Source organism: Streptomyces sp. NPDC055287, from assembly GCF_053646035.1.
In genome coordinates this window covers 723,385-767,659 of sequence record NZ_JBSHNE010000001.1, presented here as the reverse complement: position 1 = coordinate 767,659, position 44,275 = coordinate 723,385, and the positions used below count along the sequence as shown (strand labels likewise).

Annotated in this window: 37 protein-coding genes and 1 pseudogene (1 of these 38 cut by a window edge); 13 read left to right on the top strand and 25 right to left on the bottom strand. The window is 70.7% G+C overall.

Going from position 1 to position 44,275, the window contains the following annotated elements; all coding sequences use genetic code 11:
• The 15 genes from ACWIHY_RS03310 to ACWIHY_RS03240 all read right to left on the bottom strand — a co-directional run.
• Positions 1–176 (bottom strand): flavodoxin-dependent (E)-4-hydroxy-3-methylbut-2-enyl-diphosphate synthase (locus ACWIHY_RS03310; protein ID WP_454373883.1); only part of this gene is annotated, 176 nt, incomplete at its 3' end.
• A 4-nt stretch (positions 177–180) separates the two neighbouring features.
• Positions 181–1,200, bottom strand: coding sequence for an adenosyl-hopene transferase HpnH (hpnH, locus tag ACWIHY_RS03305; RefSeq protein WP_454373833.1), 1,020 nt, complete (start codon positions 1,198–1,200; stop codon positions 181–183).
• A 5-nt stretch (positions 1,201–1,205) separates the two neighbouring features.
• Positions 1,206–1,850, bottom strand: coding sequence for a phosphorylase family protein (locus ACWIHY_RS03300; protein WP_454373832.1), 645 nt, complete (start codon positions 1,848–1,850; stop codon positions 1,206–1,208).
• A gap of 26 nt (positions 1,851–1,876) precedes the next feature.
• Complete coding sequence (gene shc, locus ACWIHY_RS03295) at positions 1,877–3,907, bottom strand: squalene--hopene cyclase (RefSeq protein ID WP_454373831.1); 2,031 nt, start codon at positions 3,905–3,907, stop codon at positions 1,877–1,879.
• Between the two features lie 113 nt (positions 3,908–4,020).
• Entirely contained in the window at positions 4,021–5,115 is a 1,095-nt protein-coding gene (locus tag ACWIHY_RS03290; RefSeq protein ID WP_454373830.1) for a polyprenyl synthetase family protein, read from the bottom strand.
• Positions 5,112–6,515, bottom strand: coding sequence for a hydroxysqualene dehydroxylase HpnE (gene hpnE, locus ACWIHY_RS03285; protein WP_454373829.1), 1,404 nt, complete (start codon positions 6,513–6,515; stop codon positions 5,112–5,114). Before hpnE ends, ACWIHY_RS03290 begins: the two co-directional genes overlap by 4 nt.
• Positions 6,516–6,642: 127 nt before the next feature.
• On the bottom strand, positions 6,643–7,593 hold the full coding sequence (gene hpnD / locus ACWIHY_RS03280) for a presqualene diphosphate synthase HpnD (RefSeq protein ID WP_454373882.1): 951 nt from the start codon (positions 7,591–7,593) through the stop codon (positions 6,643–6,645).
• Between the two features lie 14 nt (positions 7,594–7,607).
• Entirely contained in the window at positions 7,608–8,510 is a 903-nt protein-coding gene (gene hpnC, locus ACWIHY_RS03275) for a squalene synthase HpnC (RefSeq protein ID WP_454373828.1), read from the bottom strand.
• Positions 8,511–8,835: 325 nt separating this feature from the next.
• Positions 8,836–9,618, bottom strand: a complete 783-nt coding sequence (locus tag ACWIHY_RS03270; RefSeq protein ID WP_454373827.1) for an ABC transporter ATP-binding protein — start codon at positions 9,616–9,618, stop codon at positions 8,836–8,838.
• On the bottom strand, positions 9,611–10,546 hold the full coding sequence (locus ACWIHY_RS03265; protein WP_454373826.1) for an ABC transporter permease: 936 nt from the start codon (positions 10,544–10,546) through the stop codon (positions 9,611–9,613). The genes ACWIHY_RS03270 and ACWIHY_RS03265 overlap by 8 nt, the downstream gene beginning before the upstream one ends.
• A 95-nt stretch (positions 10,547–10,641) precedes the next feature.
• The gene (locus tag ACWIHY_RS03260) at positions 10,642–11,487 is read right to left on the bottom strand and encodes a glycosyltransferase family 2 protein (protein ID WP_454373881.1); all 846 of its coding nucleotides are present in this window, start codon (positions 11,485–11,487) and stop codon (positions 10,642–10,644) included.
• Between the two features lie 50 nt (positions 11,488–11,537).
• Positions 11,538–12,317 carry a CDP-alcohol phosphatidyltransferase family protein gene (locus tag ACWIHY_RS03255; RefSeq protein ID WP_454373825.1) on the bottom strand — a complete coding sequence of 260 codons (780 nt, stop codon included), beginning with the start codon at positions 12,315–12,317 and terminating at the stop codon, positions 11,538–11,540.
• On the bottom strand, positions 12,295–13,356 hold the full coding sequence (locus tag ACWIHY_RS03250; protein WP_454373824.1) for an iron-containing alcohol dehydrogenase family protein: 1,062 nt from the start codon (positions 13,354–13,356) through the stop codon (positions 12,295–12,297). The genes ACWIHY_RS03255 and ACWIHY_RS03250 overlap by 23 nt, the downstream gene beginning before the upstream one ends.
• Complete coding sequence (locus ACWIHY_RS03245) at positions 13,344–14,081, bottom strand: phosphocholine cytidylyltransferase family protein (RefSeq protein WP_454373823.1); 738 nt, start codon at positions 14,079–14,081, stop codon at positions 13,344–13,346. The genes ACWIHY_RS03250 and ACWIHY_RS03245 overlap by 13 nt, the downstream gene beginning before the upstream one ends.
• The gene (locus ACWIHY_RS03240) at positions 14,078–15,850 is read right to left on the bottom strand and encodes a DUF5941 domain-containing protein (RefSeq protein ID WP_454373880.1); all 1,773 of its coding nucleotides are present in this window, start codon (positions 15,848–15,850) and stop codon (positions 14,078–14,080) included. Before ACWIHY_RS03240 ends, ACWIHY_RS03245 begins: the two co-directional genes overlap by 4 nt.
• Positions 15,851–16,100: 250 nt before the next feature.
• On the opposite strand from ACWIHY_RS03240, the gene galE reads away from it, so the two are divergent.
• The 4 genes and pseudogenes from galE to idi all read left to right on the top strand — a co-directional run bounded on the left by galE (position 16,101) and on the right by idi (position 19,863).
• The gene (gene galE / locus ACWIHY_RS03235) at positions 16,101–17,084 is read left to right on the top strand and encodes a UDP-glucose 4-epimerase GalE (RefSeq protein WP_454373822.1); all 984 of its coding nucleotides are present in this window, start codon (positions 16,101–16,103) and stop codon (positions 17,082–17,084) included.
• Positions 17,085–17,227: 143 nt separating this feature from the next.
• A complete protein-coding gene (locus ACWIHY_RS03230) occupies positions 17,228–18,169 on the top strand; it encodes a cation diffusion facilitator family transporter (RefSeq protein WP_454373821.1) in 942 nt (313 codons plus the stop codon).
• 237 nt (positions 18,170–18,406) lie between these two features.
• Positions 18,407–19,132, top strand: a pseudogene (locus ACWIHY_RS03225) (class I SAM-dependent methyltransferase); the annotation flags it as partial.
• A 137-nt stretch (positions 19,133–19,269) separates the two neighbouring features.
• Positions 19,270–19,863, top strand: coding sequence for an isopentenyl-diphosphate Delta-isomerase (idi, locus tag ACWIHY_RS03220; protein ID WP_454373820.1), 594 nt, complete (start codon positions 19,270–19,272; stop codon positions 19,861–19,863).
• Here idi and ACWIHY_RS03215 read toward each other — a convergent pair.
• On the bottom strand, positions 19,829–20,308 hold the full coding sequence (locus ACWIHY_RS03215) for an ATP-binding protein (RefSeq protein ID WP_454373819.1): 480 nt from the start codon (positions 20,306–20,308) through the stop codon (positions 19,829–19,831). The genes idi and ACWIHY_RS03215 overlap by 35 nt on opposite strands.
• 151 nt (positions 20,309–20,459) lie before the next feature.
• Between ACWIHY_RS03215 and ACWIHY_RS03210 the strand changes: the two genes are divergently transcribed.
• Positions 20,460–21,239: an enoyl-CoA hydratase/isomerase family protein gene (locus tag ACWIHY_RS03210; protein WP_454373818.1), complete on the top strand. Its 780-nt coding sequence runs from the start codon at positions 20,460–20,462 to the stop codon at positions 21,237–21,239.
• Here ACWIHY_RS03210 and ACWIHY_RS03205 read toward each other — a convergent pair.
• Positions 21,226–21,864, bottom strand: a complete 639-nt coding sequence (locus ACWIHY_RS03205) for a DJ-1/PfpI family protein (RefSeq protein WP_454373817.1) — start codon at positions 21,862–21,864, stop codon at positions 21,226–21,228. The two genes, ACWIHY_RS03210 and ACWIHY_RS03205, sit on opposite strands and share 14 nt — an antisense overlap.
• Positions 21,865–21,893: 29 nt before the next feature.
• Positions 21,894–22,895 (bottom strand): GlxA family transcriptional regulator, encoded by a 1,002-nt coding sequence (locus ACWIHY_RS03200; RefSeq protein WP_454373816.1) that lies wholly within the window; start codon positions 22,893–22,895, stop codon positions 21,894–21,896.
• Between the two features lie 111 nt (positions 22,896–23,006).
• On the opposite strand from ACWIHY_RS03200, the gene ACWIHY_RS03195 reads away from it, so the two are divergent.
• The 3 genes from ACWIHY_RS03195 to ACWIHY_RS03185 all read left to right on the top strand — a co-directional run bounded on the left by ACWIHY_RS03195 (position 23,007) and on the right by ACWIHY_RS03185 (position 26,638).
• Positions 23,007–23,867 carry an SCO6745 family protein gene (locus ACWIHY_RS03195; protein ID WP_454373815.1) on the top strand — a complete coding sequence of 287 codons (861 nt, stop codon included), beginning with the start codon at positions 23,007–23,009 and terminating at the stop codon, positions 23,865–23,867.
• Between the two features lie 103 nt (positions 23,868–23,970).
• Positions 23,971–24,117 (top strand): LPFR motif small protein, encoded by a 147-nt coding sequence (locus tag ACWIHY_RS03190; protein ID WP_454373814.1) that lies wholly within the window; start codon positions 23,971–23,973, stop codon positions 24,115–24,117.
• 94 nt (positions 24,118–24,211) lie between these two features.
• Entirely contained in the window at positions 24,212–26,638 is a 2,427-nt protein-coding gene (locus ACWIHY_RS03185; RefSeq protein WP_454373813.1) for a Tex family protein, read from the top strand.
• Positions 26,639–26,819: 181 nt separating this feature from the next.
• Here ACWIHY_RS03185 and ACWIHY_RS03180 read toward each other — a convergent pair whose 3' ends face one another.
• Together ACWIHY_RS03180 and ACWIHY_RS03175 are read right to left on the bottom strand one after the other, a co-directional pair.
• The gene (locus tag ACWIHY_RS03180; RefSeq protein WP_454373812.1) at positions 26,820–28,457 is read right to left on the bottom strand and encodes an ABC-F family ATP-binding cassette domain-containing protein; all 1,638 of its coding nucleotides are present in this window, start codon (positions 28,455–28,457) and stop codon (positions 26,820–26,822) included.
• Positions 28,458–28,672: 215 nt separating this feature from the next.
• Positions 28,673–29,701, bottom strand: a complete 1,029-nt coding sequence (locus tag ACWIHY_RS03175; protein ID WP_454373810.1) for an oxidoreductase — start codon at positions 29,699–29,701, stop codon at positions 28,673–28,675.
• Between the two features lie 66 nt (positions 29,702–29,767).
• Here ACWIHY_RS03175 and ACWIHY_RS03170 point away from each other — a divergent pair, with 66 nt between their 5' ends.
• The gene (locus ACWIHY_RS03170; RefSeq protein WP_454373808.1) at positions 29,768–30,697 is read left to right on the top strand and encodes an FAD-dependent oxidoreductase; all 930 of its coding nucleotides are present in this window, start codon (positions 29,768–29,770) and stop codon (positions 30,695–30,697) included.
• Between the two features lie 233 nt (positions 30,698–30,930).
• Here ACWIHY_RS03170 and ACWIHY_RS03165 read toward each other — a convergent pair whose 3' ends face one another.
• The 3 genes from ACWIHY_RS03165 to ACWIHY_RS03155 form a co-directional block, all read right to left on the bottom strand.
• Positions 30,931–32,616, bottom strand: coding sequence for a BCCT family transporter (locus ACWIHY_RS03165; RefSeq protein ID WP_454373879.1), 1,686 nt, complete (start codon positions 32,614–32,616; stop codon positions 30,931–30,933).
• Between the two features lie 122 nt (positions 32,617–32,738).
• Entirely contained in the window at positions 32,739–34,022 is a 1,284-nt protein-coding gene (locus ACWIHY_RS03160) for a M14 family metallopeptidase (RefSeq protein ID WP_454373807.1), read from the bottom strand.
• Complete coding sequence (locus ACWIHY_RS03155) at positions 34,022–35,992, bottom strand: Xaa-Pro dipeptidyl-peptidase (protein WP_454373806.1); 1,971 nt, start codon at positions 35,990–35,992, stop codon at positions 34,022–34,024. The genes ACWIHY_RS03160 and ACWIHY_RS03155 overlap by 1 nt, the downstream gene beginning before the upstream one ends.
• 166 nt (positions 35,993–36,158) lie before the next feature.
• On the opposite strand from ACWIHY_RS03155, the gene ACWIHY_RS03150 reads away from it, so the two are divergent.
• Positions 36,159–37,670, top strand: a complete 1,512-nt coding sequence (locus ACWIHY_RS03150) for a M1 family metallopeptidase (protein WP_454373805.1) — start codon at positions 36,159–36,161, stop codon at positions 37,668–37,670.
• Between the two features lie 142 nt (positions 37,671–37,812).
• Positions 37,813–38,841, top strand: coding sequence for a LacI family DNA-binding transcriptional regulator (locus tag ACWIHY_RS03145; protein WP_454373804.1), 1,029 nt, complete (start codon positions 37,813–37,815; stop codon positions 38,839–38,841).
• Positions 38,842–38,877: 36 nt separating this feature from the next.
• On the opposite strand, the gene ACWIHY_RS03140 is transcribed toward ACWIHY_RS03145, so the two are convergent.
• Positions 38,878–41,655 (bottom strand): glycosyl hydrolase, encoded by a 2,778-nt coding sequence (locus ACWIHY_RS03140; protein WP_454373803.1) that lies wholly within the window; start codon positions 41,653–41,655, stop codon positions 38,878–38,880.
• A 181-nt stretch (positions 41,656–41,836) separates the two neighbouring features.
• Entirely contained in the window at positions 41,837–42,721 is an 885-nt protein-coding gene (locus ACWIHY_RS03135; RefSeq protein WP_454373802.1) for an oxygenase MpaB family protein, read from the bottom strand.
• A 299-nt stretch (positions 42,722–43,020) separates the two neighbouring features.
• Here ACWIHY_RS03135 and sph point away from each other — a divergent pair, with 299 nt between their 5' ends.
• The gene (gene sph / locus ACWIHY_RS03130; protein ID WP_454373801.1) at positions 43,021–44,031 is read left to right on the top strand and encodes a sphingomyelin phosphodiesterase; all 1,011 of its coding nucleotides are present in this window, start codon (positions 43,021–43,023) and stop codon (positions 44,029–44,031) included.
• A gap of 91 nt (positions 44,032–44,122) precedes the next feature.
• Positions 44,123–44,275, top strand: the 5' portion of a protein-coding gene (locus ACWIHY_RS03125; RefSeq protein WP_454373800.1) for a cation diffusion facilitator family transporter. It continues 834 nt past the right edge of the window; the window shows 153 of its 987 coding nt (coding positions 1–153); it begins with the start codon at positions 44,123–44,125; its stop codon lies beyond the right edge, outside the window.

The window sequence follows — 44,275 nt, the reverse complement described above, 5'->3', positions numbered from 1 at the left end:
TGCAGCGTCGCACCGACGTCGGACGTCCTGGTCGTCGTCATCGACTGCACCGAGACGGGTGCGTCCCCGCCGACCGCCACCGATCCGACCTGGATACGCCGCGAAGCGCGGCGCACCGCCAGCGGCCGGGCCGGCAGCTCGGGGAGCCCCAGTGCCACAGGCCCACCTGCGGTCATCACGTCACCCGTTTCCGGAGACCGTCTCGCGGACCGCACGCAGGGACTCCTTGAGCGAGCCCATGGTCGCGAGGACGGCCGTCGGCTCGTAGCCGCAGTGCGCCATGCAGTTGGCGCACCTCGGGTCCTTCCCGCGCCCGTACTTGTCCCAGTCGGTGTCCTCGATGAGCTCACGGTACGTCGCGACGTACCCGTCACTCATCAGGTAGCAGGGCCGCTGCCACCCGAACAGCGTGTAGTTGGGGATCGCCCACGCCGTGCACGGGAAGTCGGCCTTGCCCTCCAGGAAGTCCAGGAAGAGCGGGGAGTGGTTCAGCCGCCAGCGCCGCCGGTTGCCGCCCGCGAAGGTCTTCTTGAACAGTTCCCTGGTCTGCTCGACACCGAGGAAGTGCTCCTGGTCGGGAGCCTTCTCGTAGGCGTAGGCGGGCGAGATCATCATCTCGTCCACCTTCAGGTCGTCATTGAGGTAGTTGAGCACCTCGATGATCGTCTGCGGGGTGTCGGTGTTGAAGAAGGTGGAGTTGGTGGTGACCCGGAAACCGCGCTTCTTGGCGTCCTTGATCGCCGCCACCGCTTCGTCGAAGACGCCTTCCTTGGCCACCGATTCGTCGTGCCGCTCGCGCAGCCCGTCGATGTGCACGGCGAAGGCGAAATACGGCGACGGCGTGAACTTCTCGATCTTCTTGCGCAGCAGCATCGCGTTGGTGCAGAGGAACACGTACTTCCTCTTCGCCACCAACTGCCGTACGATCTCGTCGATCTGAGGGTGCATCAGCGGCTCCCCGCCCGCGATGGAGACCATCGGAGCGCCGGACTCGAGTACCGCGCCCACGGCCTGGGCCACGGGCATGCGCTGCTTCAGGACGCCGGCGGGATGCTGGATCTTGCCGCAGCCCTCGCATGCGAGGTTGCAGGCGTAGAGAGGTTCCAGCTCGACGATGAGCGGGAACTTCTCGCGCTTGCGGAGCTTTTGTTCAACGAGGTACGTCCCGACCCTGATGGTCTGACGGAGCGGCATGGCCATCTAGCTCACCTCCTGGGGAGCAGCAAAGAACGGTGCCATTCTAAAAATGCAGGCATAACTGCGCGGAGAACACGAAAGGCTGATATTCCACCGCGAAGCGTCCCAATGCGTACGAGCTCATGCTCGGGAGCGTCCACGACCACTCGAACGGCCGCAACGGGACGCGGCCCCGCGCGCAGCGCGCTCCAGAGCGTCGCGGCGGATTCCATGTCCACCGCGACGGCTCCGGTGGCCCGCAGCTCGGCCCGCTCGGGTCCGCGTACGACATGGTCGGAGCCGGTCAGCGGGCCGGTGTGGACGGTGCGCCCGGGCACCGCCCTGGCCAGCGCCCTCGCCAGCGGCTCGACGCCCGTACAGACCGTGCTGCCGTGGGGACCTCGGGTCTCGTCGGCGACGATCAGATCCCCGGGATGCATCCCCGGTACGAGCCCGGCGCAGAAGCCGGAAGCGATGACGGCGGCGTCCCCGGTCGGCCCGCCGGGGGCGAGCGCCAGCCTGACGGCGGCCTCCGCCGCCTTGGGCCCCATGCCCGTACGCAGTACGGTCACGGGCCCCCGCGCCTCCTTGCGGTGACCACTGCGCAGCGCGAACTGCTCGATGCCGAGCGCGCAGGCGACCAGCAGCCGCGGGGGCTCCGCGGTCCGGCTCATGGGGCCGATCGGGTCCGTCAGGCCCATCAGGTCCCTTCCCGGGTGCCCAGGTCAGGGAAGACAGGCTCCCCGTGGACGTACCGCCCGAGAGCGGTGAGCGGGAAGACCTGCCGGTAGAGGTTGTAGTTGATGGAGAAGTCCCACGGGAATCCGGTGCCCGTGAAGTACGGCTCGTCCCAGGAGCCGTCCTCCCGCTGGGTCTCGGCGAGCCAGGCGACGCCCCGCTCGACCGACTTGGCGTCCTGCTCCCCCGCCGCGAGCAGGGCGAGCAGCGCCCACGCGGTCTGCGAGGCGGTCGAGACGCCGCGCCCCGCCCAGCCGGGCTCACGGTACGAACGCAGGTCCTCGCCCCAGCCGCCGTCGTCGTTCTGGACGGACTCCAGCCAGTCGACGGCGCGGCGGATCGCGGGGTGCGCCGTGGGCAGTCCGGCCGCGGTGAGAGCCGGTACGACCGACCCTGTTCCGTAGACGTAGTTGACGCCCCAGCGTCCGAACCAGGAGCCGTTAGGCTCCTGTTCGGCCAGCAGCCACTCGATGCCGCGCCGGGTGCGCGGGTCGTGTGCCTTGCCCTCGACGGCCAGCATCTCCACCACATGGGCGGTGACGTCGGCGGACGGCGGGTCGATGACCTCGCCGAAGTCGCAGAAGGGCAGCCGGTTCGGGAAGGGGCTGGTGTTGTCGGCGTCGAAGGCCGCCCAGGCGCCGTTCTTCGACTGCATGCCGAGGTTCCAGCGCACGGCGCGGTCGACGGTCGCCTCTATCCGCGCGCGGTCCGGGTGCGCGACGCGCCGCAGCGCCAGTACGACCTCGGCGGTGTCGTCGATGTCCGGGTAGTTGTCGTTGTGGAACTCGAACGCCCAGCCTCCCGGCTCGAGTCCGGGGCGGCGTACCACCCAGTCTCCGGGCCGTACGATCTGCTCGCTCATCATCCAGTCGGCGGCCTTGACCAGCGCCGGGTCGTCGGGCCGTACCCCCGCGTCGGCGAGTGCGATGGTGGCGAGACAGGTGTCCCAGACCGGCGACTGGCAGGCCTCGATCATGCGGCCGCCGTCCTCGCGCCACACCGTGAACCGGTCGAGCGACTCCAGGCCGGCCCGCATCACCGGGTGATCCAAGTCGTATCCGAGCAGGTGGAGCGCGATGAGGGAGTACACGGCGGGCGGCTGGATTCCGCCCCAGCAGCCGTCGTTCTCCTGCCGCTCGACGATCCAGCGTGCCGCGCTCTTCATCGCCGCGCCACGCAGTCTGGCCGGTGCGAGCTTGCGGTATACGTGCAGGACCTTGTCGAGCCGCTGGAAGGCGCCCTCCCAACTGGTGGGCGTGGCAAGGCGTTTGCGCGGATTTGGCACCCGCGGGTTGGCGTGCAGCTCGTCGATCGCGAACGGCGCGGGCCGCACGGGACGCTTCGCCGAGACGACGGTCAGCGGCACGATGGTCTGCCGGGCCCAGCAGCCGAAGTCGTAGATGTTCAGCGGGAACCACGACGGAAGGAAGATCAGCTCGGGCGGCAGCTCGGGCAGGTCGTCCCACTTCCACCAGCCGAACAGGGCCAGCCAGATCCGCGTGAAGACACGGCCCGCGGCGATGCCGCCGCGCGCCCTGATCCAGGCGGCGGCGCGCTCCATGTGCGGATCGTCCGGCAGGTCTCCGGCGAGCCGCAGGGCGACGTACGCCTCGATGGTGGTGGAAAGGTCGCCGGGTCCGCCGTAGAAGGTGGCCCAGGTGCCGTCGCCCCGCTGCTCGCCGCGGATGAAGAGGGCGGCTGCCTGCAGGGTCTTCTCGTCCTGGAGGCCCAGGAACTGACGGAGCAGCAGGTCCTCGGCGTCCATGGTCACATTGGTCTCGAGGTCGCCCTTCCACCAGCCCTGATCGTCCTGCTGCCCGAGCAGGTGGTCGACCGCGCGGTCGGTGGCCCGCCGGGCGGCGTCCAGGACGTCGGCGGTGACCGGGCGGCCGTCGCTGTTGTCGGTGCGGGTGAGGTCGTTGTCGGCAAATTCGCTGGCCGCGGCTGCGCGGGGTTTCATGGCCCCGGTGCTTCCGTCGGTCGTCGCAGTCATGGTTTCCCCTTCGTGGCAGTTGGTCATCTGCTGTGCTGGGGTCCGACGTCGTCCGGTGCCGGGTTTCCCCGGCACCGGGCGGCGACTTGCGAGTTATATGAGGCGGATGCTGATCATCTCTTTCGTACGACGACGAAGTCCGCGAGCGCGGTGAGCTGCGCACGGACCTGCGGGGGCATGTCGACGCCGTGCAGCGCCTCGATGGCGACGGCATGCTGCCTGCGGGCTTCCTGCGCCGTCCAGTCACGGCCGCCCGCCTCCTCGATCAGAGCCGCCCTGGTGGCGAACTCCTTCTCGGAGAAGCTGTCGAAGTCGTTGCTCTTGGCATCGGCGGAGAGCAGCTCACCGAGCCGCTCCGACGCCGGTCCGCCGGCCGCCAGCGCCGCGACGACGGGCAGGGACTTCTTGCGCTGTCGCAGGTCGCTCCAGGTCTGCTTGCCGGTGGCGTCCGGGTCGCCCCAGATGCCGAGCAGGTCGTCGACGGCCTGGAAGGCGAGGCCGAGGTGGTAGCCGTACGCCTCCAGCGTGTCGGCCGTACGGTCGTCCGCCCCGCCGAGCACAGCGCCGATGGACACGGCGCAGGCCAGCAGCGCGCCCGTCTTGTTGCCCTCCATCTCCAGGCACTCCTCGACGGTGACCCGCTCGCGGTGCTCGAAGGAGATGTCCTGGGCCTGGCCGTCGATGAGCTTGCGCGTCGCGGTGGTGAGCCGGCGCGTCGCGCGCCCCGCCTCGACGGTGCCCATCTCCAGCAGCAGCTCGTTGGCGAGGGCGAAGAGCGCGTCGCCGACGAGGATCGCCTGCGCGGGCCCGTGCACCTTCCACACGGTGTCGCGGTGCCTGCGCTGCTCGTCGCCGTCCATCAGGTCGTCGTGGAGCAGCGAGAAGTTGTGTACGAGTTCGACGGCGACGGCGCCGGGTACACCGACCTCGGGCGCGGCGCCCGCCGCCTCGGCCGACAGCAGCGCGAGCGCCGGGCGCACCGCCTTGCCGCCGTCGCCGTCGGCGGGCCGTCCCTGGGCGTCGATCCACCCGAAGTGGTACGCCGCGACGGTGTCCATGGGCGGCGCGAGCCGGTCCACGGCGGCCTTCAGCACCGGAGTGGACAGGTCGCGGCCGCGCTCCAGAAGCGCGGCGATGTCCACCGTGGTGTTGTCGACCGGATTCACCGGGGTCACAGGCTCTCCTCTTGTTTCCATGCCAGTGCTCATACCGCCTCCTGCAACGGATGTTCGTGGGCGCGGCCGAGTTCGGAGAGTGCCGCGCCGGCGGCGCTGATGCCGCTGCGTACGGCGCTCTCCATGGTCGCGGGCCATCCGGTGGCGGTCCACGCGCCGGCCAGGTACAGACCGGGCGCGTGCGTACGGGCGCCGGGGCGCAGCCGTCCGACGCCGGGGGTGGGGGCGAACGTCGCTGTCCGCTCCCGGGTGACGAAGAAGTCGCGCACGCACGCGCCACGAGCGGCGGGCAACAGCCGCTCCAGCTCGGGGAGATAGCGCGCGCGCAGCTCGGCGACGGGTGTGTCGATCTCGTCCTGGGCCGCCGACTGCGACACGGCGAGGTACTGTCCGCCGCCCTTGAGCCCGGAGGACTCCGTACGGTCGAAGACCCACTGGACGGGGCTGCCCAGCGCGGCGAAGAAGGGTTGACGCAGCACCTTGCGGTCGTAGACGACGTGGACGTTGAGGATGGGCGCGGTGCCGATGTCCAGCAGTCGGTCGGGGGCGTCGATGACGCCTTCGGGCAGCAGGGAATGCGTCTCGTTCTGGGGTACGGCCAGCACGACGGAGTCGGCGTCGATCCGTTCTCCCGTCGCCTCGACCTCCCAACCGCCGTTCGGCGAACGGGAGATGGAGGTTACCTTCGTGCGCAGCGCTGTCCGTACGCCCGCGGAGTCGAGCGCCTTGCGGGCGAGTGTGTCGTGCAGTTCGCCGAGCGGTACGTGCGCCCAGCCGATGTCGGCGGCGCCGGGCTCGGAGAGCAGCCCCGTCTTGAAGACCATCGCGGCGAGGCCGAGCGAGGCGTGGGGCGCGGTCGCGTTGAGCGTCGCGACGCCGACGAGGTCCCACAGCGCCTCGATGGTGCGCTCCGACTGCCCGTGGCGGCCCAGCCAGGTCGCGAAGTCCACACCGTCCAGGGCGGGATCTGCCGGGTCGAGCTTCTTGAGCGCGAGCGCGGCCCGTCCCACGCTCGCGCGTTCGGCGAGGGACAGGTGCGGGTACGTCGCCAGGCTCGCCGCCAAGTGCAGCGGTACGGGCAGCGCCGTGCGGCGCAGCCGCCCGAGCCGGGCACCGCCGGTGCGGCCGACGTCGAGCACGGGCACGTCGAGACGGCTCTGCAGCGGGGCGAGCGCGACGCCGTCCACACGCTCCAGGAACCACCGGTAAGCGGTGCAGCAGCGTAGATAGACGTGCTGGCCGTTGTCGACAATGAGGTCGCCGCGGCGGAACGAGAACGCGAGGCCGCCCAGGCGCGGGCGTCCTTCGAGCAGCGTCACCCGCATCCCGGCGTCGGCCAGCTGGAGGGCGGCCGTGACACCGGCCAGTCCGCCTCCGACAACGACCGCGTGACCGGACGCCCCCATGGGCACGGCCGGCATCCCGCGTGTCATGCGCCCTCCCCTCGGGCCCTGCCGGCGGTGTACGAACGGCGGGCCGTTGCAGTCAGGGACGCGTCAGCCTGCTGGGGGGTTGCGCCTCCCTTGTACGCGTTCGTCCCGCCGGCCGCACCTGGCCCCATCAGACCCGCCTCCTGAGGTGATGGCGGGAGATGTGCCGGGCGTCGAGGCCCGAAAGGCCGCGCACGGCGACGTACGCCTTCTCGTGTCCCGGCAGCGAGACCCGGCCGCGCAGCACGGCCATGGGGTCGCGCTCGATGCGGTCGAGGAGCCGCCGGTAGATGCCGGCCATCGCGGCGACGCAGGCACCGGAGCGCCGGTCGAGCAGCGGCAGCAGCCGGTAACCCTCGGCGAACAGGGCGCGGGCGCGGCGTACTTCGAAGTGGACGAGGCCGGTGAAGTCGGACCCCGCGGGCGGGGTGGAGCCGCGGAACCCGGTCGAACAGCCGAACTTGGCGAGGTCGTCGGCGGGCAGGTAGGTGCGCCCGTTCCCGGCGTCCTCGCGGACGTCCCTGAGGATGTTGGTGAGCTGGAGAGCAAGCCCGAGCGTATCGGCGTACTCGGAGGCGCGTTCCGTGGAACGCGCGCCGGTCTGGGTGCCGAACACGCCCAGCGAGAGCCGTCCGATGGCGCCCGCGACGCACCGGCAGTAGACCTTCAGGTCGTCCCAGGTCTCGTAGGTCTCGCCACGCACGTCCATGAGGACGCCGTCGATGAGCTCGTCGAGCCCTTCGAGCGGGAGCGGGAAGCGGCGCGCCGTGTCCGAGAGCGCCACCGCCACCGGGTCGGTGTCGTCGTCGTCGACAGTGCCCGCCCGGACGCGGTCGAGCAGCGCACGGGTCTCTTCGAGCCGCGTCTGCTTGACGCCCGGCTCCAGCACGCCGTCGCCGATGTCGTCCACGCGCCGCGAGAACGCGTACAGCGCGGACATGGCGTTGCGCTTGTCGGTCGGCAGCAGTCTGATGCCGTACGCGAAATTGCGCGCCTGCTGTCCGGTGACGGCCTCGCAGTAGCTGTACGCGGCGAGTACCGGTGCGGACATCTGCGTGAGTCCCTCCACGGTCCGGCTCACCCCTCTCTTCGGTCTCATCGCAAGACAGCTCCCACTGCGCGCAGCAGGCTGAGCTTGGTGGGCTTGGGCGGTCCGGGGAGCACGTCGTGGCCGGCGGCGGCGACCGCCGCGAGAGCGGCACGGCCACCGCCGACGAAACCGGCGAGCAGCAGCTTGAGCCTGCCGTTGACGCTGCCGACGAGCTCGGTGCCTTCGTCCAGGAGGCGTCCGGCGCGTTCCGCCTCGTACGCGATCAGGGCACGCACCGACGCGTTGGCGGACGGTGCCGCGAGATCGGCTTCGTCGACGTGGAAGCGCGCCATGGAGTCGGCGGGCAGGTAGACGCGGTCCCGGCCGAGGTCCTCGGCGACGTCCTGGAGGTGTTCGACGATCTGCAGGGCGGTGCAGACCGCGTCGGAGCGGCGGATCCGTTCGGGGCTCGCGGTGCCGGTGATCCGGAGGACCAGCCGGCCGACGGGGTTCGCCGACAGTTCGCAGTACGCGAGGAGCTCGTCGTGCGTCTTGTAGCGCCGTACGAGCTGGTCCTGCCGGTTGGCATCGATGAGCCCGAGGAACGGCTCGGGCGTCAGCGAGCAGCGCCGCACGGTCGGCACGAGGGCGCGCAGGAGCGGGTGGCGCGGGCCGTCCCCGGAGGTGTCGAAGACGCGGCGCAGATCGGCCTCGAAGGCGTCGAGCACGATCAGGCGGTCGTCGGCGAGAGCGGGGTCGAGGCCGAGCAGGCGGGCGTCGGCGCCGCCGGGGGCGAGGTCGCCGTCGCCGATGTCGTCGACGAGGCGGGCGTAGCCGTAGACGGCCATCAGGTCGTCCCGCCAGGCGCGCGGCAGAAAGAAGGGAGCCACCGGGAAGTTCTCGTCGGCGGCCTTGTCCAGGGTCGTGCGCGCGTGCGCGTCGGTGCGCGGGTGCCGGGTTCCGGTCATCGCGGGCTGCCCGGTACGGGGACGGCGGAAGCGTCTTCGAGCTGGAGAGATTCCATAGCCATTGCCGTCACATCTCCCGTTCTACACTGTCGACCTAATACATCCCATTTCGGACACGCCGCCCACCGGTACAGCTTACGTTGTACAACGACCAGCGCCGTGCCGGGGTGTTGGTCGCATTACAACAAGGCAGCAATATGCCTCAACCGTCCCGAAGGTGGCGGGAGTTGACGATTCCGGCATGTTACGGCGCGCCGGGCCGCGCGGGTCGCGCGGACACGCGGAACCCCCGCCGGGTTCGACCGGCGGGGGCACCGAGGGGGACCTAGCGGCCCGTTTCCTTCTCGTACGCCTTGAGGACCTCGTCCGTGGGACCGTCCATCAGCAGCTCGCCCTTCTCCAGCCACAGGACGCGGTCGCAGGTGTCCCGGATCGACTTGTTGCTGTGGCTGACCAGGAAGACCGTGCCGGCCTCCTTGCGGAGCTCACGGATCCGCTGCTCCGAGCGGATCTGGAACTTCCGGTCGCCGGTCGCCAGCGCCTCGTCGATCATCAGTACGTCGTGGTCCTTGGCGGCTGCGATGGAGAAGCGCAGCCGCGCCGCCATGCCGGAGGAGTACGTGCGCATCGGCAGGGTGATGAAGTCGCCCTTCTCGTTGATGCCCGAGAAGTCGACGATCTGCTGGTAGCGCTCGCGGATCTCCTCGCGGGTCATGCCCATGGCGAGACCGCCGAGGATGACATTGCGCTCGCCGGTCAGGTCGTTCATCAGCGCCGCGTTCACGCCGAGCAGCGAGGGCTGACCGTCCGTGTAGACCTTGCCGTGCTCGGTCGGCAGGAGGCCCGCGATGGCACGCAGCAGGGTCGACTTGCCCGAACCGTTCGTACCGATGAGGCCGATCGCCTCGCCCCGGTAGGACGTGAAGGAGACACCGCGTACCGCGTGCACCTTGCGTACGCCGGGTGCGTCGCCCTTGCCGCGCTTCATCATGCGGTTCAGGGCGGCGGTGGCGCTGCCGCGACCGCCCGCGCCGGCGTTGACGCGGTACACGATGTGCACGTCGTCCGCGATGACCGTGGGAACGCGTCCCTTGTTGTCGTCAGCCACGGCCGTACCTCTCCTCAGCCTTCCAGAAGTACACGAAGCCCACGAGGCCCACGAGCAGCGCCCATCCGAGGGCGACGCCCCAGACGTGCGGGGGCAGGTTCTCGGAGCCGTAACCGTCGATCAGACCGAAGCGGATGAGATCCATGTAGACGGCCGCCGGGTTCCACTGGAGCACGTCCGTGACCCAGCCCGGCAAATCCTTGTCGGCGAGCATGGCCGGGATGCTGAACATCACTCCGGAGGCGTACATCCACGTACGCATCACGAACGGCATCAGCTGCGCCAGGTCGGGGGTCTTGCTGCCGAGCCTCGCCATGATCAGCGCGAGGCCGATGTTGAAGACGAACTGGACCGCCAGCGCGGGCAGGACCAGCAGCCAGGACAGCGAGGGGTAGCTGCCGAACGCCACCGCGATGATCACCAGCACGATCATCGAGAACATCAGCTGCTGGAGCTGCTGCAACGCGAAGGAGATCGGCAGCGACGCACGCGGGAAGTGCAGCGCTCTCACCAGGCCCAGGTTGCCCGAGATGGACCTGACACCGGCCATCACGGAGCTCTGGGTGAAGGTGAAGACGAACACACCCGTGACCAGGAAGGGTACGTACACCTCCCGGTCCATGCCCCGGTCGGCCTCCAGGATCAGGCCGAAGATGAGGAAGTACACGAGGGCGTTCAGCAGTGGAGTCGCCACCTGCCACAGCTGGCCGAGCTTGGCCTGGCTGTACTGGGCGGTCAGCTTCGCCTGCGAGAACGCGAGGATGAAGTGGCGCCGGCCCCACAGCTGCCGGACGTACTCGATCAGCCCCGGCCGGGCACCGCTCACCGACAGGCCGTACTTGGCGGCGAGCTCCGCCGGGGTAAGTCCGTCGTCGGGAGATGGCGGGGCGCTCGTCGCGACCGCACCGTCATGGGTTGTGTCACTCACAAGTTGAAACTTTCGTGTTCAAGATGCGCAGGCAGTAGGGCGCAGGATCGGGCTACAGGTCCCGCGTGCACCCGATGCTTTCAGACCCGAGCTTGTCAGATGACAGGAGGTCGGCCGAGCCGGGTCAGGCGCCAGACGGTACGCCATCTCATCGGGCGGCGTGGTCCCGCGGACGTAGTCCAGCCCTCCTTGAAGCCGCCGAACCATGCCTTCAGGGCGGGTACGGAGGGGCGCCGCGCCAGGGTGAGCAGCAGCCACACGCCGAGGTAGACGGGCACCAGGGGGGCCGGCAGATTACGCCGGGCCAGCCAGACCCGGTTCCGGGCCACCATGCGGTGGTAGACGGCGTGCCGGGACGGGGCGGTCGTCGGGTGGTACAGGACCATGTCCGAGCGGTAGTCGATCATCCAGCCGGCGTCGAGCGCCCGCCAGGCCAGATCGGTCTCCTCGTGGGCATAGAAGAATTCGTCCGGCAGCCCGCCGACCTCGGCGAAGACCTTGGTCCGCACGGCATTGGCGCCGCCGAGGAAGGTCGTCACGCGCGAGGAGCGCATCGGGTCGGCCGCGCGCAGCCTCGGGACGTGCCGGCGCGCGGTCTCACCCGTGTCGGGGTCCGCGATCCGGAAGCTGATGATGCCGAGCTTCGGATCGGCGGCGAAGGCCTGGCGGCACAGCTCGGCCGTGTCGTGCTGGGCCAGCAGACCGTCGTCGTCGAGGAAGAGCAGGATGTCCATCTCGGCGCCACTGGGGCCGAACGCCTCGATACCGGCGTTGCGGCCGCCCGGGATGCCGAGGTTCTCCGGCAGCTCGACGGTCCGTACGCCCTCGGGGACACCGGTGACCGGCGAGCCGTTGCCGACGACGACCACCTCGACGCGGTCGCCGTCCTGCTTGGCGACCGAGTCGAGGAGGGCACGCAGCTCGTCCGGGCGGTTGCCCATCGTGATGATGACGGCGCCGGCCTTCAGGCCTGCGCCCGTGCCCGCGGCCGTCACTTCAGCCTGCTCGAGGCGAGGATGGACACGAGGTGCAGGAACGTCTGCACGATCGCGATTCCGGCCAGTACGGCGATGCCGAGGCGGCTGAAGAACAGGTCGCCCTGGACGAAGTCGCCCATCGCGACGACCAGGATGAACAGGCTCGCCTCGATCCCGCCGACCAGGCGGTGGAACTTCAGCGCCGCGGCCAGCCTGCGCGCGAGTGCCAGACCGGAGGAGCGCGGCACGGAGGCCTCGTCCTTCACGGCCGGCAGACCGCTGCGCGTGCGGGCCACGTCGACGAGGTCGGTCTCCGCCTTGATCAGGATCGCGCCCAGCGCAGCGAGCGTGCCGAGGAACGCCCACAGCCACTCCGGCCGGCCCGGACCGAAGAGATCCGCGCCCCGCAGGCCGAAGCCCACGAGCAGGGCCGCCTCGCACAGGTAGTGGCCGATGCGGTCCAGGTAGACGCCCGTGATCGAGGTCTGCTTGCGCCAGCGGGCGACCTCGCCGTCGACGCAGTCGAGCAGCAGATAGATCTGGAACAGCACCACCGCGAGGATCGCACCGGTCAGCCCGGGGATGAGCAGGGCCGCGCCACCGAGCACACCCACGACGACCATGAGGTACGTGAGCTGGTTCGGCGTGATCTTGGTGTTCACCAGGTACGGGTCGATGTGCAGCGAGATCTCCCGCATGTACATGCGCCCGGCCCAGTGCTCACCGCTGCGCCGGTCCTTCACACCCTCGGGGTGAACGACCGGACGGAGTTCAGCTACTGATGGCCTTGACATAGTCGGCGTAAGCGTCCTTGATCTGGTCTGCGGACAGGTCGAGGTGCTCCAGGATCGTGAAGCGTCCCGGACGGGTCTGTGGTGCGTATTCGACAGCCTTGACGAACTCGTCGACGCTGAAGCCGATCTCCTCCGGCAGCACCGGCAGGCCGTGCCGGTGCAGTACCTCGGCGAAGAGCCCGGACTGCTCGGTCGCGCCCCGCAGGTGCATGGCGAAGGCGGCGCCGATGCCGACCTGCTCGCCGTGGCTCGCGGCCCGCTTGGGGTACAGCAGGTCGAAGGCGTGGCTGATCTCGTGGCACGCGCCGGACGACGGGCGGCTGTCGCCGCTGATCGACATGGCGATGCCGGAGAGCACCAGGGACTCGGCGAGGACCGTGAGGAACTCGTCGGTGCCGACCCCGCCGGGGTGGCGGAGTACGGCTTCTCCCGCCGTACGGGCCATGGCGGCGGCCAGTCCGTCGACCGGCTCGCCGTTGATGCGGTGGGACAGCTCCCAGTCCGCGATCGCCGAGATGTTGGAGATCGCGTCGCCGATGCCGGACCGGATGAAGCGGACCGGGGCGTCCCGGATCACATCGAGGTCGATGACCATGGCGATGGGAGTCGGGACGCCGTACGAGCCGCGGCCGTTGTCGTTGTCCAGGATGGACACCGGCGAGCACAGACCGTCGTGCGAGAGGTTCGTCGCGACGGCGACCATCGGCAGGCCGACCCGCGCCGCCGCGTACTTCGTCACGTCGATGATCTTGCCGCCGCCGAGGCCGACCACGGCGTCGTACCGCTTGCCCTTGATCCCGTCCGCCAGCCTGACCGCGGAGTCGATGGTTCCGTCGGCCACGGCGTACCAGTCGGCGCCGGGCAGGACCGGCGCGAGCTTGTCGCGCAGGGCCATGCCCGAGCCGGGGCTGGTGGCGATCGCCAGCTTGCCGGAGGCGGAGATCCGCTGGTCGGCCAGCAGGCCGGCCAGGTCGTCCATGGCGCCGCAACTGATGTCGACGACGACCGGGGACGGGATGAGGCGGGTCAGTACTGGCACGCGATCTCACGGCCCTTCGCGAGGTCGTCGTGGTTGTCGATCTCGACCCACGTCACTTCCCCGATGGGGGCCACGTCGACGGTGAAGCCGCGGTTGACCAGCTCCTGGTAGCCGTCCTCGTAGTAGAGGTCGGGGTCGCGCTCGAACGTCGTCTTCAGCGCGTCGGCGAGCTCTTCGGCGGCCTCCGGCTCGATCAGCGTGACGCCGATGTACTCACCGGTGGCGGTCGCCGGGTCCATCAGCTTCGTGATCCGCTGGACGCCCTTGCCGTCCTGCGTGATGACCTTCATCTCCTCGTCGGCGAGGTTCTTCACCGTGTCGAGGGCGAGGATTATCTTCTGCCCCTTGCCGCGGGCGGCGAGCAGCGTCTTCTCGACGGAGACCGGGTGAACGGTGTCGCCGTTGGCGAGTATCACGCCCTGCTTGAGGATGTCACGGGCGCACCACAGGGAGTAGGCGTTGTTCCACTCCTCGGCCTTGTCGTTGTCGACAAGCGTGATCTTGAGGCCGTACTTCGCCTCGAGGGCCTCCTTGCGCGCGTAGACGGCTTCCTTGCGGTAGCCGACGACGATCGCGACCTCGGTCAGGCCGACCTCGGCGAAGTTGCCGAGGGTGAGGTCCAGAACGGTCGTGTCGCCGTCCACGGGCACCAGGGCCTTCGGGAGGGTGTCCGTGTAGGGACGCAGACGCCGTCCGGCGCCGGCAGCCAGTACGAGGCCGATCATGCGGTTTCTCCTTCGTCATGTACTGCGGGTGCTCCGGAGGACACCCAGAAGCGGATGGACTCCATGAGCACCACGAGCGCCACGGCCACAGCGAGGGCCGTGAGCGCCAAGGTGAGGTCTGTGTTCTGCGTCGCCAGGAGCGTGGTGAGTACCACCACCACGAGCGTCCGGCCTTCGTGCCCGCCGATCGTCCGCACCAGCCACTGGGGGGGCGCGCCTGTGCCGCCACGGATGCGGTACACCGTGTCGTAGTGATGGTAGGCGACTGCCGACACCAGCCCGAAGGCCGCCGGCAGTGCTCCGTTCACTTCGGACCGGGCGGCGAGGACGAGGACGGTGCCGTACTCGGCCACCCGGAAGACGGGCGGGACGAGCCAGTCGAGGGCTCCCTTGAGGGGGCGCGCGACGGCCATGCCCGAGAGAACGGCGTAGAAGACGGCCGCGATGATCACTTGGCGGCTGCCGACGGGCTGGGTAAGCGCCGTGCTCAGCAGCGCCGCGGCGCCGGCCGCGGCGACGACCGGAGCGGTCCAGGCGCCCTTGAGACGGGGCCCGCGCGCCGCGACGGCCTGGGCGACCGGCCCGCTGTCCGCGAGGTCGGCGAGGGCCTGGGCGGCCCGGTCGGTACGCCGCGCCTTGCGGGTCAGCGAGCGCAGGACGCGGCCTGCCGTCGTGTAGAGGGCGGCGAGCGAGCAGCCGGCGAGCAGGGCGTAGAAGACGATCCGCGGGGTGGTGACGGCGGTCAGGACCGCGATCATCGCCCACCGCTCGCCGATCGGCAGGACGATCATCCGGCGTACCCAGACGGTCCAGCCGACGCTGTCGAGCTTGTCGGAGAGCGCCGCGGTGGGGCTCGTGTTGGACTCCGCGTCGTGGTTCGCCTCGTTGAACGAGAAGTCCACGACATGGCGGCAGGTCTGGAGCACCATCGCGCCGAGTGCCAGCGCCCACACGTCGTCGCCGCCGCGGGCGGCTCCGAGCGCGAGGCCGGCGTAGTACGCGTACTCCTTGGCGCGGTCGAAGGTCGCGTCGAGCCAGGCGCCCATCGTCGAGTACTGGAGCGAGTAGCGGGCGAGCTGCCCGTCGGTGCAGTCCAGGACGAAGGAGAAGAGCAGCAGCACGCCGGCCGCGACGTAGCCGCCGCGGGTGCCGGTCGCCGCGCAGCCGGCCGCGATCAGCGCGGTGATCAGCGAGGCGGTGGTGACCTGGTTCGGGGTGAAGCCCCGGCGGGCGCACCAGCGCGCGAGGTAGCGCGAGTACGGGCTGACGCAGTAGGTCGTGAAGAAGCCGTCGCGGGACTTCACGGCCGTACGCAGCCGTACGGCCTCCTCGTCGACGGCGGCGACGGCGGCGCGGGCCTGCTCGCGCTCGTCCTCGCCGGTGGCGACGACGGCGACGAGCGAGCCGAGCTCCGGACGCCGCACGGCCGTGCCGTCCGCGTCGAGCGCGGCGGCGGCGGCGTCGGGTCCTGCCGCGGCGCCGCGCACCGCGCGGGACAGCGCGGCGCGGGCCTCGGGCTGCGCGGTGAGCGCCCCGGGGGCCGCGGCGGCCGGGAAGCGGGGGTCCGTCAGCGTGAGGCGCAGGGAGTGGACGTGGCCGACGAAGCGCGGGTCGACGAGCGCGACCCGCTCACCGGCGGGCACGGCGTCGAGAAGCTCGGCGGTCTCGTTCGCGTCGGCGGCGGACCGTACGTCGAATCCCAGCGACCGCAGATCGCCCTCGAGCGGCGATCCGGGTACCGGCGGACCGGTGAGGATGGCGGTCGACAGACGAACTCACTCCTTGGCGCTGGGCAGGGGCTGGCCTTGCGTGGCATGCGGCATTCCGGCCCGGCACGGGCGCGAAGGCATGTCGGCAGAGGCTATCGGATGAACGGAAGCGGGAATTCACGGCCCGTTAACGCCCCGATAAGACCGGACCGGGACCCGGGCGGCCCACCGAGATCATCTTGGTCGATCCGTGCCCCGGCCCACAAACCCACGGCCACACAGGGTCCGGACACGCCCTAGGGTGGCCGTTATGACATGGCTGATCACGGGTGGAGCGGGTTACATCGGTGCGCATGTGGCGCTGACCATGGCGGCGGCGGGTGAGCGGGTGGTCGTCCTGGACGACGTCTCGTCCGGGATCCCCGAACGGCTGCCGGCGGGCATCACGCTCGTACGCGGCTCGGTACTGGACCGGGAGCTGCTCGACCGCACGCTCGCCGGGCACGACGTCACGGGTGTGGTGCATCTCGCGGCGCGCAAGCAGGTCGGGGAGTCGGTCGAGAAGCCGCTGCTCTACTACCGGGAGAATGTGCACGGGCTCACCGTGCTGCTGGAGGCCGTCGCGGCGGCCGACGTGCGGCAGTTCCTCTTCTCGTCCTCCGCCGCCGTGTACGGGGTGCCCGAGGCGGAGCTCATCGCCGAGGACACCCCCTGCGCGCCGATCAATCCGTACGGAGAGACCAAGCTGGCCGGCGAGTGGCTCGTGCGGGCGGCGGGCCGGGCACACGGCTTCTCGACCGCGTGCCTGCGCTACTTCAACGTGGCGGGTGCGGCGAGGCCGGAGCTGGCCGACACCGGGGTGTTCAACATCATCCCGATGTTCTTCGACCGGATCACGCGCGGTGAGGCCCCGCGGATCTTCGGGGCGGACTATCCGACGCCCGACGGCACCTGCATCCGTGACTACATTCACGTCGCCGATCTCGCCGACGCCCACCTCTCGGTCGCGCGGGCGCTCGCGGCGCGCGCGGAGCAGGCGGACATGACGTTCAACATCGGCCGCGGTGAAGGTGTCTCGGTGCGTGAGCTGGCCGGGCTGGTGGGCGAGATCACCGGTTCCGCGCTCGTCCCGGTGGTCGAGCCGCGCCGCCCGGGTGACGCCGCGAAGGCGGTCGCCTCGTCCGATCTGATCGCCAAGGAGCTGGGCTGGACGGCCGGGCGCGGGGTGCGCGACATGGTCGCCTCGGCGTGGGAGGGCTGGCTTCTCCGGCACCCGGAAGCCGCCCAGAACTGATCTTGCCGACGCCCTGACCTGCGGTCATTTCCGCAGGTCAGGGCACATGACAACGGTGTTCAGTCCCGTGTTGCACATACCCCCCGCCCGTAGTTCACTGACACCTCGGACAGACTGTTCACACAACCGGGGAGGCGTCCCTCATGGGGGCTGGGCACGATCACGGGCATACGCACGGCGGGCCGCCGCCCACCGGTACGGCGGCGGCGGCGTACAAGGGGCGGCTGCGTATCGCGCTCGGCATCACCCTGACCGTCATGACGGTCGAGATCGTCGGCGGCCTGGTCGCCAATTCGCTGGCACTGATCGCGGACGCGGCCCATATGGCGACGGACGCCCTCGGGCTCGCGATGGCGCTCCTCGCGATCCACTTCGCGAACCGCCCGGCCACCACCAAGGCCACCTTCGGCTACGCACGGGCCGAGATCCTCGCCGCGCTCGCGAACTGTCTCCTGCTGCTCGGCGTCGGCGGTTTCCTGCTCTTCGAGGCCGTCGACCGCTTCATCACCCCGGCGGAGACCAAGAGCGGTACGGCGATCGTCTTCGCCCTGGTCGGTCTCCTCGCCAACATGATCTCGCTGTCGCTGCTGATGAAGGGCCAGCAGGACAGTGTCAATGTGCGCGGCGCCTTCCTGGAGGTCCTGGCGGACACCCTGGGCTCGGTCGCCGTACTGGTCTCGGCCGGCGTCATCATGGCGACCGGCTGGCAGGCCGCCGACCCCATCGCGTCGCTCGTGATCGGCCTCATGATCGTGCCGCGTACCTGGAAGCTGCTGCGGGAGACACTGAGCGTGCTCCTGGAGGTCGCACCCAAGGGCGTGGACATGGCGGAGGTACGGGAGCACATACTCGATCTGCCGGGCGTCGACGACGTACACGACCTGCACGCCTGGACGATCACCTCGGGCATGCCGGTGCTGTCCGCGCACGTGGTGGTCAGTCAGGACTTCCTCGACTCGGTCGGGCACGAGAAGATGCTGCACGCCCTCCAGGGCTGCCTCGGTGTCCACTTCGACGTCGAGCACTGCACGTTCCAGCTGGAGCCGAGCGGTCACGCCGAGCACGAGGCGAGACTCTGCCGCTGACCCGTTCGGGGCTGCTAGGGTTTTCGCGGAGACATTCCGTCCCGGGGACACGATGAGGGGAGATGAGGTTGATGACCGTCATGGTCGATGCTGCTGCGAGCAGTGTCCGGTTCATCCTCAACTCCCGGGCTCTCGGCTGACCCCTTCTTCGCGTTCCTCGCGATGCGTCGTGCGCGATTCTCCGCGCGTCGGCCGGAGCCCTCACACCCAAGGGTTCTCACGTTGACCGACAACGCCATGTTCGAAGCTTTCATGACCCTGCACCGCGGGCTTCCGCGCCAGGGCCCCGGCTCCGATTCCACCACCCGCCACCTGCTCTCCCTCGCCGGACCTATGCCGGACCGGCCGCGCGTGCTCGACCTGGGCTGCGGCCCCGGCCGGGTCTCGCTGCTGCTGGCGGCCGAGTGCGGCGCCGAGGTGACGGCCGTCGATCTGTACGCGCCGTTCCTCGCCGAGCTGAGGAGTACCGCCGAAGCGCGCGGGCTCGCCGGTTCGATCCGTACCGTCGAGGGTGACATGGGCGAACCTACCTTCCCCGACGGGTCGTTCGACCTCATCTGGGCGGAGAGCTCCGCCTACAACATCGGTTTCGACACCGCGCTGAGCAGGTGGCGGCGCCTCGTCGCACCCGGCGGCGCGCTCGTCGTCACCGAGTGCGAGTGGACCTCCGACGCGCCCTCACCGGGCGCACGCGCGTTCTGGGACGCGAACTATCCGGCGATGCGCGACCAATCCGGGAACACGGCCGCGGCGGTCGCGGCCGGCTACGTCGTTCTCGGGGTGTACGCACAGCCCGAGAGCGACTGGGACGAGTACTACGTCCCGCTCGGAGAGCGCGCCGACGCGGCCGACCCCGCCACGCCCGGAATGGAGCAGGCGCTCACCCTCACGCGCGAGGAGATCGCCGTGCGCGCGGACCACGGGACGGAGTACGGCTACACCGGCTATGTACTGCGGCCCTCCGCCGTCCTGAGCTGACGCACCGTCCGCCCCCGCCGCTCCGCGCGGCGGGGGCGGACATGCGGTTGGTTCCGCGAAGTACGGACAAGACTCTTTTGTACGGCAGACTTGGACACCGGGAACCGAAGCAAAGGATGGTTATGCCGAGCACACCAGTGACCGCCGCGAGCACCTCGTCGAACGCCACAGCGGAAGAGATCCTGCTCGAGCTGGTCGACGAGGACGGCAATACCATCGGCACCGCGGAGAAGCTCTCCGCACACCAGGCTCCCGGCCGCCTGCACCGCGCCTTCTCGGTCTTCCTCTTCGACGAGACCGGGCGGCTGCTGCTCCAGCGCCGCGCACTCGGCAAGTACCACTCCCCCGGCGTCTGGTCCAACACCTGCTGCGGGCACCCCTACCCCGGGGAGTCGCCGTTCGCCGCGGCCGCCCGTCGTACGTACGAGGAGCTGGGGATCTCCCCGTCGCTGCTCGCCGAGGCCGGCACCGTCCGCTACAACCACCCGGACCCGGACTCGGGCCTGGTCGAGCAGGAGTACAACCACCTCTTCGTCGGGATGGTGCAGAGCCCGCTGCGGCCCGACCCGGAAGAGGTCGGCGAGACGTCCTTCGTGACGCCGGACGAGCTGGCCGCGCGGCACGCGCAGGCGCCGTTCTCGGCGTGGTTCATGACCGTGCTGGACGCGGCGCGCCCGGCGATCAGAGAGCTGACGGGCCCGGCCGCGGGCTGGTGACGGCCGCCCCCGCCAACGGCAGGGCGACCCAGATGACCTTTCCGCCGCTCGCGGTGTGCTCGATGTCGCACACCCCTCCGGCCTCGGCGGTGATCTCCCGCACGAGCAGCAGGCCGCGCCCGCCGGTCTGCGCGTAGTCCCGCTCGAGGGCCTTGGGCCGGTAGGGGTGGTTGTCCTCCACGGAGACCCTGATCCACTCCGTGCCGATCGCCACCTCGACGGCAAGCTCCGGGGAGAGCAGCGCCGCATGGCGTACGGCGTTGGTGACCAGCTCGGAGACGATCAGCAGCAGCCCCTGCACCAGCTCGTCGTGGACCGGTACGCCCTGCCGGTTCAGCAGATCGCGGACCGCGTGTCTGGCTTCCGGTACGGAGGCGTCCGCCGCAGGGGCGGTGAAGCGCCAGACTCCTTCGTACCCTGCCGGTGCGTCTTCTCTCGTCACCACGCGTCGAGTGTTGGGAACGCGCTGGTCCGGACCGGGTATCTGAACACAAGTCAGCCGTAATCGACAGCTTTTGACCGCTCCGCCTATGACAGGGTCAGTTGTGCGCCTGTTCCTGATCGCGGGTTCGTACGGTCCGGATAGCATCCGGCGCATGGAGCCGCAGCTTGAGCACACCGTCGCCGACGGGGTCGCCACCGTCGTCATCAGCAACCCCGCCAAGCGCAACGCCATGACCGCCGGGATGTGGGCCGCTCTGCCCGGCCTGCTGGAGCGGCTGGCCGGGGACCCGGGCGTACGTGCGCTCGTGCTGACCGGGGCGGGCGGCACGTTCTGCGCGGGGGCGGACATCTCCTCTCTGCGCGACCGGGGTGAGCGCGAGGGCGCGCCCGGCGACGCTCCGCAGGGGCTCGCCGTGCGGGCCGAGGAAGCGCTGGCCGCGTTCCCCAAGCCGACGCTGGCCGCTGTCCGCGGCTACTGCGTCGGCGGCGGCAGCCAGCTGGCCGCCGCGTGCGACCTGCGGTTCGCCGAGGAGGGCGCGTCCTTCGGGGTCACGCCCGCGAAGCTGGGGATCGTCTACCCCGCGTCGTCGACCCGGCGGCTCGTCGCGCTGGTGGGCCCTTCCGCCGCCAAGTACCTTTTGTTTTCAGGTGAGTTGATCGGTACGGAGCGGGCGCTGCGCACCGGGCTGGTGGACGAGGTGCTGCCGGAGGGCGGACTGGCGAAGCGGGTGGCCGAGTTCACGCACGTGCTGGTGTCGCGCTCGCAGCTGACGCAGGCCGCGGCGAAGGAGTTCGCGAACGGCCGCAGCGACCGGGACGCGCACTGGGCCGGGCAGGCACGCGGCAGCGGCGACACCGCCGAGGGGGTCGCCGCCTTCCTGGAGCGCCGTACGCCCCGCTTCACGTGGACGCCGGGACCTACTGGAGGATGAACCGGCTCTTGCCACGGAACTCCTCGACCAGCGCGGCCGGGGCCTTTTGCGGCGATCCGGCGTCGTACGGCGGCCGGGGGTCGTACTCGGTGAGCAGTTGCACCGCCTTCGCGTGCTCGTCGCCGGCGATCCTCCCGACCAGGGTGAGCCCCATGTCCATGCCTGCGGAGACACCCGCGGCGGTGACGTACTTGCCGTCGGTGACGACCCGCTCGCCGGTGGGCTCCGCGCCGAAGGTCTTGAGGTGGTCGAGGGCGAGCCAGTGCGAGGTGGCCCGGCGGCCGGTCAGCAGGCCGGCGGCCGCGAGCAGCAGCGAGCCGGTGCACACCGAGGTGGTCCAGGTGGTGGCGGCGTCGACCGTACGGAGCCAGCCGAGGAGTGCCTCGTTCTCCATCTGAGCGGACTGCCCCGGCCCGCCCGGCACGATCACCATGTCGGGGCTCGTGACGTCGGCGAACGTCTTCTCGGCGACGAGCGCGAGCTCGCCCCGGTCGTTGCGTACGGGCCCGGTCCGCTCGGCGACGAAGAGCGTCTCGGCGCCCGGGAGGCGACAGAGCATCTCGTACGGGCCGACCGCGTCGAGTGCGGTGAAGCGGTCGAAGAGGGCGATGGCGATCTGGGTCATGGTGTCCCTTCCAGGGATCCGGGTTCCGGTCATTGCTGGATGGTGGGCTGTGGGCGGAAGCGGCGCCGGTATTCGGCGGGGGCGGTGCCGAGGCTCTTGACGAAGGCCCGGCGCATCGCCTCGGGCGTGCCGTAACCGCAGGTCCGTGAGATCTCCTCGACGCCGTCCGCGGAGTCCTCCAGGAGCCGCCGCGCGTGTTCCAGGCGTACGCGTTCGACGTACTTGCCCGGTGTCGTGCCGGTCTCGGCCTGGAAGGCGCGGGCGAAGTGGCGGGGCGAGAGACGGGCGCGGCCGGCCAGCGACTCGACCGACAGGTCGTCGCCGGGGTGCTCGGTGATCCACTGCTGGACCTCGCGGAGGGGTTCGCGCTGCGCGGTCTGGGCGGCGAGCTGGGCGCTGAACTGGGCCTGGTTCCCGGGGCGCCGCAGGAAGACGACGAGATGGCGGGCGACGGTGAGGGCGATGTCGCGGCCCAGGTCCTCCTCGACGAGCGCCAGGGCCAGGTCGATGCCCGCGGTGACACCGGCCGAGGTCGCCACGTTGCCGTCGCGGACGTAGATGGGGTCCGGGTCGACGTCGACGGCCGGGTAGGTGCGGGCCAGGTGGTCGCTCACCCTCCAGTGCGTGGTGACCCTGCGGCCGTCGAGCAGCCCGGCGGCGGCGAGCAGCAGCGCTCCCGTGCAGACGCTGACCAGGCGCTCGGCGCGCGGCGCGTTCTCGCGCAGCCAGTCCGTCAGGCGCGGGTCGGGGCTGCGGGTGCCCCGGCCGCCGGGGACGAGGAGGGTGTGGGGCGCGGGTTCGCCGGTGAGGGCCGCGTCGGGGACGAGTGTGAGCCCGCTGGAGGTGCGCACGGGAGCACCGTCGAGCGAGGCGGTGCGGATGCGGTACGCGGGGTCCGCGCTCCCGGCGTCCCGTCCCGCGCCGGCCTGCAGGGCCGCACCGGCGAAGACCTCCACCGGGCCGGTCACATCCAGGCTCTGGACGTCGTCGAAGAGGACGACGAGCACGGATCGTACGGATCGCTTCGGCATGCGCCCAATCCTTCGGGGCCCCGTGTTTGTCCGCAATGACGAGTACCCCACCTTTACTGCCACGGGGGCCAGGCGCTTCCCGGCGTACTGACCAGTCGGTAGCGTACGGACATGACCTCTCTGCCCGCGCGCGCCGGCCGCCGCTGCCACAACGCCCTCAATCCGCTGCACTCGACCGTGTACTTCTCCCCGGACTTCACCAAGGAGCTGGCGGGGGTGGGCATCGAGGACAGCAACGCCGCCTACTTCGCGGGCCGCGGCGCCGCGATGGGCGCGGTCGGGGCCGGCGTGATCACCGCCGCCTTCTACAACTTCAACCACGCCCTCGTGGCCAGGCACGTCCCCGAGGTGTGGCGCACCGCGTCGCCCGCCGTCGTACTCGAAGCGCGGCTGCGCGCCGTCGACACGACCCTGCGCCGGCTGCTCGGCGAGGAGGCCCTCGCGTCGGCCGAGATGACGGAGGCCGCCGGGCTCGCCCTGCGCGCCGCCGAGGCGTGCACCCGCCACGCGCGGCCGCTGTACGCCGCCCACGCCGACCTGCCCGTACCCGAACGGCCCCACCTCGCCTACTGGCACGCCGCGACGCTGCTGCGCGAGCACCGCGGCGACGGCCACCTGGCGGCGCTGCTCGCCGCCGGGCTCGACCCGCTGGAGGCGCTGGTCAGTCACACGGCGACCGGCAAGGGCATGTCGCCGCGCTGGACGCTGGCCACGCGCGGCTGGAACCGTACGGACTGGGAGACGGCCTCGGCACGGCTGCGGGAGCGCGGTCTGCTGGACGACGGGGGCGAACTGACCGAGGCGGGCACCGCACTGCGCGGCGAGCTGGAGGAGACGACGGACCGGCTCGACGCGGCACCGTACGACCACCTGGGCGCCGAGGGCACCGAGCGGCTCACCGAGCTCGGCCGCGGCTTCCTCGGAGCCGCGCTGGGGGCCGGCGCGTTCCCGGCCGATCTCACCGGCAAGTGACATTGCCCGCTGCGCGGAGCGTTTGCGCCACGCGATGACGGACACCCGGGCTGTGTCGGACAACGAGATGCGTGTCGGACACCGAGACAGCAGGAGGTTCAACGTGTTGCGTGCGATTGCAGATGGACTCCGGATGATCGGCTCGGCCATCGCGACAGTAGTGACTCTGCCCTTCCGGCTGGTCGCCAAGCTCTTCGGAGGCGCGTCGGATACAGCGTCCCGCGGCGGTGGACGCGCCCGACGCGCCTGACGGCCCGGCCGGGGCGCGCGCGACACGGGACCCGACGACCCTGCACAATGCAGGCTCAAGCACAGCCCGCAGGAGAAGGCGAGTCGGGAACATCGTGACGACGTCCATCGAAGGCAGGATCGCCGAGGAACTCGGCGTAAAGGAGCGACAGGTCCGAGCCGCCGTCGAATTGCTCGACGGCGGCTCGACCGTGCCGTTCATCGCTCGCTACCGCAAGGAAGCGACCGAGATGCTCGACGACGCGCAGCTGCGCACGCTCGAGGAGCGGCTGCGGTACTTGCGCGAGCTGGAGGAGCGGCGGACGGCGATCCTGGAGTCCGTGCGCGAACAGGGCAAGCTGGACGAGGCGCTCGAAGCGCGGATCCGGGCCGCCGACACCAAGGCCCGGCTGGAAGACATCTACCTGCCGTTCAAGCCCAAGCGCCGGACGAAGGCGCAGATCGCGCGCGAGGCGGGACTCGAGCCGCTGGCCCGGGGGCTGCTGGCCGACCCTTCGGTGGAGCCGCTCGCGGCCGCCGCCGCGTTCGTGGACGCCGCGAAGGGCGTGGCCGACGCGCAGGCCGCCCTGGACGGTGCGCGGTCGGTCCTCACCGAGAGCTTCTCCGAGGACGCCGATCTCATCGGTGAGCTGCGCGAGCGCATGTGGTCGCGCGGGCGGCTGGCCGCGAAGGTGCGGGAGGGCAAGGAGGAATCCGGCGCCAAGTTCGCCGACTACTTCGACTTCTCGGAGCCCTTCACCGCGCTGCCGTCGCACCGGGTGCTCGCCATGCTGCGGGGCGAGAAGGAAGACGTACTCGATCTGGTGCTGGAACCCGAGGAGCCGTCCGAGGCGGGCGGGCCCTCCACCTACGAGAACATGGTCGCCCGGCGCTTCGGTATCTCCAACCAGGGCCGCCCCGGCGACAAATGGCTCGGCGACACGGTGCGCTGGGCGTGGCGTACCCGGATTCTGGTGCACCTCGGGATCGATCTGCGGCTGCGGCTGCGTACGGCGGCGGAGGACGAGGCGGTGCGCGTCTTCGCGGCCAACCTGCGCGACCTGCTGCTGGCGGCGCCGGCCGGTACGCGGGCGACGCTCGGGCTCGACCCCGGATTCCGTACGGGCGTGAAGGTCGCCGTCGTGGACGCGACCGGCAAGGTCGTCGCGACCGATGTCATCTACCCGCACGTGCCCAGGAACAAGTGGGACGAGTCGCTGGCGACGCTGGCGCGGCTCGCCGAGGAGCACGACGTCGAGCTCATCGCCATCGGCAACGGCACGGCGTCCCGCGAGACCGACAAGCTCGCCGGTGAGCTGTGCGACAAGCACCCCGAGCTGAAGCTCACGAAGGTGATGGTCTCGGAGGCCGGTGCGTCGGTGTACTCGGCGTCCGCCTTCGCCTCGCAGGAGCTTCCCGACATGGACGTCTCGCTGCGCGGCGCAGTGTCGATCGCGCGGCGGCTCCAGGACCCGCTCGCCGAGCTGGTGAAGATCGACCCGAAGTCGATCGGGGTCGGGCAGTACCAGCACGACCTGGCGGAGGTGAAGCTGTCGCGTTCGCTCGACGCGGTGGTCGAGGACTGTGTCAACGGGGTGGGCGTCGACGTCAACACCGCTTCCGCGCCGCTGCTTTCGCGCGTATCCGGCATCAGCTCCGGGCTGGCCGAGAACATCGTGGCGCACCGGGACGCGAACGGCCCGTTCCGGTCGCGCAAGGGGCTGAAGGATGTGGCGCGGCTCGGCCCGAAGGCGTACGAGCAGTGCGCGGGCTTCCTGCGGATCCAGGGCGGCGACGATCCGCTGGACTCGTCGAGCGTGCACCCGGAGGCGTATCCGGTGGTGCGGGCGATGGTGAAGACGGCGGGCAGTGGGGTCGCCACCCTCATCGGGAACACGGCGGTGCTGCGGTCGCTGCGTGCCGCGGACTTCGTGAACGACACGTTCGGGCTGCCGACCGTGTCGGACATCCTGAAGGAGCTGGAGAAGCCGGGGCGCGACCCCCGGCCCGCGTTCAAGACGGCGACCTTCAAGGAAGGCGTCGAGAAGATCGGGGACCTGACGGCCGGGATGATCCTGGAGGGCGTGGTGACGAACGTCGCCGCGTTCGGGGCGTTCGTGGACGTGGGCGTTCACCAGGACGGGCTGGTGCACGTGTCGGCGCTGTCGAAGACGTTCGTCAAGGACCCCCGGGACGTCGTGAAGCCGGGTGACGTGGTGAAGGTCAAGGTCATGGACGTCGACATCCCGCGCAAGCGGATCTCGTTGACGCTGCGGCTGGAGGACGACGTGGTGACGCCCGCGGGCGAGGGGAAGCGGGAGCGGGGCGGCGGCTCCGGTTCCCGTCCTCCGGCGCAGCGGCAGGGTGGCCGTGAGCGGCGCGGTGGCGGGGGCGGCGTTGCCGGCGGCGAGCGTCGTGGCGGCGGGACCGGTGAGCGCCGTGGCGCTGGTGGCGGGGCTTCCCGGCAGGCGCCCGCGCCGACGAACAGCGCGATGGCGGATGCGTTGCGGCGGGCGGGACTCACCGATCCGAAGCGGGGCTGACGGGGCCGGTGGGCCGGGGCGGGTGCGGGTACGGGTTCCGCTGCGCGGGTCTCTCCGCCACCCGCCCCTCCCCCAAGCGGGGCTCAGCACCCGCCCCCGGTCCTCGAACGCCGGACGGGCCGGAGTTGCCCGGTGCGGCGCGTGCGCCCGTACGGCGATGGAGGAACGCCCCGAGGGCGGGTCAGAGTTCGGTGACCTTGCCCGACGCGACCTCGACCCGGCGGGTCGTACGGACAGCGTCCAGCATCCGGCGGTCGTGCGTGACCAGCAGCAGGGTGCCCTCGTACGAGTCGAGTGCCGACTCCAGCTGCTCGATCGCGGTCAGGTCCAGGTGGTTCGTCGGCTCGTCGAGGACCAGCAGGTTGACGCCCCTGCCCTGGAGCAGCGCGAGCGCGGCGCGGGTCCGCTCCCCCGGCGACAGTGTCGTGGCGGGGCGCAGTACGTGGTCGGCGCGCAGGCCGAATTTGGCCAGGAGTGTGCGTACCTCCGCCGGCTCCGTGTCGGGAACCGCCGCGCAGAAGGCGTCGAGGAGCGACTCGCAACCGTAGAACAGGCCGCGCGCCTGGTCGACCTCTCCGACCACCACACCGGGGCCGAGCGCCGCGTGTCCCTCGTCCAGCGGGAGACGGCCGAGGAGGGCGGCGAGCAGGGTCGACTTGCCCGCGCCGTTGGCTCCCGTGATCGCCACGCGGTCGGCCCAGTCGATCTGGAGCGACGCCGGGCCGAACGAGAAGTCGCCGCGCCGGACCTCCGCGTCGCGGAGCGTGGCGACCACCGCGCCGGAGCGCGGGGCGGCCGCGATCTCCATGCGCAGCTCCCACTCCTTGCGCGGCTCGTCGACGACGTCGAGACGCTCGATCATGCGCTGGGTCTGGCGTGCCTTGGCGGCCTGCTTCTCGCTCGCCTCGCTGCGGAGGTTGCGGCCGAGTTTGTCGCTGTCCGTGGCCTTGCGGCGGGCGTTCCTGACGCCCTTGTCCATCCAGCCGCGCTGCATCTGGGCGCGGCCTTCGAGCGCGGCCTTCTTGTCGGCGTACTCGTCGAAGTCCTCGCGGGCGTGGCGGCGCGCGGTCTCGCGCTCCTCCAGGTACGCCGCGTAGCCGCCGCCGTAGAGCTTGATCTGCTGCTGGGCGAGGTCCAGCTCCAGGACCTTGGTGACGGTGCGGGTGAGGAACTCGCGGTCGTGGCTGATGACGACGGTGCCGGCGCGCAGGCCCGAGACGAAGCGCTCGAGGCGCTCCAGGCCGTCCAGGTCCAGGTCGTTCGTGGGTTCGTCCAGGAGGAAGACGTCGTACCGGGAGAGGAGGAGCGAGGCGAGGCCCGCCCGGGCCGCCTGGCCGCCGGAGAGGGCGGTCATCGGCTGGTCGAGGCCGACCGTCAGGCCGAGGGACGCGGCCACCTCCTCGGCGCGCTCGTCGAGATCCGCGCCGCCGAGGTCGAGCCAGCGGTCGAGGCTGTCCGAGTACGCGTCGTCCGCGCCCGGGGTCTCGTCGACGAGCGCCTGGGTGGCCTCGTCCAGGGCGCTCTGCGCGGCGGCCACTCCGGTACGCCGGGCCAGGAAGGCCCGTACGGTCTCGCCTTCGCGGCGCTCGGGCTCCTGCGGGAGGTGCCCGACGGTGGCGGTGGGCGGCGAGAGCCGCAGCTCGCCGTCCTCGGGGGTGTCGAGCCCTGCGAGCAGCCGAAGCAGCGTGGACTTGCCCGCGCCGTTCACGCCGACGAGGCCGATCACGTCGCCGGGGGCGACCACGAGGTCGAGGCCCGAGAAGAGGGAGCGGTCGCCGTGGCCCGCGGCGAGATCTTTGGCGACGAGAGTTGCAGTCATCAGGCCACGATCCTACCGAGCACCTCGGGCGGGCCGACCGGCAGCTGTGGTGGACCGGCCCCTGTGGCCGACCGGCCGCTGTGCGCGGAGGTGCGGGTGCGTACCGCGTGAGCGGGTGGGTGGGTGGGTGGCATGGTGCCGTGAGCGAGGGGGCGGGCGCGGCGTGCGTGGCTTGGTGCCGGGTGCGTGAAGGGGGTGCCCCGGGATGGAGTGGGTCAGCGGATCATGGGGGCTACCAGTACCGCTCCCATGGTGCGCGCAACGATGAACGACTGGCCCTTCGTCGCCCGGCCGTCCAGCGGGATCCGATGCTTTCCCGGTTCCAGTACGTCGTCGAAGACCTCATGGGTGTGTGTCCGCGACAGCCGGTCCAGCCGGTACGCGATCAGCTGCACCCGGCACGTGGACGTCACCTCGACCCCCGCCTCGCCCTCCACCGCCACCAGCCGCGTGAGACGGCGCTGCTCCGGCGGGCTGCGGTCCAGGGCCGCCTCTATCTGGGCCACCAGCAGCGGGACGATCGGGGCGACCCCGTCGACGTATGCGACGTCGGCGCCCGCTCGCTCGAACGCCGACCGGGTGGCGGCGCGCACGCGCTCGTCGACCGTCCTGCCGAAAGCCACCGCTCCGTAGGCCCGCAGCTCGTCGGGCGGTACGTCGGCCGCGTCGCCCGTGATGTCCGCGCCGATGTTGATCGTGCGCAGTGCGGCGGCCAGCTTCGCCAGTACGTCCACGCGCGCGCCGATCAGGAGGACCCGGCGGCGGGGTGGTGGCTCCTCGTCGCCGGCAGCGAGCAGGTGCTCCAGGGCCGTGCGGTACTCCTGGCCGCGGAAGCGGAACGGGCCTATCCCGTGATAGCCGTTCAGGTCCAGGTCCGCGGTCCCGGTCGTCTGCCAGGCGAAGTCCCGCCAGACGAAGTCGTCCCCCGCCCGCTCGATCACGGCGGTGACCGCACCGCACTCCAGGCTTTCGCACTCCGGGCAGCCGTAGATGACGTACCGGCTTTCGGGGAGAGGCGCCTCCGCTTCCAGGAGGAGGCTGCGTACCTGGGCCGTGAAGATGGCGGGCGGTACGTCCGCGGCCAAGGGGGACACCGCGTCCAGGTCGGAGAGCTGGTGGAGCAGCGGCCGGCCGTCGATGATGAAGTCCATGAAATCGCGGTGCAGTTGGTAGTCCCCGTTGACGAGGACACCACCGGCCCGCATCGCCGGAGCAAGCCCGAAAGTCGCGTAGTCGGCAGACATGTCCTGAGTATCCCCAGCTATGACGTGATGTGAGCACGGCAGCGAGGATTCCGTTAGCGTCCGGCCATGAGCCGTGAAGTGGTAGTGGTGGGCGCAGGGGTGGTGGGGCTGGCCACCGCTGTCGTTCTTGCGGAGAGTGGCTGGTCGGTGCGGGTATGGACCCGGGAACCGTCGGAACGGACGTGCTCCGCGGTGGCCGGCGCGTTGTGGTGGCCGTACCGCATCGAGCCCGAGGAACGCGTGGGCGACTGGGCGCTGGACTCGCTGCGGGTCTACGAGGAGCTCGCGCGTACGCCCGAGGAGACCGGTGTGCGGCGCGTGGCGGGGGTCATGGCGGACACCGTGTCGGCCGGGCTCGGGGCATGGGGTGCGGGGGTGACGGGGCTGGCGGACGGTCCTGATGGTTTGCGCGCTGTGCTGCCGCTGATCGACATGCCGGTGCATCTGCGGTATCTGCGGCGGCGGCTGGAGGAGGCGGGTGGTGTGGTGTCGCCGCGGGGTGTGACGCGGCTGGAGGAGGCCGCGCCGTCGACCGGGCGCGCCGTCGTCAACTGCAGCGGGCTGGGGGCGCGTGAGCTGGTGCCCGACGACGGGATGCGCACGGTGCGGGGGCAGTTGGTCGTGGTGGAGAACCCTGGGATCGCGGAGTGGTTCGTGGCGGCGACGGGTGGAGCCGAGTCGGCCTATCTGTTTCCCCAGCCGTACGGCCTGGTGCTCGGCGGCACCGCCGAGGACGACCAGTGGGAGCAGGAGCCCGATCCGGCGGTGGCGCGGGCGATCGTTGAGCGGTGCGCGGTGGTCCGGCCTGAGGTCGCGGGGGCGAAGGTTCTGGAGCACCGGGTCGGTCTGCGGCCCGTGCGTACGGGGGGTGTGCGGCTGGAGGCGGAGCGGCTGCCGTCCGGCGGGTTGTGCGTGCACAACTACGGGCATGGCGGGGCGGGGGTCACGGTTGCCTGGGGGTGCGCCCGGGAGGCGGCGCGGCTGCTGGGGGGCTGAGGCGCGGTGGCCGGGGTGGGGGCGGCGGAGGGCCGGGGCGTGGGGCCGGTGCCGCGCCGGGGCGTCTCCTCGGGCGCCGAACACCCCGGTACGTGGTGCCGTGCTGGGTATGGCGTTCGACACCCTGCGGGGAATGCCCCGGGACGCCCCCTCCCGGCACCATGAAGTGCTGGACGGGGGCGGGCTCGTCGGGTGGGGAGCGTACTGGCGCTGGTGCGCTGCGCCTCGTCGGGTCAGAGGTTCTTCTTGCGCTCCTCTTCCTCGTCCGCCTCCGGGCCCGGGCCGATGCGGATCTCGAATTCGCCGGCGTACTTCTCGTGGCCCGCGATCACCGCGCTCTCCACCGCCTCTTCGGCGATCTCGCCGCGGACGATCAGCGGGTCCTGGCGAAGGTCGCGCATCAGGGCCAGGCACATGCCGATCATGACCAGTACGAAGGGGGCCGCGACGAGGATCGTGAGGTTCTGGAGGCCGGCCAGCGCGTCCCCCTTGCCGTCGCCCACGAGCAGCATGACCGCTGCCACGGCGCCGGTCACCACGCCCCAGAAGATGACGACGAACCGGGCCGGTTCGAAGGTGCCCCGCTGGGAGAGCGTGCCCATCACGATGGAGGCGGCGTCGGCTCCGGAGACGAAGAAGATGCCGACCAGGATCATGACCAGGAGGCTCATCACGCTCTCGATGGGGAACTGTTGGAGTACGCCGAAGAGCTGGCCCTCCGGCGTCGTCTCGTCACCGAGCTGCTCGCGCTCCTGGAGCTTCATCGCCGTACCGCCGAAGATGGCGAACCAGACCAGGCTGACGGTGCTGGGCACGAGGATGACGCCGCCCACGAACTGACGGATCGTACGGCCGCGGCTGATGCGCGCGATGAACATGCCGACGAACGGAGTCCAGGAGATCCACCACGCCCAGTAGAAGACCGTCCAGCTGCTCAGCCATTCGGAGACCTCACCGCCACCGGTCGCCGCCTCGGTACGGCCGGCCAGCTGGGGAAGTTCGTCGATGTAGGCGGCGAGGGAGGTGGGGAGGAGGTCGAGGATCAGGATGGTCGGGCCCGCGATGAAGACGAAGACCGCGAGGATCACGGCCAGGACCATGTTGGTGTTGGACAGCCACTGGATGCCCTTCTCGACGCCGGAGACGGCGGAGAAGACGAACGCGGCTGTGAGGACTCCGATGATGGAGATCAGGAGTCCGGTGCCGGCCTTCTCCATCCAGCCCAGTTCGCGGAAGCCGCTGCCGATCTGCAGGGCGCCCAGACCGAGGGAGGTGGCGGAGCCGAAGAGGGTGGCGAAGATGGCGAGGATGTCGATCACCCGGCCGGGGGCGCCGTCGGCGCGCTTCTTCCCGATCAGCGGCTCGAAGACGGCGCTGATGGTCTGCCGCCTGCGGCGCCGGAATGTGCTGTACGCGATGGCGAGGCCGACCACCGCGTAGATCGCCCAGGGGTGGAGTGTCCAGTGGAAGAGTGTGGTGGCCAGGGCCGTCTGCATGGCGTCCGCCGAGTCGGCGGGGTCGGTTCCGGGCGGCGGGGTGATGTAGTGCGCGAGGGGCTCGCTCACGCCGTAGAACATCAGGCCGATGCCCATGCCGGCGCTGAACATCATCGCGACCCAGGACACGGTGCGGAACTCGGGTCCCTCGTGCTCCTGGCCGAGCGGGATCCTGCCGTAACGGCTGACGGCCAGCCAGAGAGCGAAAATGACGAACCCGGAGGCGGCCAGAACGAAGGCCCAGCCGCCGTTGTGCATCAGGCCGCTGAGCATGCTGTCGGAGACGCGCTCCAGCGTCCCGGTGAAGACGGAGCCCCAGAGCACGAAGGCCAGGGTGAGCACGGCCGTCACGCCGAACACCACCCGGTCGGTCCGGGGCGTCTCGTCCTCGTGCGGGTGGCGGCCCGGGAGAGCCGCCCTCACCGGCAGCCGAAGCCGTTGAGCCGGTTTCTGTTCGTGCGACACAGGCGGCACCTTTCGGGAATCACTGAGCTCGATTTCGCTCTCCCGTACCCCCTACCACATGTGTTGCACGTCACAACTGCCTAACAGCTGGTGTCGGGCGTGCCGGATGTGAGGTGGTACGCCGCACGGTCGTCGAGCAGGAGGACCGCCAGATTCCGCTGGGACTGGCGCAGGGGCACGTATGCGCCCTTGACGCGGGGGTGGGAGACGATTCCGTGCAGCGCCAGTTCGTCGCCCACATCGGCGTACTGCGCCGGGGAGAGGTGGTAGCCGCAGGGCGGGTTCCCGATCGTCTCGGCGGGTTCGGGCGGGTCGTTGTCGGCGCCGCCGAGGTGGACGGGGCCACGGTCCGTGAAGCCCTCCAGGCGGGCCTGGGCGGTGGCGGCCCGGATGCGTCCCCGGCGCTCGTCCACGAAGGTGAACGCGCCTGTCAGAGCTGCCCGTTGGGTGTCCGCGCGGCGCCTGTTGTTGAGGGCGGGGTTCTCCTTCTCCTCGGTCGTGAGGGGGTCGACCCGGGTCTCCACCAGGAGACCCACCGCGTGCTTGATGCCGGCCGTGTTGCGCAGGATGCGCTCCTGGCCGTCGCCCGCCACCTGCCTGACCGGCTCGCCCGTGACCGGGTCCGTCCAGATGCCGTAGATGCCGCTGCTGAAGCCGGCGTCCTCGGCGTGGGGGCGTACGTAGGACTCGGAGAGGCTGCGGGCCTCGGTGTGTACCTGGCCGTGCGTGTTGAGGTTGCGGGGCCACAGGGCGAGGAGGTCCCGGTCGTAGTACGGCGGGGTGGCGCCGTACTCGTGCAGGTCGTACACGATGTCGGGCCTGTGGTCGCGGATGACGGCGGCCATCGCCCGGCCCTCGGCCGTCTTGAGGGCGATGTGGTCGCGGTTGACGTCGATGTTGTCGGAGTTGGTACGAGTGTCGGCCGCGCGGCCGTCGGGGTTGGCGGTGGGGATGACGAGGACCGTGGTGCGGGCGAGGAAGTCGAGAGTCTTCTTGTCCTGTGCGTACGCGAGGTCCCGGACGGTCGTCAGGCAGGCCTCGCGGCCTGACGGTTCGTCGCCGTGCTGGGAGCAGATCAGCAGCACGGTGGTGGTCGTGTGCCGCTGAGCGGCGATACGGACGAGCTGGAGCGAGCGGTGCTGCTTGGTGGTGCCGATGGTGGACATCGTGACGCGGGGACTGGCGCGGTCGACCGCTCGCAGGAAGTCCTGTTCCTCCGGCTGGGTCGTCCAGCGTGCGCCGCCGTTCGTTTCGAAGCCGGTTCGGGGCGGGGCCGGGGAGGCCTGGGCGGTGGTCGTGGCCAGTGGTGCGGCGAGGGCCGCTGCGGCGGCGCCGAGTGCGAGGGCACGGATACGCGGGTGCATCAGCGGGTGGCTCCCGGGATCGGGCGGACGGCGCGCGGTTCGGCCACGCCGTCGAGGCGGGCACCCGAGGGGGCGGCGAAGCGCGAGCCCGCGGTGGCGCCGGCGAAGGCCTTGGCGCCGCCGGCGACCGGCAGTTCGGCGGCCATACGGGACAGGTCGACACCGACCGTCGGAGTGGTCGACGGCGGGTCGATGAGGCCCGCGTCGGTGCCGCCGACGATCAGCGCGAGACGGTGCCCGGCGGGCACGACGTGATCGCTCGCGTGCAGGTCCAGGGTGATGGTGTACCGCTTGCCCGGGGTGAGCGGCCGGCCCTTGCCCGCGTCGGCGTAGGTGCCCAGATCGGCCCAGCCGCGGCTGAAGACGGTGTGGTCGACGTTCGCGGTACGGGCCTTCGTCTCCTTGAAGCAGGAGCTGTCACCGGTGGTGCTCGGGCCCCAGCAGGTGCGCTTGGGAAGGGTGCTGATGCCCTCGCCCGCGGCGGTGTAGTCGCGGATCGTGTCCGGGCCGAGGTCTACCAGGACCGCGGAGAGGTGCGCGGTGGAAGTCGAGGGCGTCGCGGTGACGGTCACCTTCGAGGAGCCGGACAGGCGCAGGTCGCGGGTGAGCGGCTTGGTGGTGAAGCCCGCTTTGGAGGGGGTGGAGGTGTCGATCGCGGCCGCCCAGTCGCTCTCGGAGAGCTTCGGGTCGTCGGTGAAGGTCTCCGTGATGCCGGGGGCGGCGCGCTTCAGCGACAGGGTGCCGACGCCGGGCGCCGAGCCCTTGCCGGGGCGCAGGGTGGTGGCGTCGGTCGCGCGGGGCGGCCAGACCTTGTCCGTGGACCACTGGTCGGGAGCGCGCTCGATGTCGGCCATGGGCTCGCGGTCGATGCCGTTGTCGTAGCCGAGCAGTTCGTGGTCGAACCACCGGTGCAGTGTCTTGACCCAGGCGCCCCGGCGGAAGTCGAAGGGATCGACGTGCCCGGTCTGGGAGAGCCAGATCTTGCGGTCGACTCCCGCGTCGGCGAGGGCGTCCCACCACTGGCCGAAGTGCTTGGCGCGGACGTTGAGGTCCTGCATGCCGTGGACGACGAAGACGCTCGCGTCGACGTTCTCCGCGTCCGGTACGTAGTCGCGCTCGGCCCACAGGCGGGTGAAGTCGCCGTTGCGGGGGGCCTCGTCGACGAGGCGCTGCTGCACCGCCTGGCAGCGGGCGCGGGCCGCGGGGCTCTCGACGTAGTCGGACAGCCATTCGGGTCCGCTGTCGTAGAGGGGGGCGCCCTGCGCGAAGTAGTAGTCGTACCAGGACGAGATCGCGCCGATCGGGACGATGGTCTTCAGGCCCTCGACGCCGGTCGCCGCCACGCCGTTGGCGATGGTGCCGTCGTAACTCTTGCCGATCATTCCGGTGTTTCCGGTCGACCAGCCGGCCTTGGCACGCTCACCGCCGGTACGGCTGGTGTAGGCCTTGCCACGGCCGTTCAGCCAGTCGACGACGGCCTTGGCGGACTGGATGTCGGAGTGGCCGCCGACATCCACGCAGCCGTCGGAGCGGTTGGTTCCGGCGAGGTCGACGGCGACGAAGGCGTAGCCGCGGGGCACGAAGTAGTTGTCGTAGTAGAGGGGGAACTGGACGGGGTTCCCGTCCGCGTCGTACGTCTTCTTCTGGCTCTCGTTGCCTCGCCCGCAGCAGGAGTAGTACGGGCTGGCGTCCATGATGACCGGGATCTTCCGGCCCTGTTGGGCGGGTTCCCTGGGGCGGACGATGTCGACGGCGATCCGGTCGGTCTTCCCGTCCCCGTCGCCGTCCATGCGCGTGTCGACCCATACGGCTTCGCGGATCGCGTTGTCGTAGGAGTAGACCGGTCTGCTCTCCTCGGGTGCGGCGCCCTGGGCGCCCGCCGGGGTCAGCAGGACCGCCGTCAGGACGGCCGTGGCCACCGGTACGAGCCTTCGCCACTTCAAGCGGGATCCCCGCGCAGATATCGGCATGGGCCTGGAAGGTACTCCGGTCAACTCCTGTGCAAAAGAGGGCATGAGAGGACCTCGTGTCGGCCGGATGGCAGTCGTGTGACAGGAGCGACCATGGACATGACTGGTGGCATGTGAGCTGAATAAGGTGCGAACAGATCCTTCGGACTGACCACTTGGAGCATCCGTGCACCGCAGACTCATCGCCCCGGGCGCGCTGGCGGCCTCACTTCTGCTGGCGATCCCGGCATCGGCCGCAGATTTCACTCCCGGCGCTCCGGGCATCGGCGACACCTACTATCCGGCCAGTGGCAACGGCGGATACGACGTGTCCCATTACGATCTCCGCCTGAAGTACCAGCCCACGACGGACCTGCTGGAGGGCACGGCGACGATCCTCGCCACCACCAAGCAGAAGCTCTCGCGCTTCAATCTGGACTTCGGTCTGGGGGTGAGTGAGGTGCGGGTCGACGGAAAGAAGGCGAAGTTCGTCAAGGAGGGCGACCAGGAGCTCGTCGTCACCCCCGTGGCCCCGCTGGAGAAGGGCCGGGCCGTCTCGGTCGTCGTCCGGTACGCAGGAAAGCCCTCCCAGCTGAAGATCGGCGGCTACACCGCGTGGCACCGCACCCCGGACGGCGGCGTCGCCGCTCAGGAGCCCGACTCGGCCGTCTGGTGGTTCCCGAGCAACGACCACCCGCTGGACAAGGCGACGTACGACGTCTCCGTCCTGGTGCCCGACGGTACGCAGGCCATCAGCAACGGCGTACTCCAGTCGCAGAGCTCGCGGCTCGGGTGGACCCGCTACAACTGGCGTTCCAACAAGCCGCAGGCCAGCTATCTCACCACGCTCGCGGTCGGCAAGTTCGACATCACGACGGACAGGACGGCCGACGGGCTGCCGGTGCTCAACGCGTACAGCAAGGACCTCGGTGACCACGCGGGCGCCGCGCGCGCGAGCATCGAGCGGACCACCGAGGTCGCGGAGTACCTGACCGAGGTCTTCGGCCCGTACCCCTACAACGCGCTCGGCGGTTACGTCCCGAACGTCACCAGCGGTTACGCCCTGGAGACGCAGACCCGGCCGTTCTACAGCCCCCGGCAGTTCGCGAACGGCTCGAACGTCTCGGTCGTCGTCCACGAACTGGCCCACCAGTGGTATGGCGACAGCGTCTCCGTCAAGGGCTGGAAGGACATCTGGATCAACGAGGGCTTTGCCCGCTACAGCCAGTGGCTGTGGTCGGAGAAGGAAGGGGAGGGCACGGCGCAGGAGCTCGCGGACTACGCCTATGAGACGCGCGCGGCCGACGACCCCTTCTGGACGGTCGAGCCGGGCGACCCGGGGCCGGACAACCAGTTCCACATCGCCGTGTACGACCGGGGCGCACTGGCCGTGCAGGCGCTGCGCAACGAGGTCGGTGACGAGGACTTCTTCACGATCCTGAAGGGGTGGCCGGCCAAGTTCGCGCACGGCAACGCGAGCGTCGCCGACTTCGTGAAGTACGCCGAGGGCGTCTCGGGCAAGCCGCTCGCCGGACTCTTCGACACCTGGCTGTACCAGCCGTCGAAGCCGGGCGCCCGGGCGGCGGCCGAGTCGCGCATCGCGCGCTCGCACGCCGGTGAGGAGGCGAAGCCCGCGCAGCCCAAGTCGTGGAAGAAGATCGCCGCGACGAACACGATTCACGAGCACGGCCACCACTGACCGGTGGTACGCCGCGCCGCCGCCCCGCACGAAGGGGCGGCGGCGTCCGCGTGCGAGTGACTGAAAGCGCTCTCACGCGGTCCTGGCTGCAGATATCCTCCCTCCCAGCAGCCCTCTCCCGAGCCGCCGAGGAGCGCCCGCCTTGCCCGAGCAGCCCGCTGGGTCCCGCCCCACTCTCGAAGCCGTAGCCGCCCGCGCCGGAGTCTCCCGGGCCACGGCCTCGCGTGTCGTCAACGGCGGTGCGGGCGTGCGGCGGCCGCTGGCCGACAAGGTGCGGGAAGCCGTCGAGGAGCTGGGGTACGTCCCGAACCAGGCGGCCAGGTCCCTCGTCACGCGGCAGAGCGGCGCGGTCGCCGTGATCATCGCCGAGCCGGAGTTCAGGATCTTCTCGGACCCCTTCTTCGAGCAGCAGGTGCGCGGCATCAGCAGGGAACTGACGGCGAACGACTCGCAGTTGGTCCTCCTGTGGGTGGAGGGGCCCGGCGACTACGACCGGATCTCCCGCTACCTGGCGGGCGGCCATGTCGACGGCGCGCTCGCCTTCTCGCTGCACAACGACGACGGACTGCCCGCCCTCATCCGCCGTACCAAGGTCCCGACCGTCTTCGGCGGCCGTCCCGGCTCCGGTGCGGCCGCCGTCCCGTACGTCGACTGCGACAACCGGGGCGGCGCCCGGACCGCCGTACGCCATCTCGTGGGCCTCGGCCGGGAACGCGTGGCGCACATCGCCGGCCCCCGCGACCAGACCTCCGCCCTCGACCGCGCCGACGGCTACCGCGACGTACTGTTCGACGCCGATCCCGCCCTGACCGCGCAGGGCGACTTCACCGAGGACAGCGGTGCGCGCGCCATGGCGGAACTGCTGGCGCGCAGGCCGGATCTGGATGCCGTCTTCGCCGCGAACGACCTGATGGCGGCGGGAGCGCTGCGGGTGCTGCGGGAGCGGGGGCGGCGGGTGCCGGATGAGATCGCGCTCGTCGGGTTCGACGACGTGGCACGCGTCGCCGAATCGGCCCAGCCCCCGCTGACCACGGTCCGCCAGGACATCGAGGGGATGGGGCGGCTGATGGTCAGGCTGCTGATGCGGGTCCTGAGCGAGGGTGCCGGGGACGGCGACGCGCCGGCCTCGGTGATCATGCCGACCGAGCTGGTGCGGCGGGCCTCGGCCTGAACGGCCGGGACCCGCCGCGTGGGGGGTGCGGTCCGGTTACTGGAAGGGGATCACCAGCACCGAATCGCCCGTTCCGGTGCGGAGCTTGGCCGTGCCGTTGCCGATGGCGCTCCACACTTCGAGGCGTACGGTGCCTCCCTTGAGATCACCGAGCGTGCCGGTGGCCGACTTGAGGCCGCGCGCCTGGGTGTACTCCTCCCAGCCCGCGACCGGGTCGGTCGCGAAGTACTGGTAGGTCTCCGTCCGCTCGTACGTGCCGTCGCCCGTCAGGTCGTAGCTGACGCGGGCCTGCTGGCCGAGGCCGACCGTGGTGCCCGCGTCGACCTGGAGGCGGAAGGCCGTCGGCGTACCTGACTTGAGCGTGCCGTTGACCCCCTTGGCGGTGTACGTCAGCGGCTGGTGCGGGGTGCCGTCGTGGTTGGCGCCGCCCGCCGAGGCGATGGTGTCGGTGGCGGCGGTGGTTCCGGTGGTGGTGGTGAGGGCGCCGCCGGTGCGCAGCTGGAAGGTGTTGCCGGTGGGCGGTTCGGGGTCCGGGTCCGGGTCGGTGCCGCCGGTGCCGGTGCCCGTCGCTGTCGAGCGGGCCGGGACGGTGAGCTTCCCGCCGTCCGAGAAGGTCACCGTACGGGCGGTGGAGGTGTGGTTGTGGGCGGCGTACGTCCGTACCGTGCCCCTGGTGAAGACGGCGGACGTCGGGATGTCGCCGCTCACGGTCGCGTCGGGTGCGCCGAGCGTGTCGAGCGTGCTGATCCAGTGGTAGGTGTGCGCCTTGGACTCCCCCTGCTCGGGGGTGTAGGAGCCGTTTCCGGCGTCCCACTTGGCCTTGGCGGCGGCCGGGTCGGCGAGCGACTGGAACTCCCACAGGATGTCGCGCCATTCGACGGCGGGTCCGCCGTTCTCGCGTTCCATCTCGGCGAGGTTGCGCCGGATGGCGGCCTTCTCACCGCCCAGGTGCAGTGAACCACCGGTCACCGGGAGGACGTTGATGCCGTGGATCTCCTCCGGGGTGGCCGTCCACCAGGTGGCGTATGCCCCGCCGCTCCCCCACACCATGCCGACCGTGTCGTGGCCGAAGGAGGACGGGAAGACCTGCTCGTCGGCGTCGAACCAGTATTGGGCGATCGCCTCGGACTCGGTGGTCAGGAGGTACGTGCCGAGGTCGCGCAGGGCCGTGTCACCGGTGGCCGCGCCCCAGAGGACGAGTCCTGCGCTGAGGTTGGTGGACTCCGACGACGACTCCTGGTTGTTGCCCGCCGCGAAGCCCTGGTGGCCGGAGGCCCAGCTGTGGCCGGCGTACACGTCGAAACCGCGCAGGAAGGGGAAGGCGGTGTCCGTGCGGCTGGGGTTGGCGGCGTCCCGTACGAGCGTCTTGACCATGCCGCCCCACGCGGAGTCGGCGGCCCAGGCCGGGTCGTACTGGGCGACGATCGCTGCCGCGTAGACGTAGTAGCTGTAGTGGAAGTGGTGGTCGTTGAGCTCGGTGTCGCTGCCGTACGACGCCGGGTAGCCGGTCAGTGTCTTCCAGGTCTTGTCGTACGAGAACTCGTTGGCACCGCCGGCCGTGAACCAGTCCTGGAGGCGGCCCTTCATCAGGCCGAGAAGCTTGTCGCGGACGGCGGTCTCACCGATCTGGTCGGCGACCGGTACGAGCTGGGCGAGGCGGCCCAGCGCCTTCCCGGTCCAGTAGGTGTCGGTGGCGCCCGAGAACGGGTCGGCGGCGTTCGCCGCCTCGTTCAGATAGCCCCTGAGCCGGGCCTTGTCGACGCCGCTCGACTGCGGCAGGGCGGGGAGCACACCGGAGGCCCGCTGGCTGGTGGTGAAGGAGGCACCCTCGCGGACCTTCATCGTGCCGCGCGGCGAGACGTACGTGTACGGGGTGAGCGGGTCGGAGGTGTGCAGCCACTGGTGGCGGTAGAGCGCCTGGAGCGTGCCCGTCTCGCTGCCCTCCTTCGCCTCGGTGGTGAGGGCGTACGTCGCCCTGACCGTGCCGCCGGTGGAGCTCCAGCTCGCCTTCGATCCGGTGACGAAGCTGTACGCGTACTTCTTGTACGTCGCCAGGGCGTCGGTGGAGGGCAGCACGGCGAGCGAGAAGTAGTCCTTGGCGCCGAGGCCGGCGGTGAGCGTGGAGCCGGCGATGTTCCAGTCGCTGCCGGTCGGCGCGAAGAGGGCGTAGTGGTGGCCGGCGACGGTGATGCCGAGGACGTTGCCCTGGTCGGCGAAGACGGTGGGAGCCGCGGCGGTGGTGATCTGGGCGCCGGCGCCCGAGCCCTTGGCGTACACGAAGGGCAGGCCGTGACCGATGGTGGTGCGCAGTGTGCGGGCGCCGTCGGACCAGTAGGGGGTCACGGTCCAGTCGGACCAGTCGTCGGCCTTGGTGTCCGGGGAGTTGAGGCCGGTCAGGCCGAGCGTGAGGTCGCGCTTGTGGGCGTACTCGTACTGGCGGCCCTCACCGACGACGGCGGGGGTGGTCGGGTAGCCGACTTCCAGGCCGGCGGCGGTGGCCTGGTAGGTGAGCGGGTGGCCGTACATGGGCGTGGAGTGCGGGTTGTCGCCGTACCGCTGGAAGGCGAGGGAGGACCACCAGTCGTTGGTGGGGAGCGGCTTGTCCTTCGCGGCCGGGGTGAGTTTGGGGGTGACGGGTGTGCCGGTGTTGGTGGTGGGGCCCGAGGTTCCGGCGGGGCGGACGTCTGAGTAGCTGCCGGACCCGACGGGGATGGTGGCAGCGGCCGCCGGAGTGGCGGCCGAGCCGAGGCCGAGGGCGGTCAGGGCGGAGACGAGGAGGAGGGCGGAGGCGGTTCTCGAGGGAGGAGCTGGCATGGACGGCACCTCTGATGGTGGGGGAAGGGCGTCCGAGAGCGCTCTCAGATAGCAGGGAACGTAAAACTCATGAAACACACGTGTCAATACATATGACACAGACGGGAGTTGGGGGCACCTCCGACCGTCGCGCGTTCAAGTGTTGACGGGAGCGGGCGGGCGGGAGCATGCTCCGAGTGGATTACTGAGAGCGCTCTCGGTCGACTGGGGCGACCTGATGGCGGTGCCGCGCCCTGGCCTCGCGCGCCAGGGGCAGATAGCGCAGCCGCTCGGGCAGCAGCGGCACCAGGATGCGCACGACGCGGCTGAACCGGCGCAATCTGCGCTCCTGTACGTCGCTCCACTCCAGCCCCAGCGCCTCGCGCGCGTCCGGCGGCATGTAGCCGACGGTGACGAACGCCCGGAAGCGGGCCAGCGGCGGCAGCAGAACCGGCCACAGTACGCGCAGGACGAGACGCAGCGGCAGCGGTCCCCGGTCGGGGGCGGGCACCGGGGCGTCGGTGGCGATCAGTTCGCGCACGACGACAGTCGGTTCCAGCTCCTCGGACAGCATCTTGCGGTAGTACGGCCAGAACTCCTCGACGGTCAGCGGCATGTCCCGGTCGTTGATGCCGAGGATGCGGCCGACCTGGAGCCACTCCGCGTACAGCTGCCGCTCCTGCGCCTCGGTGAGCGGCCGCCAGAGATGGCGCAGCGCGTGCTGGTAGCAGGGGAAGCCGGTCGCGTGGACCCAGGAGTAGTGGGCCGGGTCGAGGGCGTGGTAGGGGCGGCCGTGGGCATCAACGCCCTGAATGGTCTTGTGGAGCTGCCGGAGCCGGCGGCCCTCCTCGGCGCCCGCCCCCGCTCCGTACACCCACAGCTGTACGGAGCGCAGCGAGCGCTCGCCGCGTCCCCACGGGTCCGTGCGGAAGACGGAGTGCTGGTCGACGCCGGCGCCGACGGCGGGGCGGGCGACCTGCAGGGTGAGCGCGGCGGGCAGCATGAGCAGCGCGCGCACGTCACCGGCGACGGACCACAGGACGCCGCCGGGCGGAGGCGGCGCGGGGTCCCGCTCACTGATCTCCATGCTTCCAGTATGCGATTCCGGTTCTGGCGGCGGCGGTACCGGATGCGGGCGGCGGCAGCCCCTCGGTGCCGGCAGTTTCCTCCCGCTCCCCCGCATGCCGCGAGGTCGTCGCAGGCGAGGTCGCCCCAGGGCCTCGCGTGGGCGGTCGCGCAGGCGCACCCGGCTCGCCGGCAGGGGGAGTTGGGGAGATCGTGTGCCTCCTGCAAGACATTCGCCGCCCAATGGCTACCGGAAGGTAACTCCGGCTGATTTGATGTGCCGCGCCGGACCCTTGCCCCCCACCCTCAACGGGAGTCCCAGTGCCGCACTCCGCCCTCCGCCGCACCCCTGGCGCAGCCCTGGCCACCGCACTCGCGGCCGCCACACTGGCCGCTACAGCACCGGGGGCTTCCGCCGCCCCGGTCGCGGCATCCACCTCCGGCTCCGTCGCGGTGCCGTCGTTGAAGGTGCTGTCGTACAACACCTTCCTCTTCAGCAAGAACCTCTACCCGAACTGGGGCCAGGACCACCGCGCGAAGGCCATACCGGCGGCCTCCTTCTTCCAGGGCAACGACGTCGTCGTCATCCAGGAGGCCTTCGACAACGGCGCCTCCGACGCCCTGAAGAGCAACGCCGCGGCGCAGTACCCGCACCAGACGCCGGTCATGGGCCGCAGCCGGACCGGCTGGGACGCCACCGGCGGGTCGTACTCCTCGACGACGCCGGAGGACGGCGGGGTCGCGGTCCTCAGCAAGTGGCCGGTCGTGCGCAAGGAGCAGTACGTCTACAAGGACGCGTGCGGCGCCGACTGGTACTCCAACAAGGGCTTCGTGTACGCCGTACTGGACGTGAACGGCACCAAGGTCCACGTCGTCGGCACGCACGCCCAGTCGACCGACCCGGGCTGCGGCGCGGGCGAGGCCGCCCAGATGCGCAGCCGGCAGTTCAAGGCGATCGACACCTTCCTCGACGGCAAGAGCATCCCCGCCTCCGAGCAGGTCGTCGTCGCGGGTGACTTCAATGTCGACTCGCACAGCCCCGAGTACGCCACGATGCTGTCCGACGGCGGCCTGACCGGCGAGGACGCGCGTACCGGTCACCCCTACTCCTTCGACACGGCCGACAACTCGATCGCCTCCGAGCGCTACCCGGACGACCCGCGCGAGGACCTCGACTACGTTCTGCACCGCGCCGGGCACGTGAAGCCCGCGGGCTGGACGAACGAGGTGATCAAGGAGCAGAGCGCGCCCTGGACCGTCTCCAGCTGGGGCAAGCAGTACACGTACACGAATCTGAGCGACCACTACCCGGTGGTGGCCGGCGGCCGCTGATCCGGCGCTGCAGTCGCGAGCGGTTCGCACCTGGTCACGGGCGGTTTTTCGGCAGTGGCCGCAGGGGAGTCGGTGTGCCACGGTGGTGGACATGACGGGTCACGGGCATGGTCGCGGACACGGACACGCACATCACCATCACGGTCATCAGAACCGGATCGACTCCGCGCTGGAAGGGTCGGCGGCGGGGCTGCGGACCCTCTGGTTCTCCTTCGGCGTCCTGGCGGCGACCACCGTCGCCCAG

Excerpts from the sequence above, each read along its gene's own strand:
- hpnH (WP_454373833.1), bottom strand. The coding sequence starts at position 1,200 with ATGGCCATGCCGCTCCGTCAGACCATCAGGGTCGGGACGTACCTCGTT.
- ACWIHY_RS03300 (WP_454373832.1), bottom strand. The coding sequence starts at position 1,850 with ATGAGCCGGACCGCGGAGCCCCCGCGGCTGCTGGTCGCCTGCGCGCTC.
- shc (WP_454373831.1), bottom strand. The coding sequence starts at position 3,907 with ATGACTGCGACGACCGACGGAAGCACCGGGGCCATGAAACCCCGCGCA.
- ACWIHY_RS03290 (WP_454373830.1), bottom strand. The coding sequence starts at position 5,115 with ATGAGCACTGGCATGGAAACAAGAGGAGAGCCTGTGACCCCGGTGAAT.
- hpnE (WP_454373829.1), bottom strand. The coding sequence starts at position 6,515 with ATGACACGCGGGATGCCGGCCGTGCCCATGGGGGCGTCCGGTCACGCG.
- hpnC (WP_454373828.1), bottom strand. The coding sequence starts at position 8,510 with ATGACCGGAACCCGGCACCCGCGCACCGACGCGCACGCGCGCACGACC.
- ACWIHY_RS03260 (WP_454373881.1), bottom strand. The coding sequence starts at position 11,487 with ATGGGCAACCGCCCGGACGAGCTGCGTGCCCTCCTCGACTCGGTCGCC.
- ACWIHY_RS03255 (WP_454373825.1), bottom strand. The coding sequence starts at position 12,317 with ATGTCAAGGCCATCAGTAGCTGAACTCCGTCCGGTCGTTCACCCCGAG.
- ACWIHY_RS03245 (WP_454373823.1), bottom strand. The coding sequence starts at position 14,081 with ATGATCGGCCTCGTACTGGCTGCCGGCGCCGGACGGCGTCTGCGTCCC.
- galE (WP_454373822.1), top strand. The coding sequence starts at position 16,101 with ATGACATGGCTGATCACGGGTGGAGCGGGTTACATCGGTGCGCATGTG.
- ACWIHY_RS03230 (WP_454373821.1), top strand. The coding sequence starts at position 17,228 with ATGGGGGCTGGGCACGATCACGGGCATACGCACGGCGGGCCGCCGCCC.
- idi (WP_454373820.1), top strand. The coding sequence starts at position 19,270 with ATGCCGAGCACACCAGTGACCGCCGCGAGCACCTCGTCGAACGCCACA.
- ACWIHY_RS03210 (WP_454373818.1), top strand. The coding sequence starts at position 20,460 with ATGGAGCCGCAGCTTGAGCACACCGTCGCCGACGGGGTCGCCACCGTC.
- ACWIHY_RS03205 (WP_454373817.1), bottom strand. The coding sequence starts at position 21,864 with ATGACCCAGATCGCCATCGCCCTCTTCGACCGCTTCACCGCACTCGAC.
- ACWIHY_RS03200 (WP_454373816.1), bottom strand. The coding sequence starts at position 22,895 with ATGCCGAAGCGATCCGTACGATCCGTGCTCGTCGTCCTCTTCGACGAC.
- ACWIHY_RS03195 (WP_454373815.1), top strand. The coding sequence starts at position 23,007 with ATGACCTCTCTGCCCGCGCGCGCCGGCCGCCGCTGCCACAACGCCCTC.
- ACWIHY_RS03180 (WP_454373812.1), bottom strand. The coding sequence starts at position 28,457 with ATGACTGCAACTCTCGTCGCCAAAGATCTCGCCGCGGGCCACGGCGAC.
- ACWIHY_RS03175 (WP_454373810.1), bottom strand. The coding sequence starts at position 29,701 with ATGTCTGCCGACTACGCGACTTTCGGGCTTGCTCCGGCGATGCGGGCC.
- ACWIHY_RS03170 (WP_454373808.1), top strand. The coding sequence starts at position 29,768 with ATGAGCCGTGAAGTGGTAGTGGTGGGCGCAGGGGTGGTGGGGCTGGCC.
- ACWIHY_RS03160 (WP_454373807.1), bottom strand. The coding sequence starts at position 34,022 with ATGCACCCGCGTATCCGTGCCCTCGCACTCGGCGCCGCCGCAGCGGCC.
- ACWIHY_RS03155 (WP_454373806.1), bottom strand. The coding sequence starts at position 35,992 with ATGCCGATATCTGCGCGGGGATCCCGCTTGAAGTGGCGAAGGCTCGTA.
- ACWIHY_RS03140 (WP_454373803.1), bottom strand. The coding sequence starts at position 41,655 with ATGCCAGCTCCTCCCTCGAGAACCGCCTCCGCCCTCCTCCTCGTCTCC.
- ACWIHY_RS03135 (WP_454373802.1), bottom strand. The coding sequence starts at position 42,721 with ATGGAGATCAGTGAGCGGGACCCCGCGCCGCCTCCGCCCGGCGGCGTC.